General features: G+C 71.4%; 46 protein-coding genes and 3 pseudogenes (2 of these 49 cut by a window edge). 25 read left to right on the forward strand and 24 right to left on the reverse strand.

Annotated elements, in window-relative coordinates:
* The 3 genes in view from AB0J97_RS30640 to AB0J97_RS30650 are tightly spaced (at most 20 nt apart) and all read left to right on the forward strand, a layout consistent with a single transcriptional unit that may run on beyond the window.
* Positions 1-2,946, forward strand: the 3' portion of a protein-coding gene (locus tag AB0J97_RS30640) for an amino acid adenylation domain-containing protein (protein ID WP_364094866.1). The gene continues 9,435 nt to the left of window position 1, outside the view; only the last 2,946 of its 12,381 coding nucleotides appear in the window; the start codon falls outside the window, past its left edge; its stop codon occupies positions 2,944-2,946.
* A gap of 1 nt (position 2,947) precedes the next feature.
* Positions 2,948-4,261 (forward strand): serine hydrolase domain-containing protein, encoded by a 1,314-nt coding sequence (locus AB0J97_RS30645; RefSeq protein ID WP_364094869.1) that lies wholly within the window; start codon positions 2,948-2,950, stop codon positions 4,259-4,261.
* 20 nt (positions 4,262-4,281) lie between these two features.
* Positions 4,282-5,508, forward strand: a complete 1,227-nt coding sequence (locus AB0J97_RS30650; RefSeq protein WP_364094872.1) for an MFS transporter — start codon at positions 4,282-4,284, stop codon at positions 5,506-5,508.
* Positions 5,509-5,561: 53 nt separating this feature from the next.
* Here the strand turns inward: AB0J97_RS30650 and AB0J97_RS30655 are convergent, their stop codons facing one another.
* Positions 5,562-6,521 (reverse strand): LysR family transcriptional regulator, encoded by a 960-nt coding sequence (locus AB0J97_RS30655; RefSeq protein ID WP_364094875.1) that lies wholly within the window; start codon positions 6,519-6,521, stop codon positions 5,562-5,564.
* Positions 6,518-7,213 carry a hypothetical protein gene (locus AB0J97_RS30660; protein ID WP_364094878.1) on the reverse strand — a complete coding sequence of 232 codons (696 nt, stop codon included), beginning with the start codon at positions 7,211-7,213 and terminating at the stop codon, positions 6,518-6,520. Before AB0J97_RS30660 ends, AB0J97_RS30655 begins: the two co-directional genes overlap by 4 nt.
* A gap of 179 nt (positions 7,214-7,392) precedes the next feature.
* On the opposite strand from AB0J97_RS30660, the gene AB0J97_RS30665 reads away from it, so the two are divergent.
* Positions 7,393-10,836: a protein kinase gene (locus tag AB0J97_RS30665; RefSeq protein ID WP_364094882.1), complete on the forward strand. Its 3,444-nt coding sequence runs from the start codon at positions 7,393-7,395 to the stop codon at positions 10,834-10,836.
* Positions 10,837-10,859: 23 nt separating this feature from the next.
* Here the strand turns inward: AB0J97_RS30665 and AB0J97_RS30670 are convergent, their stop codons facing one another.
* Entirely contained in the window at positions 10,860-13,913 is a 3,054-nt protein-coding gene (locus tag AB0J97_RS30670) for a tetratricopeptide repeat protein (RefSeq protein WP_364094885.1), read from the reverse strand.
* Positions 13,914-14,003: 90 nt separating this feature from the next.
* Here AB0J97_RS30670 and AB0J97_RS30675 point away from each other — a divergent pair, with 90 nt between their 5' ends.
* Positions 14,004-14,828 (forward strand): hypothetical protein, encoded by an 825-nt coding sequence (locus AB0J97_RS30675; RefSeq protein WP_364094889.1) that lies wholly within the window; start codon positions 14,004-14,006, stop codon positions 14,826-14,828.
* An 89-nt stretch (positions 14,829-14,917) separates the two neighbouring features.
* Here the strand turns inward: AB0J97_RS30675 and AB0J97_RS30680 are convergent, their stop codons facing one another.
* Both AB0J97_RS30680 and AB0J97_RS30685 read right to left on the reverse strand, forming a co-directional pair.
* Complete coding sequence (locus AB0J97_RS30680; protein WP_364094892.1) at positions 14,918-16,093, reverse strand: hypothetical protein; 1,176 nt, start codon at positions 16,091-16,093, stop codon at positions 14,918-14,920.
* A 147-nt stretch (positions 16,094-16,240) separates the two neighbouring features.
* Positions 16,241-16,839, reverse strand: a pseudogene (locus tag AB0J97_RS30685) (FAD-dependent monooxygenase).
* A gap of 577 nt (positions 16,840-17,416) precedes the next feature.
* Between AB0J97_RS30685 and AB0J97_RS30690 the strand changes: the two are divergent.
* Positions 17,417-17,752 (forward strand): sulfocyanin-like copper-binding protein, encoded by a 336-nt coding sequence (locus tag AB0J97_RS30690; protein WP_357701506.1) that lies wholly within the window; start codon positions 17,417-17,419, stop codon positions 17,750-17,752.
* Positions 17,753-17,904: 152 nt separating this feature from the next.
* Positions 17,905-18,300, forward strand: coding sequence for an ACT domain-containing protein (locus AB0J97_RS30695; RefSeq protein WP_364094896.1), 396 nt, complete (start codon positions 17,905-17,907; stop codon positions 18,298-18,300).
* On the opposite strand, the gene AB0J97_RS30700 is transcribed toward AB0J97_RS30695, so the two are convergent.
* From AB0J97_RS30700 to AB0J97_RS30715, 4 genes are all read right to left on the reverse strand, one after another.
* The gene (locus AB0J97_RS30700; RefSeq protein ID WP_364094902.1) at positions 18,297-19,355 is read right to left on the reverse strand and encodes an ArsO family NAD(P)H-dependent flavin-containing monooxygenase; all 1,059 of its coding nucleotides are present in this window, start codon (positions 19,353-19,355) and stop codon (positions 18,297-18,299) included. The genes AB0J97_RS30695 and AB0J97_RS30700 overlap by 4 nt on opposite strands.
* Positions 19,352-19,738 carry a metalloregulator ArsR/SmtB family transcription factor gene (locus AB0J97_RS30705; RefSeq protein ID WP_364094906.1) on the reverse strand — a complete coding sequence of 129 codons (387 nt, stop codon included), beginning with the start codon at positions 19,736-19,738 and terminating at the stop codon, positions 19,352-19,354. The genes AB0J97_RS30700 and AB0J97_RS30705 overlap by 4 nt, the downstream gene beginning before the upstream one ends.
* A 221-nt stretch (positions 19,739-19,959) precedes the next feature.
* Positions 19,960-21,360, reverse strand: coding sequence for an FAD-dependent oxidoreductase (locus AB0J97_RS30710; protein ID WP_364094909.1), 1,401 nt, complete (start codon positions 21,358-21,360; stop codon positions 19,960-19,962).
* Positions 21,361-21,389: 29 nt separating this feature from the next.
* A complete protein-coding gene (locus tag AB0J97_RS30715) occupies positions 21,390-21,542 on the reverse strand; it encodes a hypothetical protein (RefSeq protein ID WP_364094912.1) in 153 nt (50 codons plus the stop codon).
* A gap of 211 nt (positions 21,543-21,753) precedes the next feature.
* Here AB0J97_RS30715 and AB0J97_RS30720 point away from each other — a divergent pair, with 211 nt between their 5' ends.
* Positions 21,754-22,296 (forward strand): hypothetical protein, encoded by a 543-nt coding sequence (locus tag AB0J97_RS30720; protein ID WP_364094915.1) that lies wholly within the window; start codon positions 21,754-21,756, stop codon positions 22,294-22,296.
* A gap of 182 nt (positions 22,297-22,478) precedes the next feature.
* Here AB0J97_RS30720 and AB0J97_RS30725 read toward each other — a convergent pair whose 3' ends face one another.
* Positions 22,479-22,865, reverse strand: coding sequence for a DUF4345 domain-containing protein (locus tag AB0J97_RS30725; protein ID WP_364094918.1), 387 nt, complete (start codon positions 22,863-22,865; stop codon positions 22,479-22,481).
* Positions 22,866-22,941: 76 nt separating this feature from the next.
* On the opposite strand from AB0J97_RS30725, the gene AB0J97_RS30730 reads away from it, so the two are divergent.
* Together AB0J97_RS30730 and AB0J97_RS30735 are read left to right on the forward strand one after the other, a co-directional pair.
* On the forward strand, positions 22,942-23,541 hold the full coding sequence (locus AB0J97_RS30730) for a helix-turn-helix domain-containing protein (RefSeq protein ID WP_357701494.1): 600 nt from the start codon (positions 22,942-22,944) through the stop codon (positions 23,539-23,541).
* A 661-nt stretch (positions 23,542-24,202) separates the two neighbouring features.
* Positions 24,203-25,678 carry an endo-1,4-beta-xylanase gene (locus tag AB0J97_RS30735; protein ID WP_364094922.1) on the forward strand — a complete coding sequence of 492 codons (1,476 nt, stop codon included), beginning with the start codon at positions 24,203-24,205 and terminating at the stop codon, positions 25,676-25,678.
* Positions 25,679-26,002: 324 nt separating this feature from the next.
* Here the strand turns inward: AB0J97_RS30735 and AB0J97_RS30740 are convergent, their stop codons facing one another.
* Positions 26,003-26,509: a hypothetical protein gene (locus tag AB0J97_RS30740; protein ID WP_364094926.1), complete on the reverse strand. Its 507-nt coding sequence runs from the start codon at positions 26,507-26,509 to the stop codon at positions 26,003-26,005.
* Between the two features lie 266 nt (positions 26,510-26,775).
* Here AB0J97_RS30740 and AB0J97_RS30745 point away from each other — a divergent pair, with 266 nt between their 5' ends.
* Positions 26,776-27,849 carry a twin-arginine translocation signal domain-containing protein gene (locus AB0J97_RS30745; protein ID WP_364094929.1) on the forward strand — a complete coding sequence of 358 codons (1,074 nt, stop codon included), beginning with the start codon at positions 26,776-26,778 and terminating at the stop codon, positions 27,847-27,849.
* Between the two features lie 381 nt (positions 27,850-28,230).
* On the opposite strand, the pseudogene AB0J97_RS30750 reads toward AB0J97_RS30745, so the two are convergent.
* The 3 genes and pseudogenes from AB0J97_RS30750 to AB0J97_RS30760 form a co-directional block, all read right to left on the reverse strand.
* A pseudogene (locus AB0J97_RS30750) lies at positions 28,231-28,290 on the reverse strand (hypothetical protein); the annotation flags it as partial.
* Between the two features lie 134 nt (positions 28,291-28,424).
* Positions 28,425-30,065 carry a carboxylesterase family protein gene (locus tag AB0J97_RS30755; RefSeq protein ID WP_364094932.1) on the reverse strand — a complete coding sequence of 547 codons (1,641 nt, stop codon included), beginning with the start codon at positions 30,063-30,065 and terminating at the stop codon, positions 28,425-28,427.
* A gap of 165 nt (positions 30,066-30,230) precedes the next feature.
* Positions 30,231-30,923, reverse strand: coding sequence for a hypothetical protein (locus AB0J97_RS30760; RefSeq protein WP_364094935.1), 693 nt, complete (start codon positions 30,921-30,923; stop codon positions 30,231-30,233).
* A gap of 195 nt (positions 30,924-31,118) precedes the next feature.
* Here AB0J97_RS30760 and AB0J97_RS30765 point away from each other — a divergent pair, with 195 nt between their 5' ends.
* Positions 31,119-31,748 carry a TetR/AcrR family transcriptional regulator gene (locus tag AB0J97_RS30765; RefSeq protein ID WP_357701476.1) on the forward strand — a complete coding sequence of 210 codons (630 nt, stop codon included), beginning with the start codon at positions 31,119-31,121 and terminating at the stop codon, positions 31,746-31,748.
* 423 nt (positions 31,749-32,171) lie between these two features.
* Here the strand turns inward: AB0J97_RS30765 and AB0J97_RS30770 are convergent, their stop codons facing one another.
* Positions 32,172-34,877, reverse strand: a complete 2,706-nt coding sequence (locus AB0J97_RS30770) for a family 78 glycoside hydrolase catalytic domain (RefSeq protein WP_364094938.1) — start codon at positions 34,875-34,877, stop codon at positions 32,172-32,174.
* Positions 34,874-36,127: an MFS transporter gene (locus AB0J97_RS30775; protein WP_357701472.1), complete on the reverse strand. Its 1,254-nt coding sequence runs from the start codon at positions 36,125-36,127 to the stop codon at positions 34,874-34,876. Before AB0J97_RS30775 ends, AB0J97_RS30770 begins: the two co-directional genes overlap by 4 nt.
* 126 nt (positions 36,128-36,253) lie before the next feature.
* Between AB0J97_RS30775 and AB0J97_RS30780 the strand changes: the two genes are divergently transcribed.
* A complete protein-coding gene (locus tag AB0J97_RS30780) occupies positions 36,254-37,273 on the forward strand; it encodes a LacI family DNA-binding transcriptional regulator (RefSeq protein ID WP_357701470.1) in 1,020 nt (339 codons plus the stop codon).
* Positions 37,274-37,542: 269 nt separating this feature from the next.
* Here the strand turns inward: AB0J97_RS30780 and AB0J97_RS30785 are convergent.
* Together AB0J97_RS30785 and AB0J97_RS30790 are read right to left on the reverse strand one after the other, a co-directional pair.
* Positions 37,543-37,863: pseudogene (locus tag AB0J97_RS30785) on the reverse strand (MFS transporter); the annotation flags it as partial.
* 146 nt (positions 37,864-38,009) lie between these two features.
* Entirely contained in the window at positions 38,010-38,603 is a 594-nt protein-coding gene (locus AB0J97_RS30790) for an NAD(P)H-dependent oxidoreductase (protein WP_357701466.1), read from the reverse strand.
* Between the two features lie 99 nt (positions 38,604-38,702).
* Here AB0J97_RS30790 and AB0J97_RS30795 point away from each other — a divergent pair, with 99 nt between their 5' ends.
* The 3 genes from AB0J97_RS30795 to AB0J97_RS30805 all read left to right on the forward strand — a co-directional run bounded on the left by AB0J97_RS30795 (position 38,703) and on the right by AB0J97_RS30805 (position 41,760).
* Positions 38,703-39,419 (forward strand): TetR/AcrR family transcriptional regulator, encoded by a 717-nt coding sequence (locus AB0J97_RS30795; protein WP_364094945.1) that lies wholly within the window; start codon positions 38,703-38,705, stop codon positions 39,417-39,419.
* 170 nt (positions 39,420-39,589) lie between these two features.
* Complete coding sequence (locus tag AB0J97_RS30800; protein WP_364094948.1) at positions 39,590-41,008, forward strand: serine hydrolase domain-containing protein; 1,419 nt, start codon at positions 39,590-39,592, stop codon at positions 41,006-41,008.
* A gap of 32 nt (positions 41,009-41,040) precedes the next feature.
* Positions 41,041-41,760 carry a MerR family transcriptional regulator gene (locus AB0J97_RS30805; protein WP_364094951.1) on the forward strand — a complete coding sequence of 240 codons (720 nt, stop codon included), beginning with the start codon at positions 41,041-41,043 and terminating at the stop codon, positions 41,758-41,760.
* Here the strand turns inward: AB0J97_RS30805 and AB0J97_RS30810 are convergent.
* The gene (locus AB0J97_RS30810) at positions 41,757-42,392 is read right to left on the reverse strand and encodes a TetR/AcrR family transcriptional regulator (protein ID WP_364094954.1); all 636 of its coding nucleotides are present in this window, start codon (positions 42,390-42,392) and stop codon (positions 41,757-41,759) included. The two genes, AB0J97_RS30805 and AB0J97_RS30810, sit on opposite strands and share 4 nt — an antisense overlap.
* 111 nt (positions 42,393-42,503) lie before the next feature.
* Here AB0J97_RS30810 and AB0J97_RS30815 point away from each other — a divergent pair, with 111 nt between their 5' ends.
* Positions 42,504-43,904 carry an alpha/beta hydrolase gene (locus tag AB0J97_RS30815; RefSeq protein WP_364094957.1) on the forward strand — a complete coding sequence of 467 codons (1,401 nt, stop codon included), beginning with the start codon at positions 42,504-42,506 and terminating at the stop codon, positions 43,902-43,904.
* A 39-nt stretch (positions 43,905-43,943) separates the two neighbouring features.
* Here the strand turns inward: AB0J97_RS30815 and AB0J97_RS30820 are convergent, their stop codons facing one another.
* Positions 43,944-46,217 (reverse strand): hypothetical protein, encoded by a 2,274-nt coding sequence (locus AB0J97_RS30820; RefSeq protein ID WP_364094960.1) that lies wholly within the window; start codon positions 46,215-46,217, stop codon positions 43,944-43,946.
* 103 nt (positions 46,218-46,320) lie between these two features.
* Between AB0J97_RS30820 and AB0J97_RS30825 the strand changes: the two genes are divergently transcribed.
* Positions 46,321-47,220 (forward strand): aminoglycoside phosphotransferase family protein, encoded by a 900-nt coding sequence (locus AB0J97_RS30825; RefSeq protein WP_364095125.1) that lies wholly within the window; start codon positions 46,321-46,323, stop codon positions 47,218-47,220.
* A gap of 55 nt (positions 47,221-47,275) precedes the next feature.
* Here AB0J97_RS30825 and AB0J97_RS30830 read toward each other — a convergent pair whose 3' ends face one another.
* Positions 47,276-47,971, reverse strand: coding sequence for an SDR family oxidoreductase (locus tag AB0J97_RS30830; RefSeq protein ID WP_357701453.1), 696 nt, complete (start codon positions 47,969-47,971; stop codon positions 47,276-47,278).
* A gap of 83 nt (positions 47,972-48,054) precedes the next feature.
* Here AB0J97_RS30830 and AB0J97_RS30835 point away from each other — a divergent pair, with 83 nt between their 5' ends.
* Positions 48,055-48,579, forward strand: a complete 525-nt coding sequence (locus AB0J97_RS30835; protein ID WP_364094965.1) for a TetR/AcrR family transcriptional regulator — start codon at positions 48,055-48,057, stop codon at positions 48,577-48,579.
* 94 nt (positions 48,580-48,673) lie between these two features.
* Here the strand turns inward: AB0J97_RS30835 and AB0J97_RS30840 are convergent, their stop codons facing one another.
* Positions 48,674-49,051 carry a hypothetical protein gene (locus AB0J97_RS30840; protein ID WP_364094968.1) on the reverse strand — a complete coding sequence of 126 codons (378 nt, stop codon included), beginning with the start codon at positions 49,049-49,051 and terminating at the stop codon, positions 48,674-48,676.
* 392 nt (positions 49,052-49,443) lie between these two features.
* On the opposite strand from AB0J97_RS30840, the gene AB0J97_RS30845 reads away from it, so the two are divergent.
* From AB0J97_RS30845 to AB0J97_RS30865, 5 genes are all read left to right on the forward strand, one after another.
* Positions 49,444-50,388 (forward strand): hypothetical protein, encoded by a 945-nt coding sequence (locus AB0J97_RS30845; RefSeq protein ID WP_364094971.1) that lies wholly within the window; start codon positions 49,444-49,446, stop codon positions 50,386-50,388.
* A gap of 134 nt (positions 50,389-50,522) precedes the next feature.
* Positions 50,523-50,927 carry a YbaB/EbfC family nucleoid-associated protein gene (locus AB0J97_RS30850; RefSeq protein WP_364094974.1) on the forward strand — a complete coding sequence of 135 codons (405 nt, stop codon included), beginning with the start codon at positions 50,523-50,525 and terminating at the stop codon, positions 50,925-50,927.
* The gene (locus AB0J97_RS30855; RefSeq protein WP_364094977.1) at positions 50,920-51,270 is read left to right on the forward strand and encodes a hypothetical protein; all 351 of its coding nucleotides are present in this window, start codon (positions 50,920-50,922) and stop codon (positions 51,268-51,270) included. Before AB0J97_RS30850 ends, AB0J97_RS30855 begins: the two co-directional genes overlap by 8 nt.
* Positions 51,271-51,276: 6 nt before the next feature.
* On the forward strand, positions 51,277-53,526 hold the full coding sequence (locus tag AB0J97_RS30860; protein ID WP_364094980.1) for an NUDIX domain-containing protein: 2,250 nt from the start codon (positions 51,277-51,279) through the stop codon (positions 53,524-53,526).
* Between the two features lie 16 nt (positions 53,527-53,542).
* Positions 53,543-53,914 (forward strand): hypothetical protein, encoded by a 372-nt coding sequence (locus AB0J97_RS30865; protein ID WP_364094983.1) that lies wholly within the window; start codon positions 53,543-53,545, stop codon positions 53,912-53,914.
* 70 nt (positions 53,915-53,984) lie between these two features.
* Here the strand turns inward: AB0J97_RS30865 and AB0J97_RS30870 are convergent, their stop codons facing one another.
* A complete protein-coding gene (locus tag AB0J97_RS30870) occupies positions 53,985-54,200 on the reverse strand; it encodes a hypothetical protein (RefSeq protein ID WP_364094986.1) in 216 nt (71 codons plus the stop codon).
* An 85-nt stretch (positions 54,201-54,285) separates the two neighbouring features.
* Here AB0J97_RS30870 and AB0J97_RS30875 point away from each other — a divergent pair, with 85 nt between their 5' ends.
* Positions 54,286-55,158 carry a class I SAM-dependent methyltransferase gene (locus AB0J97_RS30875; protein ID WP_364094989.1) on the forward strand — a complete coding sequence of 291 codons (873 nt, stop codon included), beginning with the start codon at positions 54,286-54,288 and terminating at the stop codon, positions 55,156-55,158.
* 140 nt (positions 55,159-55,298) lie between these two features.
* On the opposite strand, the gene AB0J97_RS30880 is transcribed toward AB0J97_RS30875, so the two are convergent.
* A protein-coding gene (locus tag AB0J97_RS30880) for a serine/threonine-protein kinase (RefSeq protein ID WP_364094992.1) crosses the window boundary here: on the reverse strand, positions 55,299-57,479 show its 3' portion. It continues 1,113 nt past the right edge of the window; only the last 2,181 of its 3,294 coding nucleotides appear in the window; the start codon falls outside the window, past its right edge; its stop codon occupies positions 55,299-55,301.

Raw genomic sequence — 57,479 nt, forward strand, 5'->3', positions numbered from 1 at the left:
CTGACCGACCGGGAGGCGGCGTTCGGCCCGCCCGTGCCCGGCGAGCTGATCATGCTGGACGATCCCGCGCTGCTCGACGGGCAGCCGGACGGCCCGCCGGACTGGCCCGCGCCGCTCCCCGGGCACCCGGCGTACGTGATCTACACCTCCGGCTCGACCGGCCGGCCCAAGGGCGTGGTGCTCGAACACCGCGGGCTGGCCAACCTGTTCCTCGACCACCGGGCCGGCCTCATCCGGCCCGAGGCGGGCGGCGGGCGGCTCAGGGCGGGGCTCACCGCGGCGTTCAGCTTCGACACCTCGCTGGAGGGCGTGCTGTGGCTGGCCGACGGCCACGAGCTGCACGTGATCGACGACCTCACGCGGCGCGACCCGGAGGCGCTGCTGTCCTACATCGACCGGCACCGGATCGACGTGCTGGACCTGACGCCGTCCTACGCCGAGCAGCTCGTGCCGCTCGGCCTGCTCACCGGGGAACGGCACCGGCCGGCGGTGGTCATGCTGGGCGGCGAGGCGGTGGGCGAGGCGCTCTGGCACGACCTGCGCACGGCCCCGGACACCGCCGGCTACAACTACTACGGGCCGACCGAGTGCACCGTGGACACCCTGTACTGCCGCCTGTCCGACAGCGAACGGCCCATCGTGGGCAGGCCGATGCGCAACACCCGGGCGTACGTTCTGGACGGGACGCTGCGGCCGGTCCCCGTGGGCGTGGCCGGGGAGCTGTACCTCGCCGGTGACCAGCTCGGCCGCGGATATCTCGGCCGGCCCGCGCTCACCGCCGAACGGTTCGTCGCCGGGCCGTTCGAGGAGGCGGGCGGGCGCATGTACCGCACCGGGGACCTGGCGCGGTGGCGTCCCGACGGCACGCTGGAGTACCTCGGCCGGACCGACGACCAGGTGAAGGTGCGCGGGTTCCGGATCGAGCCCGGCGAGATCGAGGCGGTGCTCGGCGAGCACCCGCGGGTGGCGCGGGCGACCGTCGTGGTGCTCGGGGACGGACAGGGCGTGCCGCGGATCGCCGCGTACGTCGTGCCGGTGGCCGGGGCCGCGCCGGAGACCGCCGCGCTGCGCGAGTTCGCCCGCGGGCGGCTGCCCGGCTACATGGTGCCGCACTTCTTCGTGACACTGGACGAGCTGCCGCTGACCAGCAGCGGCAAGGTGGACCGGCGCGCCCTGCCGCACCCGTCCGCCACGGACGCGGGCACGGCGGCGGACGAGCGGATCGCGCCGCGCGACGGCGTGGAGTCGGCGCTGGTGGAGGTGTGGGCGGAGGTCCTGGGCGTCGAGCCCGGGGCGTTCGGGGTCGAGGACAACTTCTTCGACCTGGGCGGCGACTCCATCCTCAGCATGCAGATGGTCGCCAGGGCCCGGCGCGCCGGGATCGGCGTCACCACCAAGGACCTCTTCCTGCACCAGACGATCGCCGAGCTGGCCCCGGTGGCTCGCGCCGCCCCGGCCTCCACGGGCGCCGGGGCCGGCGGCGCTCTCGGGGCGGGCGAGGTCACCGGCGGGCCGGTGCCGTTGACGCCGGTGCAGCGGGCCTTCCTGGCCGGTCACCGGGTCGCCCCGCACCACTACAACCAGTCCATGCTGGCCGAGCTGACCGGCCCGGTGGACGAGGAGGTCCTGCGGGCCGCGCTCGCCGCGCTGGCGCGGCGGCACGACGCGCTGCGGTCCCGCTTCGAACGGGACGGCGACCAATGGCGGCAGCACATCGCCCCCGCCGACGACGCGCGGCTGCCGCTGGCCCGGCACGACCTGACGCACCTGGACACGGACACCGACCTGCGAGGGGCCATGGATGAACGGGCCGTCGCCGCGGACGCCGGGTTCGACCTCGCCCGTGGCCCCCTGTGCCGGGCCCTGCTGTTCGACACCGGCCCCGGCCGCCGGCCGTGGTTGTACCTCACCGCCCACCACCTGGTCGTGGACGCCGTCTCCTGGCGCGTCCTGACCGAGGACCTGGAGACCGCGTACCGGCAGGCGGCCGACGGCGAGCCGATCGACCTCGGCCCCGCCTCTTCGCCGTTCGGCACGTGGGCGACCAGGCTGGCCGGGTACGCCGCGGGCGACGGACCGGGCCGGGAGGCCGCGTACTGGACCGGGCTGCCGGATCCGCCGCCGCTGCCCGTGGACCACGACGGCGACAACCTGGTCGGCTCGGTCGCCGTCGTGCCCGGCGCGCTGTCGGAGGAGGAGACCCGCGCGCTGGTCCGCGCCGCCCCCGCCGCCTTCCGCGTACGGCTCCACGAGCTGCTGGTCGCCGCCCTGGCCTGGACCCTCAGCCGGTGGAGCGGCGACGAGCGGGTGGTGATCGACATGGAGGGGCACGGCCGCGAGCACCTGTTCGACGACCTCGACCTGAGCAGGACCGTCGGCTGGTTCACCACGGAGTACCCGGCGGCCCTCACGCTGCCCGGCGGCGACGACTGGGTGAAGATCGTCCGGTCGGTGCGCGAGCAGCTTCGCGCGATCCCCGGCAACGGGCTCGGCTACGGCCTGCTGCGCCATCTCGGCCCGCCGGGATCGGCCGGGGCGGAGCTGGCGTCGCGGCCCGTCCCGCAGGTGGCCTTCAACTACCACGGGCAGGCGGACGCGCCCGGCGGCCACAGTGACGGCCACAGTGACGGCCACAGTGGCGGCCTCCTTCGCGCCTTCCACGACCCGATCGGCCGCGAGCAGAGCCCGCTGGAGCGGGCCGATCACCTGCTGGAGGTCGTGGGCGCGATCCGGGACGGCCGGTTGTCCTTCGACTGGTACCACTCGCGGAACGTGCACGACCAGGCCACGGTGGACCGGCTCATGGCGGACTTCCTGGCCTGCCTGCGCTCGCTGGCCCGCCACCCGGGCCCCCGCCACGCCACCGGCTCCCGCTCCGGCTTCGCTCCCGGCCCCGACTCCCGCTCCGGCCCCGGCTCCGGCCCCAGCTCCGGTGGGGTGGGCTGACATGGACCGCCTCGACCTGCCGGGCCTGCTGGCCGAGCTGGCGCGCGGGCACCGCGTCCCCGGCGCCCAGCTCGCCGTCCACCGAGACGGCCGGACGACGACCGCCGAGTACGGCGTGCAGACCCCCGGCGGCCCGCCGGTGACGGCCGGCACCGCGTTCCCGCTCGGGTCGCTGACCAAGCCGTTCACCGCGACGCTGGCCGCCATGCTGGCCGACGACGGCGACGTGGGCTTCGGCACGCCGCTCGCCGGACCGCTGCCCGAGCTGGGCCCGTACGCCGCGGACCTCACCCTGGGCCGGCTGCTCAGCCACACCGCCGGCCTGGCGGCCAACGCCGAGGACGCCGACCGTGCGCCCAGCAGGCGGGCGTGGGCCGAAGGACACTGCGGGCCCGCCTGGCCCGGCATCGTCCCCGCGTTCTCCTACTCCAACGCCGGGTACGTCCTGGCCGGGCACCTGATCGAGTCCGTCACCGGGATGACCTGGTGGGAGGCGGTCGAGGACCTGCTGCTGGCCCCGCTGGAGATCACGCCCGCGTACGTGGCGGGCCCGCCGACGGCCCGCCGGGCGGCGACCGGCCACACCGTGCACCCGTCCCGGGACGTGGTGGTGGCGGTGGCCGAGGAGGAGTCGCCCGTCGAGGCCCCGGACGGCGCGCTGGCGCTCAGCGCCGCCGACCTGGTCGCCTTCGCCCGCCTGCACCTGGGCGACCCGTCCCTGCCCGCCCTGCTCGGCGCGGACACGCTGCTGCGGATGCGCGTGGACCGGCTGGCCGGCGCCGCGATCGGCCCCTACGGCATGGCGGACGGGTGGGGTCTCGGCTGGGCGATCCACCGCCGCGACGGCGCCGAGTGGTTCGGCCACGACGGCACGGGCGAGGGCACCTCGTGCCACCTGCGCGCCGATCCCGTCAGCGGCACGGTCGTCGCGCTGACCACGAACGCGAACACCGGCCTGGCCGTGTGGCGCGACCTGGTGGACCGGCTGGCGGCGGCGGGCGTCGAGGTGGGCGACCACCGCCCGCTGGCCGATCCCGGGCCGCCCGTGCCAGGCCCGCCGGGCTGCGCGGGAGCGTACGCGAACGGCGCGGCCAGGTTCGAGGTGGCCGAGGACGGCGCGGGCCGCCTGAGCCTGCGGTCCACGGGCGCGATCACGTGTTTCCCCGGCCTGGTGTTCGCCGTCGGCGAGCCGCCGCCCCACGGCCGCACCGCGCACGCCGGCCGGTTCATCCCCGATGTCCTCAGCGACGCCGGCCGGATCGGCCTGATCCAAGTGACCGGACGACTGGCCCGCCGCCTGCCGCCGGAGTCCTGAACGGGAGGAACACGTCGACCATGAAGGATTCCGCCGTCGAACCCGCACCTGCGCCACTGTCGCGCAACAGGAGCTACGCCACGCTGTGGAGCGGCCAGTTCCTCTCCGAGCTGGGCAACGAGATCAACTTCATCGCTATCCCCCTGCTGATCCTGGCCATGTCCGGCTCCGCCCTGGAGGCCGGGCTGGCCTCGTCGGTGGTGGCGGCCGGTCACATGATCGCCAACCTGCCGGCCGGGGTGATCGCCGACCGCTGGGACCGCAGGCGCACCCTGCTGATCTGCCAGACAGGGCGGGCGCTGGCCATGGCCTCCGTCGCCGCCGCCGTGTGGCTGGACGTCTACTCCTTCCCGCACATCCTGCTGGTGGCATTGCTCGACGGCCTGCTCGGGGCCGCGTTCGAGCCCGCCGAGCAGGCCGCGCTGCCGCAGGTGGTGCCCGCCTCGCAGCTCTCGCGGGCGGTGGCGGCCAACACCGCGCGGCCGTTCATCGCGACCCTGGTGGGACCGGCGCTGGCCGGTTTCCTGTTCGCCCTGCAGCGGGCGATCCCGTTCGTGGTGGACGCCGTCATGCTCGCGTTCTCCTCCGTCGCGCTGCTCTTCCTGCGGCTGCCCGCGCGTCCGGATCCGGCCGGGGAGGAGCGGGGGCCGGGCGGTGACCTCGTGGCCGGGTTGCGGTGGGTGCTGGGCCGGCGGGTCATCAGGACGACGCTGCTGTGGATGCTGCTGTCCAACCTGGTCTTCACCGCCCTGATCATCATCGTGCTGGCGACGTCCCACGAGGACCAGGTGGGCGCCGGGGTGATCGGGCTGAGCATGGCCTGCATGGGGGCGGGCGGGCTGCTCGGCGCCGCGCTGGCCGACCGGCTGCACGCCGCGCTGCCCGCGCCGGTGGTGATCGTGGGCTTCTCCTGGGTCACCGCCGCGCTGACGGCCCTGATGGCGGTCGTGCCGAGCGGCCTGCCGCTCGGGCTGCTGCTCGGCTGCGCCGCCTTCTTCGTCCCCCTGGCCAACACCACGATCCTGACCTACCAGATCACCGTCACCCCGGACGCGCTGCGCGGCCGACTGACGGGCGTCACGGGGCTGTGCGGCGGCGGCGCGGCGGCGCTCGGGCCGCTGCTCGGCGGAGCGCTGGTCACGGCGGGGACCGGCGGCATCCTGGCCTGCGCCGCCGCGCTCGCCCTCGTGGCGACCGCGACCACGCTCAGCCCGACCCTCCGCCGCTTCCCCACCGCCCGCCACTGACCCACCTCTCCGACCTCTCCGACTGGACGCCGGCGGGGGCGGGAGCCTCCGGCTCACACGACGGAATCCTGGACCGGGCCCGCGAACTCCCTGCCGGGACCCATCCCTTCGGCGCAGCTGGGTTGAGGTGTGAGGGTGAGGGCCAGTTCGGCGAAGGCGGTGGCCGTCGGGAGCGGGCTCGCGGGCAAGGCGAGCAGGATGGTGCGCTCGGCAGCCGGGTCCAGCGGGATCGCGTGCACGCCCGGGCGATGGGCGGGCAGCGCCAGTTCAGGGACGATGCTCACCCCGAGCCCCTCGGCGACCATGGCGAGGATGCTGCTGGTGTCGCGCACCCGGTAATGGCACTTCAGGCTCGCCCCCGCCGCCCGCGCGAGTGTCGTGATCAGAGGCTCACAGCCGCCCGTGGACATGATGAACGGATGCCGGGACAGTTCGGCCACCGGTATCGAGTCGCGGACGCCCAGTTCGTGACCACTGGGCAGGACGGCCAGCATGCGGTCGGTGGCGAGCGGTCGCGCCATCAACCCCGCGGGGAGCGCGGCCGGGGTGGCCTGTGCGCGCGCCACCCCGGCGGACACGGTTGCGATGTCCGCCGCTCCCGTTTCGAGCCACTCCCGCACCTCGTCGTCCGAGCCCTCCATCACCGTGAGCCGCACCTGCGGGTAGGACTCCCCGAACCGCCGCAGGATCGGCGGCAGCAGCCGGACGTTGGCGCTGGGGATGACACCGACGCGCAGGCTGCCACGCTCATGCTCCTGGGCTGCGGCCACCTCCTGCTCCAACGCTTCCACCTGGGTGAGGATGAGCGTGGCGCGGCGGCACACGGCACGTCCGGCCGCCGTCAGGCTCACCCCGTGGTTGCCCCGCACCAGCAGCGCGATCCCGAGCTCGCTCTCCAGCGCGCGCAGAGCGTGACTGACGGCAGACTGCGTGGTGGACAGTTCCTCGGCGGCCCGGGTCATGTTGCCGGTCCGTGCGACCGCCTGCAGGATCCTCAGTTGGGTGAAGGTCATAGCGCCGCGCGCAGCAGGCCGACGACCAGCGGGTGCGGGGCCTCGGGACGCGAGCGGGCCTGCGGCACGAACAGTGTGGCCACGTAGTAGGGGTGGCCGGGAATCTCCAGCACCCGGGCCTCGCCATCACCGTCCACTCCTGTGACGGAGAAGCCACCGTCGTGCAGGGTCTTCTGCCGGCTGGGGTCGAGACCGAAGTTGCAGTAGTACTCCTCTTCGACCTCGGTCCGTCCGTACAGCGCGGCCACCCGGGTACCGGGGAGCAGGGTGACGGGCATGGTCTTGCCGGCCAGCGAGCAGGCCAGTTCCGACACGAAGAGGGTGGAGGCGTACGGGTCGTACTCCGCGTGCTCCGCGTCCTCGTAGCCGAGCACGTGGCGGGCGTACTCGATGATCATGTGCTGGCAGCCGCCGCACGTACCCAAGGTGGGGAGGCTGTGCTCGCGGCCGTGACGAAGGGCGGCCAGTGCGCCGCGCAGGCTGCGGTACGGGCTGCCTGGCGCGCACCACAACACGTCGGCGGCCTTGACCTCGGCCAGGTCGGATTCGAGCGGTTCGGTGGCCAGCCAGCGGACGTCCACCCCGATGCCAAGGTGCGCGGCGGCATGCCGCAGCGCGTCGTCGGTAGCCACGTGCGGGGAACAAGCCGGATCGCGGTCGCCGATGACCGCGACGCGCAGGGGTCGGTCCATGGCCTCACTATGCGGCGTTCCGGTCTGAGCGCCAATACCGGACCAGGCGTGCGCCATGAGCAATCGCTCATGTCCATTCGACCATGCGCCGCCCGGTAGTAGTCGGAGAAGACCCCCATCCGGCCCTCCCCGCCGGTCGGGCATTGACGTTCGTGACGGCCTCGCGCACACAATGGGTCGTGGCTTGGAGCCCGCTCCTCGACGGTGACCCCCGGCGCATCGGCGTGTACACCCTCGCGGGGCGGCTCGGCGCGGGTGGCCAGGGGGTCGTCTACGAGGCGTACGGGCCGGCCGGTGACCAGGTGGCGGTCAAGGTGCTGCACGCCGGGGCGGCCTCCCTCCGCCCGCCCGACGGCGAAGTGCGGGCGTTGTCGAGGATCGCCCCCTTCTGCACCGCCAGGATCCTCGACTTCGACCTGGAGGCCGAGCGGCCGTACCTCGTCAGCGAGTTCGTGTCGGGGGCGAGCCTGCGCGCGGCCGTCCAGGAGCACGGCCCTTTCCACGGCGACGAGCTGCACCGGCTGGCGGTGGGGGTGGCCACGGCCCTGGTGGCGGTCCACCGCGCGGGCGTGGTGCACCGCGATCTCAAACCGGACAACGTGCTGCTGGGCCCCGACGGGCCCCGCGTCATCGACTTCGGCATCGCCCGGCTGCTCACCGGCTCGATCACCCCGGGCGGCGCCGTCGGCACCCCGCTCTACATGGCCCCCGAGGTGCTGCGCGGCGCCCCCGCGGGCGGGGCGGCCGACGTCTACGGCTGGGCGGCCGTCATGTTGTACGCCGCGTCGGGCCGTCCGCCGTACCGGGCGCAGGCGCACACCGTCCCGTTGCCGGAGCCGCTCCGCGCGCTGGTGGACGCGGGGCTGGCCGAGCGGCCGGAAGAGCGTCCGGCGGCCCGCGACCTCCTGCTCGGCCTGCTGGAGCACCGGGCCGCGCACGGGAGCCTCATGGAGGCCGGCAACCGGGCGGCGGGCGTCGTCGCCGCCAGGAACGGCGCCGTACGGCCGCCGCTCGGCGAGCGCGCCGAGCAGGCGTTCGCGGCGTTGCCCGAGCCCGCGCAGGCCGCCGTCCCCGGCCTCCTGGTACGCCTGGTCGGCCCCGGCGACCAGCTCAGATCCGCCGCCCTGGACGAACTCGGCGACGACCCGGCGGCGCCCGTCGCCGTCGAGGCCCTGCGCCGGGCGGGGATGCTGACCGGCGACGCGAACGGCGTGCGCATCGCCTCGCCCGCCCTGCCCGTCGCCTGGCACCGGCTGCGCGGCTGGCTGGCCGACGAACGTCCCGGCCTGGCCGATCACGAGCGCCTGCGCGACGCGGCCCGGGCATGGGCGGCGAACGGGCACAAGGACGCCGACCTGCACCAGGGCTCCGCGCTCGAACGCGACCACCGCTGGGCCGGCCAGACCAGGCGGCACCTGCGGCTCAACCCGGTCGAACGGCGCTTCCTCGCCGCCTCGGCCGCGCTGACGGTCCGTCGCAGGCGGCGCAGGGCCCTGCTGCTCGCCCTGCTCGCCGCGTTGCTCGCGGTGGCGGCGGTCCTGGGCACGCTGGCCGAGACGCAGCGACGCACCGTCACCGGGCAGCGGGACGAGGCGATCGCCCGCGGGCTCGCCGCGCGGGTGCCCGCGCTGCGCCTGCACACACCCACCACGGCGATGCAGCTCAGCCTCGCCGCCTGGCGGCTGTCCCCCGTGCCCGAGGCGCGGCTCGGGCTGCTGGCCTCGCTCGGCCAGGCCGACGTCAGTACGGGCATCGACGGCAAGTACCTCGCCGTGTCGGCCCAAGGGCACGTCCTGACCTGGGACAGCGACGGCGCGACGGTCCGCGACCCGGCCACGCGCCGGACGCTGGGCACGATCGCCTCGCCCGGTTGTTGCGCGAACAGCTTCCTCAGCCCGGACGCCTCCCTCCTGCTCGCCATCGACTCCTACCAGTCCACGGCCCGCGTGTTCGGCGTGCGCGACGGCCGCCTGCTGCACGAACTGCCCCTGGTGGGCAACGGAGCGGTCTTCGCCGCCGGGGGCGACCGGGCGGCGGTCTTCACGTACAGCTCCGGCAGGCCGGTCTCGGTGCTCGACCTGCGCCGCGGCACCGTCGTGAGCACGCTGACCAGGAAGACGGTCACGGCGGCGGCCCTGAGCCCCGACGGTTCCACCCTCGCGCTGGCCGTCGCCGACCGCCGCGTGGAGCTGGTGGACCTCGCGTCGGGACGTACGGCACGCGCGTTCACCGTCCCGCCCTCCGACGACGAGATCCGCGCCCTGCGCTTCACCCCGGACGGCAGGACGCTGATCAGCCACGCCGTCGAGCTCCGCTTCTGGGACGCGGGCACCGGCGCCGAGCTCGCCGGCCACGCCGCGGCCGGGGAGCACGTGGAGAGCTTCGCCACGGACCCCGGCGGACGGTGGCTGGCGACCGTGAGCCACCTGGGCCTGCGGCTCTGGGACGTACCCGCCCGCCGGTCGGCGACCGTCGTACCGGGCCTGCCGTCCGTGGTGGAGGAGCTGGCGTTCACCGGCGACGGCCGCGGCCTGGCCTACACGGTACGGCCGGGCGGCGTACGGTTCGCCGACGTCACCGCCTGGACCGCGCCCGATCGGCTGGGCGGGCAGGCCGCGCAGGCGGCGCTGGCGGTCGGGGCGGGACGGGCCGCCACGGCCGGGCCGGACGGCGTACGGGTGTGGGACCTGCGCACCCGCCGCCAGGTCGGGCCCACCCTGGTCTTCCAGGGCACGGAGGCGACCTCGCCGTGCGCCGCCACGAACGACCCCGAGCACGCGGTGACCCTCAGCCCGGACGGCGCCACCCTCGCGGTGGTCACCCCGGGCGGAGCCGTACGGATCAGCGACGTCGTCACCGGCCGCGAACTGGCCCGCCTCCCGGGCCGCCGGACCCGGCGGACGGGCGATCTGTGGCGGGTCGGCGACCTCACGTTCGGCCCCGACGGCAGGACGCTCGCCGCCGCCACGATCTACCGCGCGGCCGGCACCTGCCAGGAGGAACGGACCACCCAGCTCTGGACCGCCACCCCCTCCTGGCGGCCGGCCCACACGGTGAGCGCGACCTACGGGAGCTTCGCCTTCCTCCCCGGTGGCCGGGAAGTGGTGGCACGCGACGACAACGGGCTCGTGCTGCTCGACGTCGCCTCCGGGCGGACGGTCCGGCGGATCACCACCGACGCCGTCGGCGGATCGCTGAGCGGCCTCGCGCCCGACCCCCGGTACGCGCTCACCGGCGTCAACGCGCTGTACCTGGCCGATCTTCGCACGGGCCGCCTCATCGAGCCGCCGCTGGTCAGCGAGGCCGGCATCGTCGCCGCCTCCTCCCCCGACGGCCGCACCCTCGCCACCGTCGACCGGGACCAGCGCATACGCGTACGCGACACCTCCACCGGCCAGGCCGCCGACCTCCCGTTCCCCGGCGCCGCCGGCCCCGTGCTCGCCTTGTCCTTCTCCCCCGACGGCCGCACCCTGTACGCGCTCACCGGCGACGGCGCCCTGTTCACCTACGTCACCGACGGCCCCCGCGCCGCCGCCCTGCTGTGCGCCCGCGTCGGCGGCCAACCTTCCCGAACCGACTGGTCACGCTACGTCCCGGACGCCCCGTACCGCGAACTCTGCTGAACGGCGCGCGCATGACCGTGGGCTCAGATGAGGCTGAGCGGGGCCGGTTCCACGTCGAGTTCCCTCATCGCCTCGGCATAGAGCCGGTAGCGTCTACGGGCCTCACCATGGCGGCGAGCTCCGGTCAGCGTTCGAACCAGGCCCAGGTGGGCGGCCTCGTCGTAGGCGTCCCGTTCGAGCAGGCGGAGCAGGTAGCGAACCGCTCTGTCGGGGTCGTCGGCCTCCTCCGCGAGTGAGGCCAGTTCGCGAAGCAGGGCCTGGTGTACGGCGCGAGCCTCTTCACGCAGAGGCTCCAGCCACTCGGCGTAAGGAGAGTCCTCGCAGACGTCCCCGGTGTAGCGAGCCTCAGCCGCGACCAGGAGGTCCTCGTCTCCGGAGGCGAGCGCCTCGGCGGCAGCGGAGAGGAACTCCTCGACATCGGTACGGAGTCCGACCAGCTGGATGCTGTACCTGTCGGCGCGGACGAACTCCCCGGGCCCGAACTTCCGTTGCGGGTCCAGGACCGAGCGCACCGTGGACAGAGCGACCGAAAGCCGGTTGGAGCAGGACGCGGGCTCCTCACCCGGCCAAAGGATCTCCATCACCGCTTCCCGGGCGACAATGCGGCCGCGTTGGCACGCCAGCCAGGTCAGCAGGTCGCGTGCCTTTCGGGACTGCCATTCGACAGCGCTGCCGCAGCGGCTGAGCCGTACTCCACCCAGCATGCAGAACCGCACGGCGTCATGGTCGAGGAGCGTGATCGCGCGGAGCAGGCCGGCGCCGGAGCTGTGCGGCCCGCGGAGGCCGACGCGGCGAAGCTCCTGCTCCGCCTCGTCGAGGCCGGAGCCGTTGAGCCGCGCCCGGGCGAACGCGTTACGCGCGATGTTCACCGGGCTGCCGATCTGTGCCCAGATCTCCGCTGCGGACGCCAGCAGGTCCGCTCGCCCGCCAGGGGATTCGGCCACGGTGAAGGCCGACAGTTCCAGGGCTTCCGCCATCTTGGCCCGGTCGCGGCGGCTGACGGCCGCCTCGTGGGCGGATCGGGCGTAGGCGCCGGCTTTGGTCCGGTCGCCGGTCTCTGCCCAGACCCAGCCGGCGGCCAGGAGCGCGTCCACCCGGCTGGAGCCGCCGCCTGCCGCGACCGCGCGTTCGGCCAGTTGGACGGCCAGCGCGGGATCGTCGACCGCGTGGACGCAGGCCAGTCCGGCCAGGGCTGTCTGGGTCAGATGGGCGTTCTGGAGTTGTTCGGCATGCTTCAGGGAGTTTTCGAAGCTGATTCGGGCATGCATCAGCTCCCCGCGCTCCAGATAGACCTTGCCGAGCCCCGCCAGCGGGTGGCCGAGCTTGTCGCTGCCCACCCGGCTGAAGATGTCGCGTGCCCGCTGGAAGTCGGCCAGGGCTTCGTCGAGTCTGCCCAGGCCCATGAGCGCATCGGCGCGGTTGTGCAGGGCGATCGCGGTCTGGACGGGGTCCCCGACCAGGTCCGCTCGCCGTACCGAGAGGTCGGAGTCGGCGATGGCCTCGTCGTAGCGGGCCTCCTCCGCGCGGCTCGCGGCGCGGTTGGCCAGGACGCGGGCGGACAACAACAGGTCTCCAGAGCTCTCCGCGGCGGCGAGGGCGAGGGCGCTGTGCCGTTCGCTTCCGGCCCCGTCGCCGGCGTCGTGGGTGACCATGGCCAGCGCGGTGTGGGCGCAGGCGGCAGCGCGTTCGTCCTGGCAGAGGGTGGCCATCGCCAGGGCTTGTTCGGCCAGCTGGGTCGCCTCCGCGCTTTCGCCGACCAGCCAGCGAGCGCTGGCGGACCAGGCGAGCAACATCGCCCGGTCCGAGGAGCTTGAGGAGGGCAGCGGAAACGCCGAGCCGTCGAAGCCGCCGGCCGGCTCGAACGTCGACAACGCCGCCTTGTAGTCCCCCCGCTGGTAGTAGATCATCCCCATCCGCCAGGCCACCGCGGGGTCAGTGGCATCGACACGGCGCAGGCACTCCAGCGCGCCGGCCCAGTCGCCCTGAACCTGGCGTGCCTGTCCCTCGGCCATGTCCACGGCACACGTCCGCGCCTTCTCCGGTACGGCGACGCAAGCCCGGACGAGCTCAGCCGCGTGCCCCTCGGCCAGCAGCGATGCATGCCACCGTTCGATCATCGCCACCCGATGGCCGGGCTCGTCGCAAACCGCCAGCGCCTCCCGGACGAACCCATGCGACTCATACCAATGGGCCGCCGCCGGCACCCGGCCGACCTCACCCATGAACTCCCGGACCAAGGTCGACACCACATAACCCTGATCGCAGGGCGTGATCAGGATGTGCTGAGCGGCCAGAGCGCGGAGCTCCTCGCGGGAGATGTCGACCCCCATCGCCTGGCACAGCTCGTCGGTGAACCACGGCAGCCGAGCGGTCGCGCGGAGGAATTCCTCGTGCTCGTCCTTCACCACCTCCTCGACCAGATAGTCGAACAGCGGCGTGGCAGCGATCCGTCTGGCACGGTCCGACAAGGGCAGGCCGCTCAGCCAGCTCAGCGTCAGCCGTACGGCGACCGGCCACCCCTTGGTGAGCTCGTGAACCTCCTCCGCCAGGTCGTCCGACCCCAGAACGATCGAGGAGAGTGAGCGGGTCTCGGCAGGGGTGAAGGCCAGCTGTTCCGCCGACACCTGGAAGACATGGCCCAGGCCGCGCAGTCGCTGGATCGGGAAGGGCACGGCGGAGCGTGAGATCAACACCAGGTGAAGGTCGTCGCCGCCGTGGTGACAGAACTCTTCGAGCAGGCGCGCCCCAGGGGTGCCCGGCTCGATCCGCTCCACCTCGTCGATGACGAGGACGGTCGGCCGGGAGACGGCGGCGGCCAGCTCGGTGGCGAGTCCGGCGGAGCGGATCCACCCGGCCGGCGCGCCCAGGGCCTGGCAACTCTCTTCGATCAGGGTGGCGTCGTCAGCCCAGGTCAGCCATGCCACCGGATGATCAGGCCGGGCCCGCGTCCAGCCGCGTACGGCCGAGGTCTTACCGCCGCCCGGGCCCGCGGTCACCACGGTGAGCCGGTGTCGCGGGATCTGATCGAATAGGGCGGTGAGTTGCCCTCGTGGCAGCAGAGGCTCGGTCGCCGTCACAGCGAGAAGTATCTGCCGGGCTGGACTTTAAGGCAACTGAAAGCTCCGTTCCTACCGTCGTTCTCAGTCCCGAACGACGAGGAGAAGATCGTGAGAGTCATTCCAGCCCTGCTCGCGGCGAGCGCCGGCGTTCTCCTGCTCAACGCTCCGGCCACCGCCTCGACGCAGGCCATGAGCGAGCCCACAGCGGAAGAACTGAGGGCGGCGCCGATCGCCGAAGAGGCGGACGCCGAGGTCAAGCTCGCGCTGCTCCGCTACGGCAACGGGCTGACCGTGGAGTTCAACGACAGCCGGCCGTCCGGCGACGTGGGCCTCGTCCAGACCGCCTTCATCGGCCGCGCCCGTCTGTTCGCCCGCGACAGTGGCGACAGCTTCCTCGAGACGTACCTGAAGATCACCCCGGCCTCGGTCGCGGTCCCGCAGCGGCTGGTGGAGGCCCATGGCACCAAGCCCCTGCCGGCTGAGCTGCAGCGCCGGACGGTCACCAAGGAACTGGTGGAGGTCGACGGCCTCGCCACCCCCGCGGTCCCGACCATGTCCGGCGCGGTCAACTGCAACAAGACCTACTACCCCTGGTACCACTGGCGTGACGTGGGCCACCCCGGCATGCCGCCCAGGGACTCCTACTCCTCCAGCTACGGCGGCAAGTACGTGAACGCCGACAGCTGGCTCATCAATTGTCTTTCGGCCGGCAACCCGCCCCAGATCGCCGCCCACCATCGGCTCTTCTACTTCAACAACGTCCTCAGCAAGTGGGCGGAGCAAAGTGACACCTTGGTGTACCCGGGGCAGGAGCAGCACGTCGAAAAGGGCATCATCAACCGCTACCGCAGGATCATCCAGGACGACACCTGGGGCTCCGACCCCAACTGCCTTTCGTGCACGTACACGCGTGAGGGCCGCTTCCACGACTGAACCCCGCCCCTGTCGATCCACCGCGAACGAGACAGGCCATCGACCGGCAGGCGGGCGGTGGCCTGGGAGGCGATCGCAAGGAGTCGAGGTCAGCGGTTGAAGTCGCGGGCCGTCACGCTCCCCAGTCCGTTGCTCCCGTCCTTCGACAGGTAGACGGTCATCCCTTCGTCGTGGAGGTTGATCCACCCGCCACCCTGCCCATAGGGGGCGTCCTTCGCGCGTATCGAGTCGGCGTACACGGAGCCAGGGGTGGCGGTGCCCGTCCCGCCCGTGTACACCTGCAGACCGAACCTGGAGAAGGCGATCCATCCGTCGTCAGTGCTTCTGCCCTGCACCCATGTGGTGTTGACGCCGTTGAGGTCGGCCTTGTCGGCGAACACGGTGCCCGGGGCGTCGGAACTGCCTGTGCTCCAGACTTTCACCCCGCCTGGGAGGAGGGTGATGCTTCCGTCGCCCTTGGTCGATCCCTCCAACCGCGGGGTGGTGACGCCATCGACGGCAGTGAGGGTTCCCAGGATGGGATCGCGCACCTGAACGGTCGTGGTGACGGTGTGCCGCCGGGTGCCGAAGCCGGCGACGAGGGTGTAGGTGGTGTCGCGCTTCGGGGCGTCGGCGGCGTCCAGCACCAAGGAGTACGGGCCGTGCGACCCGGGGTGCTCGACCTTGGGAACGGGCTTCCGGCCACCCGGGAACAAGATCTCGTACGTGAAGTCGTCGGATCCCTCCCAGTTCAGCGTGACCGTTGTTCCGGCGTCCACCACGACGTTGTCCGCGCGGAAGCCGTGCGGCGCCGGTATCTCCTTCGGCGCGGTCTTCACCACCGCCACCGCCGTGTCACTGTTGCGCAGTCCCCCACTCTTGCTTCTGCCGGCGGCCTCGGTCACCCGCAGCACAGCCAGCCCGGCTTGGGGAGCGACAGCGACGTCCTCCAGCGTCACCACCATGTGGTCACCGGGACCGAAGGTGATCGCGCTGCCCTGATCGCTGACCTGGAAGGCGAAGCTCTGCCCCTGGACGGTCACCGCACGGGTGCGGCCGGCCTTGACGTCGGTGTGCTCGCCTTTGGGCGTGATCGTGGTGAAGTCGTCGGTGAGGTGGCCGGCGCCGGTGCCGACGGGAACCGTCACCTTGATCGTTGCGTACGCCGTCTGCCCGGTGTTCGTGACGAGCAGGTACACCGTCCCCGTGGACTTGGACTGCCGCCCGGCCTCGGACGCCGCCAAGGGTGCCGGGTCCGTGATGAGGGTGTAGGTCAGCATGGTCAAGGTCGCGGCTCCTTCTCCTGGCAGAACAGGCGGCGGCACGGAAGAGCACTCCTAGGTGATCCAAACGTCAAGGCGAGGGCACAACAAGAGCGCCCAAGGGGGCTATAACAGGACGCTTCGGCAATACCCTCAGCACCTTGACATGCGTTAGGTGCGCGCTCCGGAACTGTCCGTCATATGCACCGCCTTGCGGGCCGACGCGTCCGGCGGCACCCGACCGCTTGGGAGACGCCCGAAACCCTGGAGCTCCTCAGCCAGGCCCGCCGGGGCCGGCCGCTCAAGATCCTCGTGCTCGAGCAGCGCAAGAAGCCGGATCCCATCCGCGGCCAAGGCCCCGACACCGCCTTCCTCGCCGTCATAGCTGTCCAGCAGTCCCGGCCTGGCCGTCGAGTCGAGCTTCCAGGCCAGGTCGTAGGCGTCACCGATCGCGGTGTTGCCGCCCATCCCGCCACTGGGTGGGGTGACTTTCGCCGCATCCTCGGCCAGCAGCACCCGCCCCACCCGAAACGATCCGCCACCATGGCCGCCATCTCCCACGGCGCCACCGCCTTGATCCGCGGTTCGAGGTCCGGCAGTGCGGTGATCAGGCGGATCAGTTCGGTACAACGCTCGGTGGTGAAGTCCTCGGGTGAGGCCCCGATGGCCGGGTCGTAGGTGACGCTGTACAGGTGTCGGTCAATGGCGTGGTCGATGGTGGTGAACAGGCCACTGCCCTGGTCGTTGAACAGGATGTGCAGGGTGGGCATCGCGGGGGTCGGCCAGATCGCCGAGGTCGGCGTCGAAAATGATGCTGACGTTGTGCCCGAGGCTGCCGGGGACCGTGCCGATCGACGCCTAGCGCCGTACGCACCCCACTGCGGTGCCCGTCAGCGGTGACGAGGTAGTCCGCCGCCATCGATCCGATCCCACCTCTCGCATCCGGTGGGTCGCGAGGTGGAGGTGGGCGTGGCATGCCCTGGCTCCGTTCGGGCAGGGGGTCTGGGTGAGGCGTCCTCACCCAGAACCTCAGGACGGCCGGCCTCGAGCGGAGGCGGAGCGACGGAGGTGCCGAGCATGTGGCTGCCCAGGATGAGTTACGCAGCGATGAGCGCCGTCATGTACGCGGCCATCGGCTTGGGAGGAACAGCGGTCCCGCCACATCAGCAACCTGCGTGCACTGCGCCACCACTTGAAGGGCGTGTGGTGGACGTGGCCCTTGCCGACATGGCGTCAGGCATGATGAGCCCTGGCCCCCATGATCCCGGACCGTACGGAACTCCCGGTCCGGGTGGCATGATGCCCGGCACTCAAGGCCCGTACGGCTCAGGGCCGCACGGCACGCGGATGAGACTGACGGCCACGCCTTCAAGCGTCCCCGCCGGCAAGGTTTCGCTGCGTGCGTACAACGAGGGGACCCTCGCCCACGAGGTCGTCGTGCTGCCGCTCCCGGCGGGGCACGCGCCGGGGCAGCGGGCGACCGGTTCGGACGGGCGCGTCAGCGAGGCGGGCAGCCTCGGCGAGGCGTCTCGTACGTGTGGGGCGGGCGCCGGGAACGGCATAGCTCCCGGATCCACGAGCTGGACCACGTTGACACTGCGGCCGGGCCGATACGAGCTGCTGTGCAACTTCCCGGGCCACTACGCGGCCGGCATGTACGCCGAACTCGACGTCACCGGTTAGGCCATGGGCCTGATCAGGCCGAGGTCCGGGCGGACGGCGGTCCTACGGTGGCGTAGCGGCGGTTGTCGGACGCCATCGCGCCGGCCCGGAGCGGCACGCCGTACAGGCGGGCGGAGCGTGCGACCAGATGGGTGCCTGGTAGACACATGCCCATGGACGCATCCACCGCTCAGCATCTCAGCATCATGTCTCCCGCATTCGCCGTCGAGCAGCTGCCGCAAGACGGGGTGCCCGAGGACGATTGGCTGGTGCTCGTCCGCGCTCCGGAAGGGCTGACCGTGGTCCGTGAGGCCAGAGGTGCGGACGCGGCGGAGCAGTGGATCGGCTTCTACGGAGGTGCCACAGCACACGGCCTGGACATTCCCGGAATGCTGTCCGCGATCGTCAAGCCGCTGGCGGAGGCGGCGATCCCGGTATTCGTGGCCTCGACTTTCCATGCCGACCTGGTTCTGGTTCCCGAGCCGAGGAAACAGCAGGCCATCACCGTCCTTGAGGAAGCAGGGCACCAGGTGAAGAGCCAGGACGGCGAAGCCGGGCCACGGCACTAGAGCTGGGCGGTGATCTCCGCGGCCAGTTGCCGGGCGGTGCGGCCGGCGCCGATGAGGGTGGCCGAGGCGGGGCCGGTCCAGTCGCCGTAGCCGAGCAGGTGCAGGCGCGGTTCGGCCAGGGCGCGGGTGCCGTCGGTGGGGATCGCGCCGCCGGGGCCGCGCAGCCGTAGCGGGGCCAGGTGGGCCAGGGCGGGACGGAAGCCGGTGCACCACACGATCACGTCGTACGCCGCCGTGCTGCCGTCGGCCCATGCCACCCCGTCGGGGGTGATGCGGGAGAACATGGGCTCGGCCTTGAGCGCGCCTCGGTCTCGGGCCTCGCGTACGGGCGCGACGGCGACGATGTCGCCCAGGTCGGCGATGCTCTCGGCGTTCTGTCCGGTCAGGGCGGCCCGGTGGCGGCGGGTGGCCAGGTCGAACAGGGCGCGGCCGTCGATCTCGTCGGGCAGCAGCCGGGGCGGGCGCAGTGTCGCCCAGGTGGTCGGGGCGACCCGGGAGAGCTCGGCGAGGATCTGCGCGGCGGAGTTGCCGCCGCCCACGACCAGCACCCGGCGGTCGTGGAAGGGCTCGGGGCCGCGGTAGCCGGCGGTGTGCAGTTGCTCGCCGCGGAAGTCACCGATGCCGGGGTAGTGCGGGACGTAGGGGCGCCACCAGGTGCCCGTGGCGCTGACCACGATCCGGGCGTGCCAGGTGCCGGCGCTGCTGTCCACGGCCAGGTTCGGGCCGGCGCGCCGCACGGCCCGCACGGCGGCCGGGCGGACGATCGGCAGCCGGTAACGCTGCTCGTAGTCGGTGAGGTAGGCGACGACGTGGGCGGCGTCCGGGTAGCCGCCGTCGGCCGGGATCGGCATCATCCGGCCGGGCAGGGAGCTGTACTGCGCGGGCGAGAACAGCCGCAGGGACGGCCAGGCATGCTGCCAGGCACCACCCGGGGCCTGCCCGGCGTCCAGGATGACGAAGTCGACGCCCGCCCGCCGCAAGTAGTAGCCGGCCGCCAATCCGGCCTGCCCGGCGCCGATGACCACGACCTCGGCCAGGCGTGCCGCGTCGGTCATACGGTGAGGAGTTCCACGTCCACCGGGCCGTTCTGCGCCTTGGCGGGCGTGGCGAGCGGTGCGAACAACGCGCCCAGCTTGTTCACCACCTCGGGGATGATCCGGTAATAGACCCAGGTGCCGCGGCGTTCGCCGTCGATGAGCCCGGCGGTGCGCAGCACCTTCAGGTGGTGGGAGATGGTGGGGGCGGTCAGGTCGAAGACGCCGGTCAGGTCGCACACGCACGCCTCGCCACCGGCGTGGGAGCCGATCATCGACAGCAGGCGCAGCCGCACCGGGTCGGCCACGGCCTTGAGCAGGGTGGCCAGTTCGGCGGCGTCGGCCTCGCCGAGCGGCTCGCGGGCGATCGGCGCACAGCACTGGGTGGTGGCGGGGGCTGCCATGACGCGACTCCTTAATTCGATGCCGGTCTAAATTATAGGCGGTGGTAGGCGAACGCCGCGAACGCCACGACCACCGCGCTCGTCCGCCCGAGGCCGGCGAGCAGGCGCTCGCCGGGTCGGGGCGGGTCCAGCGGGCCGTGATCGCAGATGAGGCGGAGCGCCTCTCGATGGGCCGCCGTGGGGTGTTCCTCGGACCGTCCTTTCCAGGGGCTTCGGACGTGTCAGCCGCAGCAGGACCCGGTGGAGACGGTGGCCAGGGGCAGCGGGGCGGAGAGCAGGCCGCCGCTGATGCCGCCGGCCAGGCCGACCCGCTGCTCCTGATCCTCGGCCGGGCCGGAGGAGCACACCCCGGTCTCGGGCAGGTCGAGCTGCACGTCGCGGGCGGCCTCCCAGTCGCCGGCCAGCGCGGCGACGACCGATCGAGCCTGCTCGTATCCGGTGGCGAGCAGGAAGGTGGGGGCGCGGCCGTAGCTCTTGACGCCGATGGCGTAGTAGCCGGGCTCGGGGTGGGCCAGCTCGTCCACGCCGTGCGGGGGGACGGTGCCGCAGGAGTGCCGGTTGGGGTCGATGAGCGGGGCCAGGGCGCGGGTGGAGCCGAGGACGGGGTCGAGGTCGAGGCGTAGTTCGGCGGCGATGGAGTGGTCGGGGCGGTAGCCGGTCGCGCTGACGATCCGGTCCACGATGATCGTCCGCTCGGCGCCGGAGGGGGTGCGGCTGGTCACTTCGACACCGTCGCCGGTGGCGCGTACCTGGTGGGTGAAGAAGCCGGTCAGGAGCTGGATGCGACCGGAGGTGACGAGGGCGTGCAGGCGGGTGCCGAGCGCGCCGCGGGCCGGGAGGGCGTCGGCGTCGCCGCCCCCGTAGGCGCGGCCAGCGTTGCCTGCGCGGATGGCCCAGGTGATCGGGGTGTCGTCCAGTTGGGCCAGGGCGAGCAGTGTGGTGGCGGACGAGTGGCCGGCGCCGACGACCAGAACGTGCCGGCCCTCGTAGCGGTGGCGGTCGGTGCCGAGGACGTCAGGCAGGGCGTGGTCGATGGACACCTCGTTCTCGCCATGGGCGGGCAGGCCGGAGGCGCCCAGCGCGTTCGGGGTGGTCCAGGTGCCGGAGGCGTCGATGATCGCGCCTGCCTGCAACTCGCCGCCGTCGGCCAGGCGGATCAGGAAGGGGGCCTGCTCGCGGCCTGCCGTGCGCACCCGGTCGTAGCCGAGGCGGCTGACGGCGGTCACTCGGGCGTCGGTACGCACCCGGTCACCGAACAGCTCGGCCAGCGGGGCGAGGTAGTCGGCGATGATCTCGGCGCCGGTCGGCAGCCATTCGGGGTCGGGGGCGCTCCAGCCGTCGGCCTCCAGCAGGCGGCGGGCGGCGGCGTCGATGTCGTACTTCCACGGGCTGAACACCCGCACGTGCCCCCACTGCGCGATCGACGCGGCGATTCGCTCGCCGGCCTCCAGGACCAGGAAGTCGATGCCGCGTTCGGCCAGGTGCGCGGCGGCGGCCAGGCCGACGGGGCCCGCGCCGATCACGACCACGGGCAGGTCGTCCCGCCGCCCTGAGGTGGCCTGCCGAGGGGCCGTGAGCTGCTCGATCGCGATCGTGGTGGTGCCGCAGCAACTGTCGCTCATGACTGTTTCTCCAGGTGGCGAGAGGGAGGTTAGCGGAAGGACGGGAACGTGGCGTAGAGGCGGGCGCGCTCGATGGCGGCATCGGCGCGGCAGTCGAGGTCGCACACCCGCGAGGTGGCCTTGTCGACGGTGAAGCCGGTCCGCTCGATGGACGGGCGGCGTCGGCTGAACAGAGCGCGCATCACGCACCCCTTTGGATAGAAGTTCATCTAAGCAGGAGTCATCATGCGCCACTGCTTAGATGGAAGTCAAATTAGCTGGCGGGCCGCATGGGCGTTCCGGCGGAGCGTCGTCGGGCCGGTCGTCCACCGAGAGCTCGCCCGGCAGCCCGTTCGAGCGCGCTACAAGAGCGTTGCAGCCGAGCCACAAGTGGGCTTCCCTAGCCTCGGGATCATGTTGACGACCCTGGTTGTGACCGCCTCCCTCCTGTTCACCGGCGCACCCGCGCAGAGCGCGGCGACCAAGCCGCTGACCTTCCGCGGCATGACGCTCCAGATCCCCAGTACCTGGAAAGTCGGGAAAGCAGACAGGTGGGGCGTCCACGTCATGACCGGCGGCTGCGACCGGCTCGCCGTCGAGTGCCGTGGGTTCTACCTCGTCGGGCCGGAGGGCATCTCCCTGGCCCGCCACGGCAACCCCTACGACCCCGAGGAGCCGTACCACCCGGGCAACGGGCTCGCGGCCTGCGCACCCGACAAGCGCTACGTGGAGGACTTCCCCGGCAAGCTCGTCGCCCGCGGTCTCCGCCCGGTCGGTGCGGGACACCAGGCCACCTACCGCGTCTGGCGCGTCGGCTGCACGACGCAGTCGGCCAAGCGGACCGGCGTCTCCTATCAGGAGCGGATCTGGCACCTGCCCAAGTCGAAGATCCTCATCTTCGACCAGTGGAGCGACAGCCGGCTCGGCACGATTCTCAAGCGGGCGACCTGGAGCTGAGCCCGCCGGTCGCGGCGCTCGCGACCAAGGCGAGACAGAGCAGGTACGAGAACGGCCGTGGCGGCAGTGGTGATCAGCCCCGCGCGATCCCGGCGCTCCACGACCTGGAAGGAGTACCGGACTTCCCGCGGGTGGCGCCCGGCACGGTGAAGTGGCGCCCGCGAGCGCCTCCGCCGTGCCGCTCAGGCCGAGTAGGCGCGCTCGTCCTTGTCGGCAAGCCAGAAGAAGACCGGCGGCAGAACGAGTTCGATGACCGCCAGCACGAGCTGGAACCCGTGCGGCCGGCCGGACACGGCGAGCGAGAGCAGCCGGCCCACGCCGCCCAGCAGGAAGACGGCGGCCAGCCACCGCACCACCGTCGCCGGGATCGGGCGCTGCCGCGCCGCCCACACCCATGCCAGCCCGTAGCCGACGAAGGCGGCCCCCATGAACCGGCCCCAGCTGTCGATCGTCGGCCCCGCGGAAGCGGCGCCGGGGATCGCCGCGTTGCCGAGCGCCACGTGGAGCAGGCCGATCAGCACGCAGGCCCACCCCATCAGCCGAGCGAGCGTACGGAGCGCCTTGACCATGATTTCTCCCGCCTTAGTTGACATGTGTCTACTACGGTGCCCGCGCTAGTAGACGTGTGTCAACTAGGCTTGGTCCATGCCTCCACGCCAGCGACTCACCCCTGACGGGCGCCACGCCCAGCTCCTCGCCGTCGGCGCCCGGCTCTTCGCCGCTCACCCCTACGCCGACGTGCTGATGGAAGAGGTCGCCGAGCAGGCCGGCGTGTCACGAGCTCTGCTCTACCGGCACTTCCCGAGCAAGCAGGCCCTCTTCGCCGCCGTGTACCAGCAGGCCGCGGACCAGTTGCTCGCCGAGACGCGGCTCGACCCCGCCCACTCACTGCGGGAGCAGCTCGCGCAGGGCATGGACGTCCATCTCGACTACTTCGTGGCCAACCGCAACGCCGTCCTCGCCGCGAACCGGGTCCTCGCGGGCGATCCGGTGATCCAGACGATCATGTCGAACGAGCTGGACGCACTCCGGGCGAGGCTGCTGGCGGTCCTTCCGCTCGCGGGCGACGACGTTCGCGAGGCCGTCTCCGGGGTTCTGAAGAGCTGGCTGGTCTTCGTCCAGGTCCTGTGTGTCGACTGGCTCACCCGCGAGACCTGCACGCGCGATCAGCTACGCGACATCTGCGTCGGCGCGGCCCTCGGCGCCCTCGAACCACTGCTCGCCGAGAACCCGACGAGCCGCTGAGCGACACGTCGCGGCCGTCGCCCCCCGGCCGCCGGCGCCAATCGATCAGGCGGCCCCTCCACGACGACGAGGTCGCCCTGGCCGACAAGTGGGCCGAGAACGGAAAGATCGATCCCGAGATCAAGAAGTCGCAGCAGGCGGTGGCCAAGGGCATCCGGTCCGCGGCCGGCAGGGGCGCTAAGATGATCTCGATGTCGCTCGGCACCGACGCATGGGCCGACTTCGCGCCGTACGAGGAGGAAGCCGCCGCGGTGGACCATGCCGTAGGTAAGCGCGCACTCCTGCTCGCCGGCTCCGGCAACGGAGAATCGACGGGCTCCCTGGCCACCGACGCCGACAACGTCGCGTCGTCCCCGGCCGCCCGTCCCGGAGCAACCGGCGGGCCGGACGGGGAGGCGGGCGGGCTTCTCCCGGGTGCGCTCGTACATCACGATCGCCGCTCCGGGCGTCGACATCTACAGCGCCTCGAACACGGGCAGGCACAAGCCGGTGGACGCCCCGGTCACCCATCCCTCGTTCTGCCCCGTTCTTCTGGCTGTGGGCGGTGCCGGGGCCGTCTTCGGACCCGCTTGCTGGGCCGGCGTGTTCTCCCTGTTCCGGCGCCCGGCCTCCTGCCACACACAACGAGCTCCCGGCTCGTGATCCGATTACGAAAGAAGAGATGAAACTTTCCCTTTTGTCCCTCGCCGGCATGGGCGCCGTTCTGCTCGGCGTCGCGGCGACGGCCGTCATCCCCGCCTCCTCCGCCGCCGCCGCCGCCGCCGAGGAGACCCTGCGTACCGTGGCGGCGGCGCGAAACCTGCGCATCGGGACGGCCGTCAACGACCGCGCCCTGGAGACCGACAACGGCTACCGCGACAAGCTCAAGTACGAGTTCAACAGCGTGACCCCCGAGAACGCCATGAAATGGGTGAACGTGGAGCCCGAATCCGGCGTGCACACCTGGGCCAAGGCGGACGCCGTCGTCTCCTTCGCCCAGGAGAACAAGCAGATGGTCCGCGGTCACACCCTCGTCTGGCACGGCGGTCTCCCCACGTGGGTCAGCGACGGCTCACTCAGTGACCAGCAACTGCGCGCCGCGCTCCAACAGCACATCGAGACCACCGTCAAGCGTTACGCCGGCCGGGTCGCCGTGTGGGACGTCGTCAACGAAGTCCTCGCCGAGGACGGCACCCTCAGGCAATCCATCTGGCTCAAGCGCCTGGGCCCCGGCTACATCGCCGACGCCTTCCGCTGGGCCCACGCCGCCGACCCCGCGGCCAAGCTCTACATCAACGACTTCAACGCCGAGTGGAGCAACCGCAAGCGGGACGGCCTCTACAACCTCGTACACGACCTGCGGGCCCAGGGCGTGCCGATCGACGGCGTCGGCTTCCAGACCCACGCCATGATCGCCGACCCGATGCCCGCCACGCTGCCGCTGACGCAGCTCAAGAGCACTCTGAAGTTGTTCGCCGAGCTGGGCGTCGACGTGGCCGTCACCGAGCTGGACGTCCGGCTCAAGCTGCCGGTGGACGCGGACAAGCTGGCCGCCCAGGGCGAGGTCTACCGCCGGGCCGCCGAGGCGTGCCTCGCCGTCGCCCGCTGCGTGTCCCTGACCATGTGGAGCCTCACCGACAAGTACTCGTGGGTGCCGTCCGGGGTTCCCGGCTGGGGAGCGGCCCACCCTCTGGACGAGAAGCTGGCCAAGAAGCCCGCCTATCTCCAGCTGCGGTCCGGGCTGACGGAACGGGACTTCACCTCGACCGCCGTCGCCAGCCACTCCGAGAAGTGCCTGTCCTTCTCCGGCACACAGGTCGTCCAGGCGGCGTGCGGGACCGACCAGCGGCTGCTGTTCCGCCGCGTGGCGACGAAGACCTACCAGATCTCCGACCCGTCCGGAGACAAGTGCCTCAAGGTGGGGATCCCGAGGGCGGGGATCCAGGACACCCTGACCCGCGGCTCGTGCGCGCCCTTGCTCACCGACTACCAGTTCGAGCTGCGTCCGTCGGGGGACGGGCAGCAGATCGTGTCCCTCAGCAACTCCAGATGCGTCGCCGTCAAGGACCGGAGCACCGCCACGGGAGCCGTCCTCGAACTGGTGCCGTGCTCGGGCACCCCGGTCTGGCAGCTGACCGACATGCCGGGACACCCGTAGTCCGGAAGGGCCCGGTTCTCGGCGCCCTCCTCGGCGCGACGCATTAGGACGGTGTCGTCACGCGGCTCGGTTGCGAACAGCTTCACTGAGGCCGGGGTTGCGCTCAGGGCGCACGTGGCGGCGAAGTGGTCCCCGGCCGCGAGCTCCATCGCCGGCCGGGAAAGGTGTGTCACCCGGCACAACGCGGCCAACGGCGCGGCGGCGACATCCACTGCGTCACAACGTCGAGCGCGACCTCCGAGACACCGCGCCATAGTGGAGGGCAGGGCAGAGGAACGCCGGGACAGCGGCCGACAGCAAGGCGTCCATCGAAGTCGGGCCGGTTCACAGTGAACCGATGCTCAGGGTGAGCAGGCCGGAGACGCCGGCAAGCCCTTGCTCGGTGAGACAGGCCTGAGGCTTCGTGCTGAACATGGGGAACGTGCCGGTCCACCGCGCTCCCTTGAACTCGCCGTCGACCACCACACCCTTGATCAGAACGAGGCTTTCCGCGCCGTTGAGTGAGACGGCGGAAGTGGAGGACAGCGTGCTGGTGTTGCCGTTGTTCCACGTGATCCTCCGGCTGCCCGCCCTCGTGCCAGAGGTGCAGGAGAACGTCCCTGTGGCGGAGAAGGTCGACGTGGCCTGGGAAATGGTGGGATCACTGCTGGAGACGCACTCGATCAAGGGGGCCGTCCCGCTGACCGTGACCTCCCGGGGCTGATCGGTGAGGCCGGGGGTGTAGGTCACCGTCTGGGAACCGGTGCACTTGGTCAACCCGATCGCGGCGCGTGCGCCGGTCGCGACCGGGACGAGCATGGCGACGAGCAGCGCAAGGCCGCCGATCGCCATCCCGGCGAACCGAGGCCCGCGTGAGGTGGACACGAACGGCGGAACGCCCTTGAGGATTGACATGCCCTCTCCTGCCTACGACGCGGTCGCTTGCCCCGAACCTGAGAATCCGCAGGCCCACTACTTACCGTTACCATACACAAACATTAAGTCAACCTTCCGGCCCAGGGCAGCTTGGGCCGGAGTGGGAGTGACGGTGCGGCGAAGGGCCTGGGGTCGGCGGACGATCTCGTCGGCGCTGCGGCTTTCGAGAGGCAGGTCAGACAGTGGTCACACGCAGAACATTCCTCGGCACCGCCACCGCTGCCGGCGCCACGACGCTGCTCGGCGGCAACGTACTCCCCGCCGCACGTACCGGCACATCCCCGTCGCACGCGGCCGGACAACGACCGGCACGCGACGCGATCCGTGCGGTCAACGCCGACACGCGGCGGAACTACGCCGCGCTGAAAGCCGACCTCGTCAACCACCTGAGCCCGGTCATCGTCGTCCAGAACGACCATCGGGGTGGTCTGTACAGCCTCGTCTCGAACGGGCAGGCACTGGAGTCGCTGCACCCGGTCGACGAGATCTTCGAGCTGGCGAAGTCGATCGCCCACCTCCCGCTGGGCATCTTCACAGTCATCGCCCCATACCTGCCCAAGCAGGTCCCAGCTTTCCAGAACGCCAGAATCGATCCGCACGACCTGGACATGGTCGCGTTCAAGGGGCCGGGGGACGGCTGGGTCGAGCCACTCAAGGACGCCTCCGCCACGATAGCCACGGCCCGGCGGCAACTCGACGAGGCGAGACTCCCACCTGGCCTTCAGCAGTCGTGCGCAAACATCCTCGACAGATCACGCGAATTCATCGCCGACACCGCACGAAGCCGCTCCTTCGACATGAAGTCCTTCGAGGACTACTCGGGCAGCGTGTACCCGAACATCCGCACCAACATGCACTGGGCATGCAAAGTGCAGATCGAAGGCGTCGCGGACATCATGACCCGCTGGCGCCGACAGCTCGGCGATGACGCCTGGAAAGGCCTGTACGTCGTCGTCTTCACGATCTGGACCACATCCTCCCGGAACCAGAACTCCGTCATCATCAAGAAGTTCATGGACCCGGCACAGGCCGACACCCACCTGATCGACCTATCCACGGCCGAGATCCCCTCCAAGCCGATCCCCGTCGCCCTGGACAACGTCGCCCGGATCGTGCAGGACAACATCGCCGCAGAGATGATCTTCTGCACCGACACGAAACTCGCGAACGCGCTCAAGGGCCCGGACGAACTTCTGTCCGACGACATCCTGCGACTGCTCGGCCGTGCGCCCGGCGCGCAAGATCAGGCATGCTGATGCCCTTGAAAGCCCTGGCCTCTGCGCGGGGCCGACTGGATTCAGCACCTCATCGAGCCGACACGCCCGTTCGGCCCCGACACCACGTCGACGGCCTCGCCCGATAAATGATCAGCGAACGCAGGGCCGAGCAAACCCGCCGGCACGCCGTCGCTGCGCTGCGGGCAGGTCGGCGCGCTTCAACGCGGCTGGCTGGTGGGGTGTGCCCGCGGGGTGGCCGCCAGGCTGTAGCCGTGCAGGACCGGACGACGGACTACTTGGCCAGGAGCTTGAGCCGCCCTTCGGAGGTGCTGCCCGGTTCGGCGGTGTAGACGGTGAGGCCGTACACCGTCCGTCGTGGACGGCCCACTGGCGGCGGAACTCGGTGCTGAGCGTGGACAGCTCACCGACGAGGTCGCACGGGGCGCGGTCGTGCGGCTCACGTCCGGCCTCGGCGCGCATGGATACACGACGAGGCGTTGCCGGCACCAGTCGGTTGTGCGCTCCGTGCCGTGGCGGTGAAGCGCTCGCTGGGGGCGCTCGTCTTCGCCGTTCCGGTCAGCCTGCCGCCCGCTCGGCCGACCCGATATCTCGGATCAGGTCAGGGGTTTCCAGAAGTCGCAGCGGTGCTCGCGGGCGAGGTTCACCTCGCCGATCCCGTTCTGGCCGGTGGCGAGCGACAGCACCTGGCCTCCGGGCGCGTCGTAGGGCGGCCAGCCGGTCGCCCCGTCGCCGTTGGGGTCGCCGGAGTGGGCGAAGCGGGTCCAGTAGCCGATCATCTCGTCGGAGAGCCGCCGCTGCTCCGGTGACAGGTCATGGCCGGCGTACGCGCGCGAGAACAGGTACTGGAGTTCCCCCGCGTGGTAGGCGCCTGTCGGGTAGCTCTGTGGGGCAGCGTCCTTGAACCACGGCGCCGTCCGGTCGGAGAATTCGTAGGCGAAGGTGGGCACGTACCGGCCCAGCAGGTCGTTCATCTCGACCGCGGGGCAGGCCCAGGCCCAGTCGGTGAGCGTGCCGGCCATCGCCCAGCTCGTCGAGCCCTTGTAGTCGCTCAGTGGGTAGCGGCGGATCACCTTCGCGGTCTGCTTGTCGTCCAGGCCCAGGAACGTGCCGAGCACCGCGGGGTAGTCCTTGGGGGCGATCGGGCCGCCCGCCTCGACGTCGAAGCCGACCTGGAAGGTGACGTGCTCATCCCGGGTGATGCCGTGCATGACCGGCACCTTCGCGAACTCGCCGGACCTGAGCTGGCGTACCGGATCCCGGGGAAGCACTCCGGCGCCGTAGGCCGGCGCGAGCCCGCGCGGACCGACGGCCTTCAGCAGGACGGACACGGGCTTGGAACGCAGGCAGGCAGCCGCCGTGCGAAGGTCGGCGCAGCCGGCCGCGGTGGCGATCTCGATGGCCTGCCTCTCCGCCTGCGCCCGCGGCTTGGGACGCCAGGTCTCCGCGTCCGGTCCGGCCGTGCTCGGGGCCCACGGCCAGCGCAGGGTGCACGGCCCGCTCTGCATGATGACGCGCTGGAACAGCCCCCGCGACCCCGGGGCGGTCAGGTGGACGCAGCTCGACATCCCGCCGGCGGACTCTCCGAAGAGCGTGACGTTGTGCGGATCGCCGCCGAACGCCGCCGCGTTCGCCCGCACCCAGCGCAGCACCGCCTGCTGGTCCTCGATCCCGAAGTTGCCGGACCCGTGCCGGGCCGGGCCGCCGTTCAGCGCGGGGTGCGCCAGGAATCCGAGCGCGTTGAGACGGTAGTTGAAGGTCACCACCATGACGTCGCCCTTGGCGGCCAGCCGTTCGGCGCCGTAGATCGCTCCGGAGCCGCCCAGGAAGCCGCCGCCGTGGATCCACACCATGACGGGCAGCTTCCCGGTGGTGCGCCTCGGCGTGGTGACGTTGAGATACAGGCAGTCCTCGGCGGTGCTCGGCTTGTCGCCGATGAAGTCCATGACCTGGGCGCACGCGGGGCCGGGACGGGTCGCGGCGCGCACCCCCCTCCACCCGGCGGCGGGTCGCGGCGATCCCCATCTCAGCGCCCCCACGGGCGGCGCCGCGTACGGGATGCCCTGGAAGAGCCGGTATTCGTCGCGTAACGTGCCGCGGACGAGGCCCGTCTCGGTGCGGACCACCCCCGGATCATCACCGGCCCGGCGGCCCGCGGCCGTCGCCGGTGGGGCTGCGGCGAGCGCGGTGACCAGGCAGGCGAGCACGGTCATGGGCGTCCGAAGGACGTTTCTCATGGGATTCCTCAATGTGGGTGAGACGGGAGAGTCCTGGCTCAGGAGACCGGAGACCCGATCACTTCGACGGGGTCGCGCCGCATGGCGTACGGCATGAAAGGTCTCCGGTTTCTTGGAGCGGCGGCGCAGCCTTGCGCGCCGCTGCTCGGCGCATGCGTTTCCGGCCTATTGCGCAGGTGCCACGACCGCGGCCGTTCCGGTGCCGGGGGCCGCGGGGGCGGTACGGCGAGCGCCGCGGAGCAGGCTGACGCTGACGGCGAGGGTCCACAGACTCCAGAGGGCGCCCATGCTGGCGGTGGTGCCCCAGCCTTGCGCGCTGTAGAAGTCGGCGGCGTCGTCGCCGAAGTACACGGCGGGCAGGAAGGCGAGGTTGACCGCAGCGAGAACGTAGGCGGAGTGTGCCACCCAGCGCGGGAGCAGACCGAGCCGGGACACCGCGATCCCCAGGGCGATCAGGAAGAGGCCCATGAGGAGCCTGGAGACGGCGCCCTGCATGAGGTACTGGGCGCCGGCGAAGGGCCCCTCCATGGTGGTGTCGATGTCGTGGTCCACCGTGATCGCCGCGCCCACCTCCATGGACTGCGGGACGAACACCATGGCCACCCACAGCAGGCCGGCGTTCTGGACGATGCCGGCGACCCAGTCGTAGGCCGGGTCGACGTGGCGGATGAGCTGGCGGAGCCCGACGAAGTAGACGATGTAGACGGTGCAGCCGGTGATGCCGAGCAGGCTGCGGGTCAGGACGTCCCAGTCGGGCGGGGTCTCGTAGATGAAGTACAGCGGGACCTGGATGATGATCAGGAGGCTGGCGGCCAGGCCGGACAGGCCGGCGTACCTGCGGATGGCGGTCTCGGACACGATGGGTGCCCTCCTTACGAGAGTCGCGACAAATAAAACTGGGATCTCGTTAATTGCTCCTCAACGTAGCCGTGCCGCCTCGCTAATACAACCCCGGTTTTCTTAGTTGCCCATTTCGGCGTTTAAAGGGGACTGGGGTTGCGTTAAACTGGCCTCCAGGCAGGATGGCAGTCACGCGAGCAGAGGAGCCATGTCTTGTCCGAGGACCGCCCGGCACCGGGGACGATGCGACCGCGCGGGCGTACCGAACGGGTGCGCGCCGCCGTCCTGGCCGCCACCCGTGCCGAGCTGGAGGCCCATGGGTACGCGGAGCTGAGCATGGAACGCGTGGCCGAGCTCGCGGGCGTCGCCAAGAGCACGGTGTACCGGCGATGGCGCGACCCGGTGGGCCTGCTGGTCGAGCTCATCACCGACCTGACCAGCTCCGAGGTGCCGCTCCTGGACACCGGGTCGATCGAGGTGGACCTGCGCGGGCTCGCGGTGGGCATCCACCGCTTCTACAGCGACCCGGTCTGGCGCCCGGCGATGCTCGGACTGATCACGGCGGCAGCGCTGGACCCGAGGGCGGCGCAGGCGTTGCACGACTTTTTCCGGACCCGCAACGACATGGCCGCCGAGTCGGTGCGGCACGCGATCGAACGCGGTGACCTCCCGCCCGACACCGACCCGGTCCAGGTGATCCGATCGGTCGGCGCGCCGTTCTACTACCGGATGCTCGTCAGCCATGAACCCATCGACGAGACCGTCGCCGAACAGGCCGCCGCGGCCGCTATCGCCGCCGCGAAGGCGGGAGCGTATCCCGTCCGGCCGGATCAGAAGGGTTGAGAAGAGGAGTCGGCACCTCGCTTGCCTCGTCCGCTCCCCCGGTGCGGCGTTCCGATCTCAGCCGACGGCCCAGCCGGCCCAGCCACCGCCAGGGCTGCTGCGCCTCGGTAGGACCGTCCGGTTCCCGCGTGCCGTAGCCGCCGTAGTAGCCCCCATCGGGTGAGACAGGCGGAAGAGTCATGGCAGGTCCTTCCTCAGGAAGGTGGTGCGCGGAAAGCGCCGGTCCGGTGTGAAGGCGGCCGGCGCGGTGCTGCGGGCCTTCGCGGGGTCCGGCCCGCAGCAGGGGGGAAGACAGTCGCTCGCCCCCGTTCCAGGCCCGAGCTGGTGCAAACTCACCAGATCCCCGTGACCGTACCTCAGGTCCGAGACCTTTCACAGGGGCCGCGGGCGGCGAGGACGGCTACTCGTCGCCCGTTTCCGCGCTCAACCCCGCAGTTGCTCGTCCAGGGCCGACCGCAGCCGCGCGACCTGTTCCGGGGTGGCACGTGGGGCGACCACGGAGGCCAGCTCGGACAGCGGCAGGCGCAACCCGCGAGCAGCCAGGGCCGCCGGATCGCCGATCACGCCATGGGCGGTCATCACCGGTGTCAGGCGCTCCCACAACCGAGCGTCGTCGACGGCGTCCGCGATCACTTCCGGCGACGCCGGCGGCGGCAGCTCGGCCTTCCACTGATGATCACCAGGTCCGGTCAGGAACGGTTCCCGCCCCGGCAGGTGCACGATCGCCTCGGTCCCCGGCGGGACCCGCGCTTCGAGGACGAGGGTGCCGTCGCTGATCCGCCACGCCACGCCCGCCTCGCCGTACGGAGTCTCCAGGTCGGCCTCTGCCCAGGTCAGCCCATATCCCGGCAGCGGACGGACCTCGATCCGCCGGTAGCCGGGGGCGGCGGGCGCGAGGCCGGCCACCCGCCGGTGCAGCCAGTCGGCGACCGCGCCCAGCGCATAGTGGTTGAACGAGGTCATCTGGCCGGGGTTGATCGAGCCGTCGGGCAGCATGCTGTCCCAGCGTTCCCAGATCGTCGTCGCCCCCATCGTCACCGGGTAGAGCCACGACGGGCAGGAGCGCTCCAGGAGCAGCCGGAACGCCAGGTGCGGGTATCCCGCCTCGGTGAGCGCGTCCGTGATCAGCGGCGTGCCGACGAATCCGGTCGCCACCCGGAAGCCGTTGGCCCGCACCAGGTCGGCCAGCCTCGATCCGGCCGCTTCCCGCTGCTCCGGCGTCGGCAGCAGGTCCCACTGAAGGGCCATCGCATAGGCCGTGGGAGTGTCGCTGACCATCAGCCCGCGCTCTGTGACGTAGGCGGAGGCGAACGCCCGCCTCACCTCCGCCGCCAGGTCCCGGTAGCGTCGCGCGTCCTCGCTCAGGCCGAGCACGGCGGCGGTCCTGGCCAGCAGGTCGGTGCTGCGGATGTAGTGCGCGGTGGCGACCAGGTCCTTGTCCGTACGGGAGTCGCCGGGCGCGTCCGGCGGGGCGGCCGGGTCCAGCCAGTCGCCGAACTGGAACCGGCCGGCCCACAGGCCGTCCTCCCCCGCGAAGGCGTTCAGCCGTTCCACCCACGCCCGCATGCTCGGATACTGCTCGCGCAGCACCTCGGCGTCGCCGTAACGCTCGTAGAGGGTCCACGGCACGATCGTGGCCGCATCTCCCCACGCGGCGGCGGCGGGAAGGATGTTGTGGTGGATGTTCGGCACCACGAACGGCACGCAGCCGTCCTCGAACTGCTCCGCCGCCAGATCCCGCAACCACGAGGACAGGAAGGACGAGCAGTCGGCCAGGAAGGCGGCCGCGGGGGCGAAGACCTGGATGTCGCCCGTCCAGCCGAGCCGCTCGTCCCGCTGGGGGCAGTCGGTCGGCACGTCGAGGAAGTTGCCGCGCATGCTGCGCACCACGTTGTCGTGGAGCTGTTGCACATCGGGGTCCGAACAGCGGAAATGCCCTGTGGGGCGCAGGTCGGAGCTGAGAACGACCGCTTCGACCGACTCGATCTCCTCAGGAGCCACGCCACGCAGCCCCGCGTACCTGAAGCCGTGGAAGGTCAGCGACGGCTCCAGCACCTCGGTCCGCCCACCGGCCAGCACATAGCGGTCGGTGGCTTGGGCACTGCGCAGAGGGCGGATGCCCAGTTCACCGTCCTCCAGCACTTCGGCGTGCCGGACGACGACCTCCTGCCCGGCACGCCCGCGCACGCGCAGCCGTACCCAGCCCACCAGGTTCTCCCCGAAGTCCACCAGCAGCTCCCCCGACGGGGCCGCGTACCGCATGTCGCCCGGCACTGCGGCGACCGGCCGGACGGGCGGAGAGTCGCCGGGAAAGAGCTGGTCGAGCGGCTCGTCGAGCACCTCCACCGGTTCGCCCGCTCCGCGCCCGATCCGCAGGTCGGTGGTCTGTCCGTCGTAGAGGTCGTCGGCGAGGACGCCCGTGGTGTGCGCCTGCCAGCTCTCGTCGGTCACCACCAGGTGCGTGCTTCCGTCGGCGCACTCGATCTCCAGTTGCGCCAGCAGCGCGAGCCGGTCGCCGTACAGGGCTCGCTCGCCGCGCCAGTAGAGCCTGCCGCGGTACCAGCCGTTGCCGAGCAGCGCGGTGACCTCGTTCTCGCCCGGCCTGAGCAGGGCGGTCACGTCGTGGGTGCGGTAACGCAGCCGCCGGCCGTAACTGGTCCAGCCGGGGGCCAGTTCCTCGTCGGTGACGCGCTCGCCGTTGATCCGCGTCACGTGCAGCCCGAGCGCGGTGACGTGCAGGCGGGCGCGGGTCACCGCCGCGGGCAGCTGCACGGTACGGCTCAGCAGCGGTGCGGCGGTGAGCACCCCGCCGAGGGTCCGCGGCGAGACGAAGCGCGCGCTCCAGTCCCCGGCGCCGAAGAGCGGCGTCTCGAAGGCCAGCGGCCGGCTCCAGGCGCCCCAGCGGCCTCGGCTGCCGACGCTGACGCGCAGCGTTCCGGTGGCGCGGGAGTCCAGTGGGGCGAACGGCCATCGCACTCCGAGCTGTTCGGCGCCCTCCGCCGTGTGGACGACGGGCTGCCCGCCGGCGAGGGTGAGCTCGATGCGATAGGCGTCGAACGGCTCCGTGGTCCGCCAGGACAGACGCGGTCGCGGCGCCGGCATGCCGTGCAGCCGCAGGTCGACGCTCACCGGACCGCCACAGGGTCGGCGGTGGCCTGCATGCGGCGGCGCAACGGGAAGATCCACGTCCAGGCGATCAAAGCGGCGATGAGCACGGCGGCGAGCAGCACCACCATCAGCGCCTGGGGGCTGGCGTCGGCGATCGCCGGGGTGACCAGCGCGAAGCCCGCCGCCACGAAGCGGGTGAAGGCTATGGCGACGCCTTGCGCGGTGCCTCTGATCAGGGTGGGGAAGAACTCCTGCGACCACACCTTGAAGATGACCTCGCCGGCGAAGCTCGCGCCGATCGTGATGGCGAACTTCAGGATGATCAGCGTCACCGTGTTCAGCCCCACGACCAGCGGGATCGCCGCTCCGATCGCCATGATCGCGACACCGATCGTGTAGAGCAGCATCCGGGCGGGCCCGTCCACGTACTTCATGAAGAGCAGGATGGTGAGGAATCCGAGCGGATAGGCCAGCATCCCCACGAGGGTGGCCGTCGACACCTGCGCCCCGGCCACTTCGGTGAACAGGAACGTCTGGAACTGGCCGAACGTGTTGGCGACCAGGTTGCCGACGGCGTAGAAGAGGCCGAGCCCGACGACGGCACCGAGGAGCGGCCTGGACGTCAGCACGCGCCAGGAGTCGCCGCGCACGCCCTCGGCCGGGCCGGCCTGCTGCCGGTCGCGCTCGCGTACCCACTCCTCCGACTCCCCCAGCCTCCGGCGCAGCACGAGCACCACCAAGGCCACGACGATCACGTGCAGGTAGATGATCCGCGCGCCGATCGTTCCGCTCCCCGAGACCAGGAACGCGATGAGGTAGGCAGCGAATCCGCCACAACTCCAGAGCACCTGCGAGAAGGCGACAAGCCTGGCACGCCGGCCTTCCGGCGCCTCCTCGGCCACCAGCGCCAAGGAGGTCGGAATGTCGGCGCCCATCGCCAGACCGGTGACGGCCACACCGACGAAGATCATCCACGGCTGGACGGCGAAGGCGAGCAGCAGGAGACCGGCGACGAAGACGACCAGGTCGTACGTGAACACCCTGCGCCTGCCCAGCAGGTCCCCGAGCCGTCCGCCGAACACGGCTCCAAGGGCCAGGCCCAGCGTCAGGACGGACGACGCCGTGCCGATCATCCACGGGCTCAGCCCGAGCTGCTGCTTGTACAGAACCAGCGCGGTGCCGGTCCCCACGATGGTGGCCGCGTCCATGTAGGAGGCCATGCCGCCGAGCGCGGCCGTCCTCCAGGCACGCCTGGCCGTCGTCTGTGTCATCTGCGTCGATACCTCGTGTAGGGGGTTCCACGGCCCGCACGCCGCCGGTCCGCGTTGTGTGAAGCGACTATTGTGGATCGATCTACATTTTTCAAGAGGGAAGTTCCGGACCGCTATGTTGCTGCCATGAGTTCCTCGCGCCCCACGATCTCCGACGTCGCCGCCGCGGCAGGAGTGTCACGGGCTGCCGTGTCGAAAGTCCTGCGCGACGCCTACGGCGTGAGCCCGCGCATGCGCGAACGCGTCGAGCGGGCCATCGCCGAGCTCGGTTACCGCCCCCGGGAGGCCGCCCGCGCCATGCGCACCGCCACCCGCACCATCGGGGTGGCCGTCCCCTTGCTGCGTGGCCAGTTCTTCGCCGACATCCTCGACGGCGTCTACGATGAGCTCGACACCGGCCCCTACCGGATGCTCGTCTCGCCCTTCGACCACGAGACCAGCGAGCGCAACCCCGGCATGGAGTCGCTGTGGGACCGCGAGGTGGAAGCGGTCATCGTCGTCTCGCCGAAGGTGCGCGCCTCCTGGCTCGACTCCTTCGCCCAGCGGCTGCCGACGGTGGTGGTGGCCAGGCACGACGCGAGCGACCATTACGACCGCGTCGTCAACGACGACCGAGCGGGCGCGGCCCTGGCCGTCGAGCACCTGGCGGCGCTGGGTCACCGGCGGATCACTCACCTCTCGCACAACGTCTCCGGGCCCGGCACGCTGAGCCCGCATGCCGTGCGCGAGGCCGGCTACCGCGAAGCGATGCAACGGCTGGGGCTCGACGCGTCCCTGTCGGTGGTGACGTGCGGCGGCAGCGAGGCCGAGACCTACCGGGCCACGGCGGCGCTGCTCGACCGGGGAGATCCGCCGACCGCGCTGTTCGTCGGGTCCGACCAGGGGGCCTTCGGGAGCCTGCGGGCGCTGTCGGAGCGTGGGCTACGCGTGCCCGATGACGTCTCCGTCGTGGGCTACGACGACACCCAGTTCGCCTCGCACCCGCGCTTCTCGCTCACCACCGTCGCCCAGTACGGCACCGCCATGGGCCGCGTCGCGGCCGGCCTGGCGCTGGAGCGGATCAAGGTGCGCACGGAGGCACGGGAGTGGGTGTCACAGCCGGCGTTGATCGAGCGTGAGTCCACAGGACCCGTACGCCTTGCCTGACGCCACCGGCCGATTGATCGCCCGGCTGGTCGGCTGAAAAGCGCCCTGCGCCAGGCGCGTCGGGCGCTGCCCGGCGGACCGGCCCGACGGCTCCCCCGCCGATCGGCGCTGTTCATGGTGATCAGCGTGGTGCTCTGCATCACCAGCCCGATTCCCGCTCCGATGGGGAGGGTGAGGGCTGAGGCGAGGGCGGCAGGGGTGTCGCCGTCGAGGAGCAGCAGGGCCGGCGCGCCGAGGGGAAGGTTGACGTAGAAGGTCCAGCGCCAGCTCAGGTGGTCGGTGAGCGGGCCGCCCAGCAGAGGTCCGCCGACGTAGGCGACCGGCATGATGACGCCGATCATCGACTGCAGCAGCCCGCTCTCGCGCGGCGGGACCAGGACCCCGATGATGGCCAGCGCGCCGACCATGAGCCCGCCCGCGCCGAGCCCCTGGACGGCGCGGAAGGCGATGAGCTGGGTCATGTCCTGCGCCAGGCCGCAGAGTGCGGACCCCGCCGGGAAGAGCACGATCGACGTGATGAAGGTGGCCTTGCGGCCGAACAGGTCGCCGAGTTTGCCCCAGATCGGGGTGGTGGCCGCGCCGGCGAGCATGTACCGGTCACCACCCAGGGCAGCTGGTCCGGGCCGCCGAGGTCACCGGCGATCGTGGGCAGTGCGGTGCCCACGATCAGGCCGTCGAGCATGGCCAGGAACATGCCGATGAACAGCCCGAAGATACCGGGACGGGTTGTGGCGGTTCAGGCGGCGTAGGGGCGGGCGGTCCTGGCCTCGCGCAGCGAGTGCGCCCACCAGGCAAGACGGTCCAGCATGACCTTGGCCGCGGCGTCGGCGGCCGGGTCGACGGCCTTGCCGTCGCCGTCGAACTGCGCCCAGGGGTGCTGCAGGCCGACGCTGTCGCGGATGGTGACGGCGTGCAGTTCGGCCAGGACGAGCCGCAGTTGCTCCACGGCGCGCAGCCCGGCGGAGAAGGCGCCGTAGGAGACGAACGCGACGGGCTTGGCGTGCCACTCGGTGTTGTGCCAGTCGATGGCGTTCTTCAGCGCCGCCGGGAAGCTGTGGTTGTACTCGGGCGTCACGATGACGAAGGCGTCGGCCGCCGCCATCCGCGGTGACACGGCCGCCAGCAGGTCCTTGGCCTCCTGCGTGGCGGGCGGCTGCCCGAGTACGGGGTAGACGGTCGGCAGCGGGGTCTCGACCAGGTCGATCAGGTCGGCGTTCATGTCCTCCCGCTGGGCCAGGTGGTCCATGATCCAGCCGGCTACGGCGGGGCCGAAGCGGCCGTCACGGGTGCTGCCGAGAAGGACGGCGATGTTGAGCATGTCGTTCCCCAATGTGTACAACGTATTCGCGAGAGACAATGTACGCATCGATGTGTACGCTGTCCACTTCTGATACGTTGTATCTGTCGCGACGGGAAGGGGGCCCTGACTGTGGCCACGGATGAGAACGTGTCGCTGTGGGAACGGCTGGAGCGGCCCGCCCCCACGCCCCGCCAGGTGTTGTCGCCGCAGCGCATCGCCACGGCCGCCGTCGCGATCGCCGACGCCGAGGGTCTGGAGGCGGTCACCATGCGCCGTCTCGCGGCCGAGCTGAGCGTCGCCCCCATGGCGCCCTACCGCCACGTGTCCGGCAAGGACGACTTGCTGGAGCTGATGGTCGATCACGTCTACGCCGACCTGAGCCTGCCCGACGGCCTCGGCTGGCGCGAGAACCTGCGAACGCTTGCCGTGCGCACGCGCCGGCTGATGCTCGACCACCGATGGCTCGCCCAGTTGCCCCCGCAGGCCAAGCTCTCCCTCACACCTCGCCGGATGGCCGTGGCCGAAAAGGCCCTGGCGGCCCTCGACGACCTGGGGCTCGACGCCGACGCGATGATGAGCGCCTTCCGTACCGTGGACGCCTATGTGCACGGCTCCATGAACTACGAGAGTGCCGTCACCACCCTGATCGCCGAACAGAACCTGTCCGACGGGGACGAACTGCGCGACACCCTCGCCCCGTTGATGATGTGGCACATGCGAACCGGCCGTTATCCCACTTTTCAGCGGTACCTGCACACGGCCGCCCGCAAGGACGACACCCAATGGCAGTTCGAATCCGGCCTCGACTGCGTCCTCGACGGCATCGCCGCCCGCCTGGGCCTTTGAGGGACGCGGCCACCGCACGGGAAGCATCGGCGCAAGTCCCCGGCGGTGCCACCGATCGCACCGCGATCATGTAGGCGTTCCCGCTCCTCCGAGCCGCGCCGGCCGGTGACGAACCGATTTCCCGTTCCGGCTTGACCCTGCCCCTAGGGCAAGGCTCCACGATGTTCCGCATGAACAACGCACTGCGCACCGTCGAAGCCCAGATCCGCGAGCAGGCCGCCACCTCCTGCGAGTCCGGCGGCATCCCCGGATTCGTCGCCGGCGTCCACCACGCCGGCGAGCAGATCGTCGTCGCCCACGGCACCGCGAACCGTGCCACCGGCGCACCCATGCGCGAAGACACCGGTTTCCTCTTCGGCTCCGTCACCAAGGTCCTGACCACCACGCTGGTCCTGCGGCAGGTCGACCGCGGACTGCTGGACCTTGACACCCCGGTGGTGACGTACCTTCCCGAATTCGTCCTGTCCGCGCCGGGCGCCGCGGACAGGATCCTGGTCCGGCACCTGCTCTCCCACACCAACGGCATCGACGCGGACCTGTTCTTCCCCGACGCCCGGGGCCGCGACGCCTTGAAGACCTACCTCACCGGCCTCGCGAGCGACTGCGGCGCCTTGTTCGAGCCCGGCGAGCAGCTCAGCTACTCCAACGGTGGCATGATCGTCGCAGGCCGCCTGCTGGAAGTGGTGACCGGCACGCCGTTCCCCGACCTGCTCGCACGCGAGATCTACGCCCCGGTCGGCATGAAGGACTCCAGCACCTCCGCCGAGCAGGCCATCCTGCGCAGCACGGCGGTCGGCCACTTCCTGGACCCCGAGACCATGACGGCCGAGCCCACGACCATGTTCACGCTGCCCGACACCTGGGGACCGGCCGGCGGCACGCCGATCGGCACCGTCGCCGACCTGCTCGCCTTCGGACGCACCCACCTCGCGGGCGGGGTGTCGCCTTCCGGCACACGTGTGCTGTCGGCCGAGTCGACCGCCCTCATGCGGCAGGTCTCGTACGACATGGCGTCCCCGAACACTCCGCCGATGGGCCTGGGCTGGGTGCTGTACCCGTTCGGCGACACCACCGTCCTGGCCATGTCCGGCGCGTCGCCCGGCGGCGTGTCCATCTTGTGTGTCCTGCCCGAGCACGACCTGGTCTTCACGGCCTTCGGCAACAGCCCGGGGGCGATCATGCTGCAGGACCGGATCCTGCAGTGGCTGCTGAGCGAGCATCTCGGCGTCCAGATCCCGGCTCTGGTCACCGGATCGGAGGACGTCGACCTCACCCCGTACGTGGGCACCTACCGCTCCGACCAGCTCCGCATCGAGGTCAGCATCGTCGACGGCCAGCTTGAGGAACGGACGACCTACGAACCGGCGGACGAAACGCAGGAGCGGATCTTCACCGAGTTCGCCGGCGGCACGACCTCCGCCCCGCCGCAGCGCTATGTGCCCATCCGGCCGGGCCTCTTCGCGCCCGCCGGCTACCCGTGGGAGACGTTCGACGGATACCTGCGACTGCTGCTCGCCTCCTACCACGACGTCCGCGACGGCCAGGCGCGCTTCCGCAACGGCGGCGGCCGCCTGACCCGCCGGGCCTGACCACTCCCCGCCTGGGTGGAAGGATGTCCAGCATGCTCACGATCGGCCAGCTCGCGGACTACGCCGGGGTGACCACAAAAGCCATCCGTCACTACCACGAACGCGGTTTGCTCGCCGAGCCCGACCGCGACTCCTCCGGTTACCGGCGCTACACCGCCGACGACGCCGTCGACCTCGTCAAGATCAGGACCCTGGCCCATGCGGGCGTGCCGCTGGCCCGCGTCAAGGACCTTCTCGACGCCGACCCGGACGCGCTCGCGGCAGCCATCGCCGAGATCGACCACAACCTCGAAGGCCGCATCGCGCAGCTGCTGCGAACCCGCGATCAACTCGCCCAGCTGCGCGGCGGCGACCGGCTCTTCGTCTCCCAGGAAGTCGGCGACTACCTGGACGGTCTGCGTCAACTCGGTGTGAGCGAGCGCCAGATACATCTGGAGCGCGGCGGCTGGATCCTCATGCAGACCGCCTCCCCCGAGGACGCCTCCTTGTGGGTCGCCGAGAAGCGCGAGCTCATGGCTGATCCCGAGTTCCGCGCCCTCTACCTCGAACACGACGCCGCCTACGACTGGACCGAGGACGATCCCCGCCTTCCCGCGCTCGCGGACCGGACCCGGAACTGGTTCACCGACCACCACGGCTGCTCCGAGACCCGCCGCGTCGCCAACCCCGCCATCGCTCGGCTGGCCGCGCGATCCCAGCCTGGAGCCTCATCCCCCGCTTGGGACCGCCTGACCCTGCTCATGAACGGCTAGCCTCGATTCGCGTGCTGGTCAGAGCTGTTGACCGGGTCAGGCGCCTGTGCCCGCCCTCGCGAGTGTGAGAGCGGCGGGCAGCCGGGGTGGCGGTCGAGCAGGTCGGCGAAGGCCGCCGCCGCGTTGTCGGCGCGCGCCGGGTCCGCGGCGACCATACGGTCGAGCGCCAGGCCGTCGAGTGTGGCGAGGATGAGGTCGGCGAGCGGCTCCGCCTCCCCCGCCGCGACCCCCAGGGCGAGGAGGCCGCCCCGCAACGGCTCGCGCCACGGCCCGCGCAGTTGTTCGACGGCGGCCCGCCAGCGTTCGGGTTCCTTGGTGGCGAGGACGGAAAGGTCGAGATAGAGCCGGGTGGTCTGCGTGCCGCTCGGGTGCGCAAGGCTGGACCACAGATGCCTGACGAGGTCGGCGACGCTGCGCACCGCCTCGCCAGGAGGTTCGGCCGCCGCGGCCAGCCGCTGCTGCGCGAGCGCGAGGGCGGCGCCGACGAGCCGTTCCTTGCTGCCGAAGTGGTAGATCAGCATGCGGTCGCTGGTGTTCAGGGCGGCGGCCAGCGGACGCAGCGACAACCCGATGAGACCGTGTTCGAGCACGTAGTCCAGCACTTGCTCGGCCAGCTCGGCACGACGATCCATGGCTCGACCGTAGCAGCCTCACCCCCATATGTAGCGCATGCTACATTCGTAAGCATGTAGCGACTGCTACATGCGAAGGGGATGGCGATGATGGGGAACAGGATGGCGCCCGTGCTCGCACCGCTGGTGTGGGGTGCGGTCGCGGGGGTGAGTACGCCGCGCGGGCCGCTGACCCCGGCAGCGGCGCTGACCAGCATCGGGCTCAGCCTGGTAGTGGGCGGGGTCGCCGGATACCTCGCCAGGTCGCGATGGGCGATGATCGCGGCGCCGGCGGTGTTCGCCATGGTCTTCGAGATCGTCCGGACCGGCGCGGAAGGGCCGAGCGTCGACGCGCCGCAGGGCGGGCTGTTCGGAGTGCTCGCGTTCCTCGCCGGGCGGGGCGTGCACGGGCTGCTCGCGTTGCTTCCGATGCTCGTCGGCGCCACCTGCGGAGCCGGCCTTGCCCGATCAGGACAGGGAGCGGGCCGCGTCCGGCGCCTGCTCGGCCGGACGCTGATCGGCGTGCTCGCGATGATCGTCGCCGTGCTGGCGATCAGCGTCGCGCTGCCCGCGAGCACCGCCCCGATCACCGGTGAGCGGGCCGTCGCCGAGCTGACGGCCATCCCGAGCGGCTCCCACGGGCTCGGGCTGATGATCCGCGGCCGGGACACGGCCAAGCCGGTCCTGTTGTTCGTCCCCGGCGCGCCCGGCGCGGCCGAACGCGGAGCGGTGCGCAGGCACCTGTCCGCACTGGAGGACCACGTCGTCGTCGCCACCCTCGACCGACGCGGCGGCGGCAGCTCCTACCCGACGCTCGAACCCACCGCCACGCTGACCCCGGCGAGCGAGACCGGCGACATCCTCGCCGCCGCGAACTACCTCAGAACCCGATTCGGCAAGGACCGCATCTACCTCCTGGCACACTCCGGGGGCACCCTGCCCGCGGTGCTCGCCGTGCAACGGCGGCCCGAGCTGTTCCACGCCTACGTCGGCGTCGGTCAAGCAGTGAACACCGGCGCCGCCGACCGCGTCCAGTACGCCGACACCCTCACCTGGGCGCGCGGCCACCGGGACCGCGACCTCGCCGCCGCGCTGGAAGCCGTCGGCCCCCCGCCCTATGCCGGCATGTACGGCTACGAGCCGATGCTGCTCGCCGAGAGCAAGGTCTACGCGACCGGGAACGGCCAGGGCGGCCTCGACGAGAGCCTGGCGGCGCCCGAATACTCCTTGCTGGACAAGGTGCACCTCGTCACCGGCTTCCTCGACGCCTACGATCGCTACTACCCGCGGGCCCGCGACCTCGACCTGCGGGCCCGGGTCCCGCGGCTCGCCGTCCCCGCCTACTTCATCGACGGCGCCGACGAGGTCCCGGCACGCAGCCGGCTGCTGGACGACTGGTACGCCACCCTCCTGGCGCCCCACAAGGAACGCGCCGTCCTGCCCGGCGCCGGGCACCGGTCGCTGTTCGAGCAGCCGGACAGGTTCACCGACCTCCTCGTCGGGCGCGTCCTGGCCACAGGCGTCAGAACCTGAGCACTGCGGCGGAGACCTTTCGGCAGCAGGAGAAACAGGTCACTTCCGGTTCCGGTGGACGATCTCCCTGTCGCCCTTGCCCGGATACGCCATGATCAGCAGCCGCTGGCCGCTCTGTGCCTCGCCCTTCCAGGGGAACCAGGCGTAGTGCACGCGGATGCGGTAGTGCCCCTTGCGCCCGTTGAGAGCGAGGTTGGGCAGCTCGGTGCCGCTGAGGTTGTCGTAGAGCACGATCTGGCCGCCCGGGCTGTAGTAGCCGACCTCGACCACCTTGTCCCAGCCCTTGGTCTCGACGGGCGGCCGGCGGGTGTAGGTCTCCAGGGTGACGCAGAGGTCGAAGTCGGAGTGGGTCATGACGGCCAGGATGCCGCGCGCGGAGGAGACCAGCCCGTTGCCGGGGTCCAAGTCCGGCTCGGTCTCCTCCTCGCCTTCCCCCTCGTACGTCTGCAGCACCCCGTAGTCGGTCCACTGCGGCTCCTTCATCCGGATGGCCCGGGCCGGCCTGGTGCGCGGGCGGTGGCGCGGCGTGGCGTCGCACATGGCTTGGGAGTCGGCCCGCATCGCCGCGATCTCCTGGTCCTGTTTGGCCTTCGCGGCCTGGACGATGGTGGTGGCGCTGGGACAGATGCCGGCCAGAGGATAGGTGAGGGAATCGCGGTCGACCTGCAACCGGGCCAGCTCCCGTGGGTCGTCGCGGGTGTGGACGCCGCACAGGTGGCGCCCATAGGCGAGCACGACCTGGTCGGGCGTGGTGTCGGGGAACGCGTGCAGGCTCCGTGCGCCGCGGTCGCCGCGCAGGGAGCACACGAACTTCTGCTCGGCCGTCAGCTCGCGCGGCTCGGCCTCGCCCGTGTCGATCTCCCACGGCTCGGGCAGTTCGCAGTCCGTGACGGGGCCGCGGGCCATGTCCGCCGCGGGCAGCAGGCACAGGACCATGGCCGAGGCGAGCCCCGCCAGGAGGACGTGGTGGCGGACGCGGTGATCGGGCGGGGCGGCGTACAGAAGGAGCAGGATGAGGCCGGAGGCGGTGAGCGCGAGGGCGTACCAGAGCGGGGAGATGCCGGGAGACAGGAGCTTGGTGCCATCGTAGGGGACGACGGCGCCCCGCTCGACGAAGAGGCTTTCCGGGTAGAGCCACAGCTCCCCGAAGAAGGTGGAGTGCTCCGAAGTGAACGCGCTCACGGCGCCGATCCCGCCCATCAGGAACAGGCTCAGCGTCGTGGCGCGCAATAACGTGAGCGTCCGCCGCCGCACGGCCACCAGGATCAGCACCGCCGGCGCGCCGACGCCGACGAGGAGGTCGAGCACGAACCAGTACGCGGTGGCCTCCGAGCCGGTGTACTCGCGTACCGCGTCGCCCAGCACGTTCTTCGGTCCGAGCCAGAACGGCACCCCCCGCGCGAGGTTGACGGCCGCGGGGACCAGCGGGAGCACGATCGCCAGGGTCGGCAGCGGCCACCACCTGGCGCGCACCCGCACGGGCTCCGTCCGGGGCGCGGGAGGCTGGAGCGTGCCCAGGTCGTGTGCGGACCTCGCCCACCAGACCAGCGAGAAGACCGAAACCGCGCCCAGGAGCGAGGGCATCAGCAGCTTCCACGCCACCTCGTCCGCGCCACCGAACGCCACGATCGAGACCGAGCCGGACGAGAGGAGGGAGAAGAAGACCGCGATCACGCCGACCCGTACCGTCGCGCCGCTCCAGCGCGGATCCCGCGCCTGCGCCACCAGCAGCGACGCCAGCCACACCGACCACAGGACGTCCAGCGCCCATGTCCAGTTCTGCATGAAGAAGCGGTAGTCGCCCGTCTGGTACGCGATGGTGGTGACGACGTCATGCATCACGCTGAGCGTGCCGGTCACGAGCATGAGAACCTGCGGCCATCGGCGACCGCTCCCCCGCAGCACGCGGAAGAACAGCCATATCACCACGAGCTCGATCACATCGGCGACCAGCGACATCCACCACAGGTAGGGGATCGGCAGCTGCCAGGTCAGGACGTACACGACCATGGCGTAGAGAGCGACCCGCAGCAGTCGCGCCTCCCGGCCGTGCCGCGCCGGTTCCCCGCGCAACCGCCCGCGCAGCACCTCCCGGTACGCCCACGCCTGCACCGCCGCGATCGGCACCAGCAGGGCGGGCAGCCACGGCCACGCCCGGATCTCGTCCGCCGAGTGTCCGCCCGGGTCCGCGACGACTCTCCACAGAGGGACGAGGTCGCCGGTGACCAGTCCGACGACGGCGAGGACGATCACCACGGCCAGGTAGAGGGCCGCGAAACCGGCGGCGAGCCGGCCGAAACGATGGCGGCGCATGAGGCACTCCGGGACGGGGGGTAAGGAGGAAAGCGCCCAACCCTACTGATCCCCGCCCAAGTGGATCAAGCACCTCATCCATGCCAGGATTGCGAGAGTGGAGATGACCGATGTCACGCGCGCGATCTCGGCTGCGATCACGGTCGCCGCCTCGCTCGACCTGCCGGCCGACGACGCGATCGTTGTCCACAACTCGAACAAGCTGGCACTTCGGCTGACGCCATGCGACGTCTTCGCCCGGGTCGCCCCGGTGGGCCAGGAGGTCGCACAGTTCGAGGTCCAGCTCGCTCAGCGGCTCGCCGAGGTCGGATGCCCGGTGTGCCCCCTGGAGCCTCGGGCGGACCCGCGTGTGTACACGCGCGATGGCTTCGCCGTGACACTGTGGACCTACTACGAGCCCGTGACACCTCACACCTCACCGGTCGACTACGCCACGGCGCTGGAGCAGCTGCACGCCGGCATGCGCAAGGTCGATGTGCCGAGCCCGAGGTTCACGGACCGGATCACGGAGGCGGAGGAGATCGTCGCCGCCCCGGATCGCTCGCCGGAGCTCGCCGACGCGGACCGCGGGTTCCTCAGCGGCAGGCTGGCAGGCCTGCGCCGGGCGATCGACGACCGCGGCGCCGTGGAGCAGCTGCTCCACGGCGAGCCACATCCGGGCAATGTGCTCAGCACGAAGAACGGCCCCTTGTTCATCGACCTTGAGACGTGCTGCCGCGGACCCGTCGAGTTCGATCTCGCCCATGTTCCCGAGGCGGTCTGCGAGCACTACCCGAGCCTTGACCAAGGGCTTCTGGACGAGTGCCGGCAGCTGGTCATCGCGATGGTCGCCGCGTGGCGTTGGGAACTCGGCGACCAGTTTCCGGACGGGAGGCGATTCGGGGAGGAGTTGCTGCGCCTGCTGCGCGAGGGTCCTCCGTGGCCGACACTCGACACAGTGACCAGGCGACTGGACGGTCAGGGCGACGCGCCGGCGCTCCGGGCTCTGCACGGGGCCAGCTGAGGCCGGTCGGCCTCCAGCCCGAGACCGGAGGTCGCACCGGCGGCCAGGATCGTCCTCATGCCTTCAGCTTCCCTCCGCCGTCGACGGTGAGGACTGTCCCCGTGGTGAAGGCGTTGCCGACCACGAACGCGATCGCGGAGGCGATGTCAGCCGGCTCGGCCACGCGGTTGAGTGGTGAGGCGGCGGCGAAGCCCTTCATGGCCTCAGCCCTGACCGCCTCGTCCAGCCAGCTCCACCACTCGGTGTCCACCACCCCCGGCGAGACCGCGTTCACCCTGACCGGCGCCAGTTCCACGGCCAGGCCGGGGACGATGGCCTCGATCGCACCGTTGATCGCGGCCAGCCCGCTGGAGCCGGGGAAGGCCGCGCCCGCCGAGGCGGCGGCGATGAAGGTGATCGAGCCGCGCTCCGACAATGCCGTCGCCGCCGCCTTCGCGGTCAGGAAGTGCGGGATCAGCTTGTCTTCAACGGCCTGGCGCAGCGCGTCCGCGGTGATCGCGGAGAGCGGCCCGGCGGCCTGGCCGCGCCCGCTGACATTGATCACCACGTTGTCAACCGGGCCGATCCGGTCGAAGAAGTCGCGTGTGGCCTGCTCGTCCCTGGCGTCCACGACGTAACCTGTGCCATCGGTCTCCTTGGCCGCCTGCTCCACCCGTTCGGGAGTGCGCCCGGTGACGATCACTTCATGGCCCTGCTCGCTCAGCAGCTTCGCGGTGGCCAGGCCCACGCCGGTGGTTCCGCCAATGATCACAGTACGCATTGTTCAGACCTTCTTTCGAGTCACCTTGCCTCGAAATCATAAATCGAGACATTGTGTCTTGTAAAGTGGGAGCCATGGCAGGCAGACCGAGAAGCGAGGCGTCCAGGCGCGCGATCCTGCGCGCGGCCCTGGATCTGTGTGAGCGCGACGGGTATCAGAACGTCACGCTGAAGGGCATCGCGCAGGCCGCGGGCACCGGCAGACAGACCGTCTACCGCTGGTGGCCGACCAAGGCGGAGGTGATGCTTGAAGCGCTGACCGTGTTCGTCGAGGCGCCCACAGGCAGCGAGGACCTGCGCACGTTCCTCCTGGAGACCTTCCGGCTGAGCGGTGGCGCGGTGGGCGGCGTGGTCGTGGGCCTGATGGCCGACGCGCAGAGCGACGAGGCGTTCGCCGTGCACATGCGCGGGTTCATAGACTCCCGCCGGCAGGCGCTGCGTGCCGTGCTCGTCAGGACGCTGTCGGCGGACGTGGATCTGGAGCTGGCGGTCGACATGGTGTTCGGCGCGATGTGGTACCGGTTGATGAACCGCCACGCGCCTGTCGACGAGTCACTCGCCGATGAGGTCACCACGATGCTTGCCCGGCTGTCGTCGTAGCGCGCGTCCGACGTCCGACTCGGGCGTTCCCGAAGAAGGGCGGCCTCGAGGCGTGCCCTGTTCGCTCAGGACGCCCGAGGCGCGTCTCTCGTGGTCAGGAGCCGTCCGCCAGTGCTCCGATCGCGGCCACGGTGTGGCCGCCCGCGGCCTTGCACGTCCACAGCGCCGCCCCACCCGCCCGCTCCGGATGCAACCCGAAGGAGTGCGCCGGGCAGGTCGGCCAGATCTCGCCCTCCTGCTCGGCGATCACCCCCTGCGCGAGATCGGCGATCAGCACGAGGGTGGCGACCGGCTCGTACGCTTCGTCCGCACGCAGCCCGTCGCTGGAGTACTGCCCCTTGTACTCGACGCGCAGGTGGCCCAGGTCGTCCCACTCCGGGGAGTCGAAACCGAGCCGCCCAGGGACACCGGTGGCCTCCATGTCGCGCCGAACGGCGAGCACCGCGCCGTCCAGCACCTTGTTGGTGGTCATATCCCCCATCCTTCCGCACTTCCACCTCCATTGAGAGCCCCGGAACTCCTCGCCGAGGTCGCTGATGATGATCGACACGCCGCGCTGGAGCAGCACCCTGGCCGCCAGATACGCCGCGCACGGCCGCCAGTACGCCGACTGTTTCGGCGCCCCGCCGGATGCGTGACCTGGCCGTCCGCACGGCGGCACTCGCGCCGCGGCCGATCGACTTCTCCGCGTTGTCCCGGTAGGCCGGACACGCCGTTTTTCTGGTTCGTGGTGAGATGACAGCCATGGATGTGATTCTTCGTAAAGCGTCGGAGTCATGGGGTGTGCCGCTCTCGGAGGCGGTCGATCTGGGGGGTTCTTCGCGGTCCACAGTGATCCGGTGCCGTACGGGTGACGGGCGGAACGTGGTGATCAAGGCGTACAAACCGGACGCCTTTCGGTCTTTCACCGCGGAGGCCGCCGGGCTGGCGCTCGGCGCGGGCTCGGGCCCGAGGTTGCTCGCGGTGGACACCGAGTACCCGCTGCTCGTCATGGAGGACCTCGGCGAGGCGCCGAGCCTGGCCGACGCGCTGCTCGGGGAGAGCCCCGAAACCGCCCGCGCGGCCCTGCTCGCCTGGGCGATCGCCTACGGCCGGCTCGCCGCCGAGACCACCGGGCGCGAGGACGAGCTCGCCGCGCTGCGCGCCCGCTACGACCGGGGAGAGCAGCAGTGGGGCGAGGACCCCGAGCTCCGCGCGGCGGCCGAGGCGCTGCCCGGCGTGCTCGACGCGCTCGGCGTGGCCACCCCGCCCGGTCTGGCCGCGGAGTTGGCACCGATCGCCGATCTGGACAAGGGCCCCTACCCGGTCTACTCCCCCGGCGACATCTGCCCGGACAACAACCTCATCCTCCCGGACGGCATGCGTCTGCTGGACTTCGAGGGCGCCGGCTTCCACTCCGTGTTCCTCGACGCCGTCTACACCCGCATGCCGTTCTCCACCTGCTGGTGCGTCTTCCGGCTGCCCCCGGCGATCCAGGAGGAGATCGAGTCCGCGTACCGGTCCGAGGTGGCGAAGGGCCACCCCGACCTGCTCGACGACGAGGTGTGGCGGGCGGGCATGCGGCTGGGCACGATCGCGCTCACGGTGCAGATGACGACGCTGGTGCCGCGCGTGCTGACCGGGGACCGGCCGCTGCATCCCACGCGGCGGGCTCCGAGCATGCGTCAGCTGTTGCGCCACCGCTGGCAGGCCCTCCTGGCCGACCTCCCGCCCGGCTCCGCCGTCGCGGAGGCCATGCGCGGCCTGCTCGCCGCGACGGAGAAATGGGACTGCCCCGCCCTGCCGCCGTATCCGGCGTTCGCCGGCTGACCGGTCGGCAGGCGCCGTGGCGTCTTCCGGTCACCGGCCGCTGCCCGTTACGCAGATTTAGTACGGTATGTCGTCTGCGTAACGGAAGTGACAAAATGCAACGCATGATGCTCAGGTGACGAGAGGCGCGCTGCTTGAACGACGAGTTCCGGCTGACCATCGAAGGGTTGGCCAAGGAGTACAACCGGCAGGCCGGAGAGCTGCGCGCGGCCTACGGCAGGCTCTCCGAGCTGACGGGGACCGCCGAGTCCGCAGACCGCCTGGTCCGCGTGACGGTGGGCCCGCGCGGTCAGGTGCAGGAGATCGAACTCGACCCCCGGGTGTACCGCAAGCTCGCGCCGTCGCAACTCTCCCGCGAGATCATGCAGCAGATCGGCGCCGCCACGGAACAGGTCGCCGAGCGGACGAAGGAGCTCATGGCGCCGTTCATGCCGGAGGGGCTGCCTCTGGAGGAGGTCCTGGGCGAGGGGGCGAGCATCGACGCGTTCCTGCCCCGGCCGGTGAAGCTGCCGGCCGAGGACGGGGACGTGCGTGGGTGACACCCGCGCCGACGGCTACCTGGCCGTCTTCAGCGGCCTGCGGTCACGGTCCGCGCAGTTGGACGACAGCGTCGAGCACGCGTGGGAGCTGAAGGACCGGCTGTCCGCCGTCTTCGCCCGCGAGGGCAACCCGCTCGGCGACGACCAGTACGGCGCGGAGCTGGAGAAGAACCAGTGGATCATCGAGAACGGCATCCTCGTGGCCTTCGACGAGTACATCGCCGAGCTGGAGGACCTGCGCGACGGATTACGGGCCAGCGCGACCAACTACCAGGCCGCCGAGGGCTACGGGGATCCCGGGTACGACACCGGTGACGGCCCGGCCTACCCGCGGGGCGGGTGAGCCGCCGTGGGATTCGACGGTTTCCTCGTGCCCGACTGGGCCAAACCGTTCGTCGGCTACGCCGTCGGCATGGACTGGCCCGAGGGTGACGAGGACGGCTGTTTCCGGCTCGCCGACGCGTGCGCGGCCACCGCGCAGGACGTCCTGGACGGCTGGGGCCTGGCGGACTTCACCCGGCTCGGCGACGACTGGGACGGCGACGCGCTGAAGGAGTTCGTCATGCGGGTCCGGTCGGTGTCGGACCCGGCGCTGGTCAAGCTGATCGAGCAGCTCGTCTCGGCCGCGCTCCGGTACAACGATCTCGGCGTCCAGGTCCAGTACACCAAGCGGATGATCGAGGTCTCGGTCTGGTTCCTGATCTTCCAGATCATGTGGTTGCTGGCCGCCACCGCAGGCCCCTGGGGACCGGCGGCCGCGGCCATGGTCGGCGCCCGGGTGCAGCTGACCCGGCTGGCCATCGCCCAGCTCGCCAAGCGGCTGCTGATCAACATCGCCCTGTTCGGCGGCCTGATGGGTGGCATGGACCTCGCGGTGCAGGCGTCCCAGTCCCGGCGCGATCATCTCGACTGGGAACAGATCATGGCGTCGGCCGGCACGGGAGCACTCCTGGGCGCCTTTCTGACGGGCTTCACCGGGATCGTGCCCGCCAGGTCCATGTGGGGGCTGATGGGCCGGTCCGGCCTGGCGAGCAGCGCCGCCGACCTGACCACGCAGATCAAGAGCGGGCAGCCGCTCGACCTGGACAGGCTGTTGAAGAGCTTCACCTCGGGCGTGCTGGGCGGCGCGGACGCCCACTGGGCGAGCTGGAGCCCGTTCGCGCAGGGCAAGCCGGGCCCGGGGCCGGTCGGGCATCCGCGCCCGGAGAACTCCGGCGCGCGGGTCCACGGGAGAGCTGACGGTGACGGCACCAGGCTCGCCGACGCCGGGGCCAGGCAGGACGTGTCGTTCAGGAGCGAAGCCGGCGTCGACGCCCTGATCAACGGCTCCCGGAGCATGGAGCGGCCCGGTTCCTCCCACGCGGGCGACACCACGCTGTCCGGCCACAGCCCGTTCCAGCTCCTGGAGTACTCCGGCCGGCCCGGCGACGGTTACGTGAACGGGAACCTGTGGGGCAGGTACGGCGCGGCAGGCGTCCTGATCAGGGGCATGGACGAGCAGGGGCAGCCGCGGTACCTGCTCATGCAGCAGAGCCAGCACGTCTCCAACCCCGGCAAGTGGCAACTGCCCGGCGGAGCCCTCGACAGCCTCGAACGTCCCGTGCACGCCGCCGCCCGCGAGCTCAGTGAGGAACTGGGCGTCGGCCAGCGCTACCTCGACCAGCTGAAGCTCAGGGGCGAGCACGCGACGGAGGTCGGCGACACCGGCTGGAGGTACACCAACCTGGCCGCCGACGGGCCGATGTTCACCCCGAGGCTCGACTCGTTCGAGGTCAGTGGCGCCAAGTGGTTCACGCTCAAGGAGCTCGCCGCGATGGCGAACCAGGGCGACCTGCACCCGGCCCTGGCCAGGGCCCTCCCCGACCTGCTGGCCCGCTTCCACGACGACGGGGGCGCGCCCCCCGCCGCGCACACCGGGCCGGGGGCGGGGCATCCGGGCCTGGGGCAGACCATCCGCCGATCCGGGTCGGGCCTGTACTACACCGCGCCCGCCCCGCACGTCCCGCTGGACGCGCCCTTCGGCAGCCGATTCGTCAGCCCCACGTTCGGGGACGTGGTCTGGACGGGAGTCCGCGACGACATGTCGCCGGCCGAGCTGGACGCGGCCCGGCGCTTCGCCTCGGGCAGGCACAGCTTGATCAACCGGTTCCTGCGCATGGGCGACGACGCCTTCCAGCACTTCGCCGAACACGAGATCCCGGCGGAGCGGGCGCGGACCATCGAGCAGATCGAGATGCTGACCTCGCTCGTGCAACGTCAGCCGGTCCCCGAGACGATCGACGTGATCCGGATGCTGACCTTCCATCCGGACCTGTTCAGCGTGCCCATCGAGGAGCTCGTCGGAACCGTGCAACGCGAGCCGGGATTCCTCTCGACCAGCCTCGGCGACGAGGCGAGGTACCTGGGGGACGTGCACCTGCACCTGCGGGTGCCCGCGGGCACCCCGGCCTTCTTCCTGAAGCTGGTCAGCAAGCTCCCGGACGAGGAGGAACTGCTGCTGGGCCCGGGCCTGCCGTGGTTCGGGGAGGACGTACGGCTGCGTCGCGGCGAATGGCACATCTACGGCCGGGTGCTGACGCCGGAGGAGACCGGCCGCTGATGGAGGAGACGACCTCTTGTCACTGAAGGACCAGCCCGTCTTCCGGACCGTCCGGGCGCCGGACTCCTATCCGCGCACGACGTCCGCCGCGGTCCGCTACGTCCCGATCCTCAAGGAGGGGGTCGTCATCGGCTACCTGTGGGCCGCGACCACGGACGACGCGGCCCGGTACGTGCCGCGCGGGCAGGCCGGTGACGCCGCCTTCGACGCCGCCGTCGCCTGGACGCAGCGCCTGCGCTGGGCCAAGGCCAACGGCATGACCCCGCTGCGGGCGCTGCGTCACTGGGCCGGCGAGGCCGAAGACGCGCGTGCGGGCCGGGTCCCGGTGGGGATGCCCTTCGAGCTGGCGTCCTTGGAGGCGCTGGTCGAGCTGGCCGCCGCCGGATGACGGGTACCACGCGGAGTCCTCGCCTGGTCCTCACGCGGACCGGGCGAGGCTCGTCTTCGGGGCCGAGCGTCTACCGCTGTGACATCGGCAGGTCAGCGCGTCCGCTGTGCCGGGCCTGCCAGCCGGACACCGCGGCGATCGCGGTGGGCGGCAGCGGGATGGTGCGGGCCTCCAGCCAGTCGGGCCGGAAACCATTCAGGCTGTGGTCGGTGTCGACGGCCTGCAGTGCGGCCGGCAGAGCGGACGGATCCGAGGCAGCCGCTCGCCGGCCGAACCAGGTGAACATCGTGCCATCAAGGCGTCCGCTGCGCGGCCGCGCCACCGCGGAAATTCGGTAGCTTCCGCGCAGCGGTCGTCGTTACCGTGCCGGGGTGATCTACGAGCATCCTCTGGCGTACGTGCTGGGCCTGGAGGGCATCGCCCTGATGCGGGCCTACACCGGCGAGCACGACCGCGCGTTCGTCGAAGCGCGCCTGGCCGAGATCCGCAAGCTCCTCGACAACGACTCCCTGGCCGACGCCGCCGTCGAGGTCACCCGCGTGGACACCGTGGCCGGTTACCGGATCTGGTCGCAGACCTACGACGCCCCCAACTCCGCGTTCGACCTCGACGAGCCCTTCATCAGGGAGATCGTCGACGCGCTCCCGGTCGGCGACGCGCTCGACGCGGCGTGCGGCACCGGCAGGCTGGCGGCCTACCTGGCCGGTCGCGGCCACCAGGTGCGCGGCGTCGACAGCTCGCCCGACATGCTGGAGCGGGCGCGCCGGCGGGTGCCACAGGCAGAGCTCCGACTGGGTGACCTGTCGTCCCTACCGATACCCGACGAGTCCGTCGACCTGGTGGTCTGCTCGCTGGCGTTGACGCATGTGCCAGTGCTTGACCCGGTGCTGGCCGAGTTTGCCCGGGTGGTGCGGCCGGGCGGGAATGTGGTGATCGCCGACATCCATCCCGAGGGCGTGGCCCGGGGAGTGGTCCCGCCCGTACGACTGCCCGACGGACGGCCGGGCAGGGTGGCCACCTACCGACATCTGGTCGGAGACTACCTACGAGCCGCACTGGCGGCGGGGCTCCAGGTGCGGCGGTGTGACGAGCCCCTGCACCTGCCAGGCGAGCCGGGCGAACGGACCGACGTCCTGGAGCCGTGGGACGTGTGGCCGTGGGCCCTGTGCAACCTGGCCCCCGAGGCGGCGCACGCGGCCGTCGCCGGAACGGCGTCGATGCTGTTCTGGCACTTTCAGCGCTAGCCGGCCAGCGCGCGCAAGGCCGTCACCGTGGCGGGCTGGGGCCGATCCCGCTGACATGCCGATCAGCCGAGCCCGCTCGCTGTCCGACAAGGGGATCTCCACTGCGGACGGTCCTGGATGTGCCACAAAGGCGGATGACACTAGGGACACGCCTTTCTGTACGGCAGCGTGGGTACGATCACCCGCCACTGGGCCGCGCTCAGCCCGCCCGCCTTCGCGCACACCGCAGCCGCCAACGCCTCCCCGCCCACGGCGTGCCGCCTGACGACGCCGTTGCCGTCCACGGTCAGCACCGCCGACCCGTCGGCGGTGAACGCCACGTCGAGCGGCTGCCCGATCTCCGGGTCCTGCCCGCCGCCCTCGTCGAGCAGCGCGCCCAGGTCCGTACCCGACATCACGTCCACGAGCCGCACCCTGCCCCCCACCTGGAGGGTGGCGAGCAGGTCCTCGCGCGGCGAGTAGGCGGCGGGGTCGCCGAACCCGCGCGCGGTGGCGAGCCTGCGGCGCGTGGCCACGTCCCAGACCGTCATCCGGCGCCGCTCGTCGAGCACCACGACCGCCTTGCCGGAGCGGGTGAAATACGCGCGCACCCCCTCGGCGTCCCTGCCGCCGCCGCCGAACGCCTGCCCCGAAGGCTTGCCGCCGGCCGTCTCCAGCAGGTGCAGGCGGTCGCCCGCCACCACCAGCGTCCGCCCGTCGGAGGAGAAGGCCGCGTACTTCGCCGCGCCCGCCTGAGCCGACCACAAGCGCCGCCTGGTCTGCCGGTCCCACAGCTCGACCCCGCCCTTCTCGGTGACCACGGCCAGCCTGGTGCCGTCGGGAGAGAAGGCCGCCTGGACGGCCGACGTGCGCAACGTGCCCTGGACGGCGGCCGAGGCGGTGTCCACGATCCGCACCCCGGGCCCGAACGTGGCGACGAAACGGGAGTCCGGGCTGAACACCGCGTACTCCGCCTCCGGCAACGCGCCGACGCTCCTCCCGCCGACGGCCGACAGCTCGCCGTCGCGGACCACGAACCGCCCGTCGCCGCTCAGCGCCGCCGTGCCCACAACATGATCGTCGTCCTTCGTGGCCAGGTCGGCCACGTCCACCGAGAAGACCTGGTCGCCCACCAGGTAGCGGAACGTGCTTCCGTCGAAGGCGCCCTGCGCTGTCTCCTGGTCCCCCCGTACCTGGACCGTGGTGAGCAGATGCGTGTCCGACCTGCGCCAGAACTGGATGGATCGCGGGGCCACCGTCGCGACGAGGCCGGGGCCGAACACGGCCGCGCCGCCGTTCCACCTGCCCTGGGTGCCGGCGCCGTCCGTGTCGCCGATGAAGTCCTTCGCCCCGGTCCGCAGGTTGGTCAGCTCCAGCAGCCTATCGCGCCGTGCGGCCCGCCAGACCCCGTCCCGGCTGAACGTGCCCGCGGGGGCGGGCCCGAGCGCCTTGGCCGCGCCGGTTCGCAGGTCCCAGCGGGTACGCCGGTCAGCCTCCTGGAGCAGGACGGAATCGTCCCGCTCGAACGTCACGTCGACCCACTCGTTCGTGAAGTCCTTGGCAGTGGGAAAGGCGTGGTCGCTGATCGGCCTGCCGCTGACGAGGTCCACCGCGGTGGCGCGCCTGGCCGTCACGGTCACCAGCACCTTGCCCGACGGGCTCAGCGTCACGCTGTCCAGCGGCTCGGCCGGCCGGATGCCGAGCGTCCGCAGGCGCCGGCCGTTGCGCACGTCCCACACGCGCGTGGCGGTGGAATCGGCGCTGATCAGCGTGCGGCCGTCGGCGCCGAGCGTGCGTACCGTGTCGCCCGCGGTCGACGGGCGGAACATCGCCGTCTCGCGCTGCGCCAGTGAGGCCACCAGGGCCGCCCTGGTGGCCGGCGTCCGGTCCAGCCGCCAGGCCACCAGGCTCGCCAGCATCGCCTGGTGCGGGTCGCTCCCGCGCGTCGCGGTCGCCACCCCCGCCAGCCTGGCCGCCTCCGACCTGGTCAGCTGCCCGGCGATCTGCTCGGCCCGGTCGTCGGCCACCGCGCTCTGCTGTACGGCCAGCCCGCCGGCCACCAGCGCGATCACCAGCAGCCCGCCCAGGCTCAGCGACGTCAGCCGGGCCCGCCTGGCCCTGCGCCTGGTCAGGAAGGCCGCCGCGGACAGGAAATCGCGTTCGACGGGCGACAGGGTGATGTCGCGGCGGGCGGTGGCCGCCCACTCCAACGCGTTCTCCAGGCTGCTGCCCTGGAACAGGTCGCCGTCCCGGCGTCCCGCCGTCTCCCAGCGTCGCGCCGCGGCGAGGATCTGCCGGTGTACGGCCAGGCCGTCGCGGTTGGTCTCGATCCACCGGCGGTA

Source organism: Nonomuraea sp. NPDC049607, from assembly GCF_040675375.1.
Taxonomy (GTDB): Bacteria; Actinomycetota; Actinomycetes; order Streptosporangiales; family Streptosporangiaceae; genus Nonomuraea.

What these genes read in the sequence shown, in the direction of transcription:
- AB0J97_RS30655 (WP_364094875.1), bottom strand. Translation starts at nt 6,521, where the DNA reads ATGACCTTCACCCAACTGAGGATCCTGCAGGCGGTCGCACGGACCGGC.
- AB0J97_RS30780 (WP_357701470.1), top strand. Translation starts at nt 36,254, where the DNA reads ATGAGTTCCTCGCGCCCCACGATCTCCGACGTCGCCGCCGCGGCAGGA.
- AB0J97_RS30800 (WP_364094948.1), top strand. Translation starts at nt 39,590, where the DNA reads ATGAACAACGCACTGCGCACCGTCGAAGCCCAGATCCGCGAGCAGGCC.
- AB0J97_RS30715 (WP_364094912.1), bottom strand. Translation starts at nt 21,542, where the DNA reads ATGCGCGCTCTGTTCAGCCGACGCCGCCCGTCCATCGAGCGGACCGGC.
- AB0J97_RS30695 (WP_364094896.1), top strand. Translation starts at nt 17,905, where the DNA reads ATGGACGCATCCACCGCTCAGCATCTCAGCATCATGTCTCCCGCATTC.
- AB0J97_RS30835 (WP_364094965.1), top strand. Translation starts at nt 48,055, where the DNA reads ATGGCAGGCAGACCGAGAAGCGAGGCGTCCAGGCGCGCGATCCTGCGC.
- AB0J97_RS30740 (WP_364094926.1), bottom strand. Translation starts at nt 26,509, where the DNA reads ATGGCGATCGGCGGCCTTGCGCTGCTCGTCGCCATGCTCGTCCCGGTC.
- AB0J97_RS30700 (WP_364094902.1), bottom strand. Translation starts at nt 19,355, where the DNA reads ATGACCGACGCGGCACGCCTGGCCGAGGTCGTGGTCATCGGCGCCGGG.
- AB0J97_RS30870 (WP_364094986.1), bottom strand. Translation starts at nt 54,200, where the DNA reads ATGTTCACCTGGTTCGGCCGGCGAGCGGCTGCCTCGGATCCGTCCGCT.
- AB0J97_RS30720 (WP_364094915.1), top strand. Translation starts at nt 21,754, where the DNA reads ATGTTGACGACCCTGGTTGTGACCGCCTCCCTCCTGTTCACCGGCGCA.
- AB0J97_RS30725 (WP_364094918.1), bottom strand. Translation starts at nt 22,865, where the DNA reads ATGGTCAAGGCGCTCCGTACGCTCGCTCGGCTGATGGGGTGGGCCTGC.
- AB0J97_RS30755 (WP_364094932.1), bottom strand. Translation starts at nt 30,065, where the DNA reads ATGAGAAACGTCCTTCGGACGCCCATGACCGTGCTCGCCTGCCTGGTC.
- AB0J97_RS30710 (WP_364094909.1), bottom strand. Translation starts at nt 21,360, where the DNA reads ATGAGCGACAGTTGCTGCGGCACCACCACGATCGCGATCGAGCAGCTC.
- AB0J97_RS30840 (WP_364094968.1), bottom strand. Translation starts at nt 49,051, where the DNA reads ATGACCACCAACAAGGTGCTGGACGGCGCGGTGCTCGCCGTTCGGCGC.
- AB0J97_RS30810 (WP_364094954.1), bottom strand. Translation starts at nt 42,392, where the DNA reads ATGGATCGTCGTGCCGAGCTGGCCGAGCAAGTGCTGGACTACGTGCTC.
- AB0J97_RS30775 (WP_357701472.1), bottom strand. Translation starts at nt 36,127, where the DNA reads ATGACACAGACGACGGCCAGGCGTGCCTGGAGGACGGCCGCGCTCGGC.
- AB0J97_RS30735 (WP_364094922.1), top strand. Translation starts at nt 24,203, where the DNA reads ATGAAACTTTCCCTTTTGTCCCTCGCCGGCATGGGCGCCGTTCTGCTC.
- AB0J97_RS30820 (WP_364094960.1), bottom strand. Translation starts at nt 46,217, where the DNA reads ATGCGCCGCCATCGTTTCGGCCGGCTCGCCGCCGGTTTCGCGGCCCTC.
- AB0J97_RS30825 (WP_364095125.1), top strand. Translation starts at nt 46,321, where the DNA reads ATGACCGATGTCACGCGCGCGATCTCGGCTGCGATCACGGTCGCCGCC.
- AB0J97_RS30805 (WP_364094951.1), top strand. Translation starts at nt 41,041, where the DNA reads ATGCTCACGATCGGCCAGCTCGCGGACTACGCCGGGGTGACCACAAAA.
- AB0J97_RS30660 (WP_364094878.1), bottom strand. Translation starts at nt 7,213, where the DNA reads ATGGACCGACCCCTGCGCGTCGCGGTCATCGGCGACCGCGATCCGGCT.
- AB0J97_RS30650 (WP_364094872.1), top strand. Translation starts at nt 4,282, where the DNA reads ATGAAGGATTCCGCCGTCGAACCCGCACCTGCGCCACTGTCGCGCAAC.
- AB0J97_RS30645 (WP_364094869.1), top strand. Translation starts at nt 2,948, where the DNA reads ATGGACCGCCTCGACCTGCCGGGCCTGCTGGCCGAGCTGGCGCGCGGG.
- AB0J97_RS30730 (WP_357701494.1), top strand. Translation starts at nt 22,942, where the DNA reads ATGCCTCCACGCCAGCGACTCACCCCTGACGGGCGCCACGCCCAGCTC.
- AB0J97_RS30690 (WP_357701506.1), top strand. Translation starts at nt 17,417, where the DNA reads ATGAGACTGACGGCCACGCCTTCAAGCGTCCCCGCCGGCAAGGTTTCG.
- AB0J97_RS30705 (WP_364094906.1), bottom strand. Translation starts at nt 19,738, where the DNA reads ATGGCAGCCCCCGCCACCACCCAGTGCTGTGCGCCGATCGCCCGCGAG.